Source organism: Citrobacter sp. B72, from assembly GCF_016894305.1.
In the GTDB taxonomy this organism is placed as follows: Bacteria; Pseudomonadota; Gammaproteobacteria; order Enterobacterales; family Enterobacteriaceae; genus Citrobacter; species Citrobacter portucalensis.
On record NZ_CP069801.1, the window covers coordinates 865,071 to 922,741 of the forward strand.

The following is a 57,671-nucleotide window of genomic DNA, read 5'->3' on the forward strand; positions in this document are numbered from 1 at the left end:
TCCAGCCGCCTTCAACCTGGTGCGCCGCAACCGCGCCACCCCATAAAAAATCTTTTGGTAAGGTAAGTTTTTTCATCTGCGCTCAGTCTCAAATTAATACCATCTGATTTTGAGTCTAACAAAGGAAAGATAAATGTCACGATATAACAAAATAGCGCTAATGTGATTTGTTACATCCAAAAAACAGATTGTTTTTTTACGCTATTCTTTTCGCCAACTTGCGGCCGAGTGATTCCAGAATATAAATAACAGGGATCTGCGTAGTTATATCGTATACACCGGCAATGCGCGTCTGTGGAACGTGCCAGGAGAGATTAAAGTCAGCCAATTTGGCCAGCCGCGAATGTTCATGACTGGTGACAGACAGGACCTTACAGTTATGCAGGCTGAACTGGCTGGCAAAACGCAGGATCTCTTCTGTTTCACCGGAAACGGAAAGCACGATCGCCAGCGCGTTTCTGGCCATGTCATTCGTTACCGGGAAATAAGGGTCATCAATGTGATTACTGAATTTTCCAACGTTTGAGAAAAAACGTGCGCCATATTTGGCTAAGGCTCCGGATGTTCCCGCCCCAACGAATATAATACGCTCGGAAGATAATATAATATCAACAGCCTGATCGAGCAGATTATCGAACTCATCGTTATTAACGCCTTTAAAGAAGCTGATAATTTCGCTAGCACCGAAATTAGCCTGTTGCGGTTCATTCTGCTCTAAATATAATTTGAAGCGCACGCGAAATTCTGAGTAACCTTCACACTTAAGCTTGCGGCAAAAGCGCAGTACGGTGGTAGTGGAAACACCCACGGCATCGGCCAGTTCGCGAATGGTCATGTACATGACTTTGTCACGGTTTTTGATGACATAGTTGTAGACCAGCATCTCAAGATTGTTGAGACTGGCGATGGCAGCGTGGGAGAACATACTCACAATGGCAAAACTCACTCATCAGACTTCATCTACAGGGAATAATAACATGCAGCCAAATGACATCACTTTTTTTCAGCGTTTCCAGGATGACATTCTGGCCGGACGCAAGACCATCACTATTCGTGACGAGTCTGAATCACACTTCAAAGCCGGGGACATTTTACGGGTTGGGCGCTTCGAAGATGACGGTTACTTCTGCACGATTGAGGTTGTTGGCACCTCAACCGTCACGCTGGATACGCTGACGGATAAACATGCCCAGCAGGAAAACATGACGCTTGAAGAACTTAAACGTGTCATTGCCGAGATTTACCCGGATCAGACGCAATTTTATGTGATTGATTTTAAATGCCTTTGATTTTAATAGTACGCATGTTAGCTGAAATTTAAAAACTAAAACCATGATTTTTAATGGTAAATATTTATCTGGTAATTATTTTAGCTAACAGGTGTTCACTGGAACCATTCTCAGTTACGCTAGAGGAGCAATCACGATAGGGTTCGTTTCTCGGGAGTAAGTTATGGTTCAGAAGCCATTAATCGTGCAGGGATATTCGCTGGCAGAGGAAATAGCCAACAGCATCAGTCACGGTATCGGGCTGGTGTTTGGGATTGTCGGACTGGTGTTGTTGCTGGTTCAGGCAGTGGATACCAATGCCAGCGCTATGGCGATTACCAGCTATAGCCTGTACGGCGGCAGCATGATCCTGCTGTTCCTCGCCTCAACCTTGTATCACGCGATCCCCCATCAGAGAGCGAAAGTCTGGCTGAAAAAATTCGACCACTGTGCGATTTATCTGCTGATTGCCGGGACCTATACGCCATTTCTGCTGGTGGGGCTTGATTCGCCGCTGGCTCGTGGGTTGATGATTGTTATCTGGAGCCTGGCGCTGCTCGGTATTTTATTCAAACTGACCATCGCACACCGGTTTAAAATTCTGTCGCTGGTGACTTACCTGACAATGGGCTGGCTTTCGCTGATTGTGGTGTATCAACTGGCGGTGAAGTTGGCGGCGGGAGGCGTGACGTTGCTGGCTGTTGGCGGTGTGGTGTATTCGCTGGGCGTAATTTTCTACGTCTGTAAGCGTATTCCTTATAACCATGCGATCTGGCACGGTTTTGTGCTGGGCGGCAGCGTTTGCCACTTCCTGGCGATCTATCTGTACGTGGGGCAACACGCATAGATTCAGTGCAACCCCGGGGGCGGCGTAAACGCCTCGCCCGGGCTGTATTTTGTTGGCCGGACGAGGCAATGCCGCAATCCGGCGGCCTGTGCCGAATTGCCTAATGGCGCTGCGCTTATCAGGCCGACCAATTACTCTTCGTCTAACGAATATGGCAGCGGTACGATACGCAGCGTTTTTGCGTCGTCACGGACGCGGAACACGCTGTCGGCCTCCATGTCGTTATTCATCACAACCTGCACCAGTACCTGACCATCGGCCAGTTGTACTGCGGCAAGTACGGTACCAGTACGACGCCAGTTCTCGCCCATTTTTAATTCAAGGTCTTCGCCAGCTTCCGGTACTCGACCGGCGGCACCCGCCAAAGTCCACATGGCGCGTTTGTTGGCTCCGCGGAATTTTGCTCGAGCCACCATTTCCTGACCGGTGTAGCAGCCTTTTTTAAAGCTGATCCCGCCCAGAGCCTGCAGATTGGTAGCCTGTGGAATAAACTGTGCACTGTTGGCTGTATCAATAACGGGGATACCCGCTTCGATATCCAGCGCCAGCCACTGCTGGCTGTTATTTAACTCAGCTTCGCCACGCAGCTTTTCAACCAAGGTTTCTGCTGTGGTGGCATCAACGATCAGCAGAAAACGTTCGGCAGGGTGTTCGAACCACAATACCGTGGAGGCACCTTCGGTAATGACCTGCTTATCACTGTTCGGTAATTCGCTAAAGAGATTGGCCAGCGCTGCACGTGCCTGGAATCCCGCTACGCCCAGCAAGACGCGCTCGTCGTCTGGGGCGATCGCCACCTTCGAGAAGACCGCGTATTTTTTCAGCTCAGTGAGCTGCGCATCACGCAGGCTACGGCGCTCAAGCCATGCAAAACCGTCACCCTGGCGGAACAGACGCAGGTTGCTCCACATTTTACCTTTGGCGTCACAATGTGCAGCCAACAGGTGCTGATGCTCGGTCATCTGGCTGACATCCGCCGTGACCTGACCCTGAATATACTTCTCACTGTCGACACCGGTGATGGTGGCGAGCGCCCAGTCATCGAGCGTCATTAGCGTCAGAGGTAAACGCGTTGACGCAAAAGGCTGGCGAGGAGGAAAAGATGTAAAAGCCATAATAATGTCCTGATTTGCTTAACGCAGTGATGATGACTAATGGTAAAAGAGCTATGGCCCATTGCAAGCGGTTTAAACAGGCTATTTGTGCCATATATTGTGCTTTGCGAGGAGACATCCAAAATTGGTGAATCCTTTGGCTTAATAAGGTTTTATTTAGCGAGCGAGCTTCAGTTTACTGATATTCCCGTAAAAAGAGCGGGAAAAACACGTTACAATAGCGGGATACTTCGTTTTCGCGAGACAGGGAGAAGAACATGGATATTAACAACAAAGCACGTATTCATTGGGCATGCCGCCGCGGTATGCGCGAGCTGGACATCTCGATCATGCCGTTTTTTGAACATGAATATGACAGCTTAAGTGACGAAGAAAAACGTATCTTCATCCGTCTGCTAGAATGTGATGATCCAGATTTATTTAACTGGTTGATGAATCATGGGAAACCAGCTGATGAGCAGCTGGAACAGATGGTGCGACTTATCCAGACACGGAATCGGGAACGTGGTCCAGTGGCAATCTGATTTACGCGTATCATGGCGCGCGCAGTGGCTTTCACTGCTAATTCATGGGCTGGTCGCGGTGTTTATTTTATTGATGCCCTGGCCATTGAGCTACACCCCATTATGGCTGGTTTTGCTCTCTCTGGTGGTGTTCGATAGCGTTCGCAGTCAGCGTCGAATCAACGCCTGTCAGGGTGAGATTCGGCTATTGATGGATGGCCGTCTGCGCTGGCAAGGGCAAGAGTGGTCTATCGTTAGCGCCCCCTGGATGGTTAAAACAGGTATGATGCTACGCTTGCGATCTGATGCCGGAAAACGTCAACATTTGTGGCTGGCAGCAGACAGTATGGATGATGCAGAGTGGCGGGATTTACGGCGGTTGATGCTGCAAAAGGCGAAGCAAGGGTAACGCATGACACATGCCTGATGGCGCGCAGCTTGAAGGCCAACAGTTAGGTGCGTCATGCAGGCCGGATAAGGCATTTACGCCGTCATCCGGCAAATCGGTTATTAGGACCAGTGCTCGGCCATTTCCCCAAGAATTTGCTCGCACCAGGCCTGAATGCGTTCATCGCTGAGATCGTACTGGTTCGTCTCATCCAGCGCCAGGCCAACAAACAGCTGTCCATCAGCAATGACGGGTTTATCGCTGGTGAATTCGTAGCCTTCTGTGGGCCAGTAGCCGACAAACTTTACACCTTTGGTGATCAGTTTATCGTGCAGCATACCCAACGCATCCAGGAACCATTCGCCGTATCCCAACTGATCGCCCATACCGTAAAGCGCGACAATCTTGCCCTCCAGGTTGAGGTCGTCCAGTTGCTCCCAGACCGCTTCCCAGTCCTCCTGAATTTCACCGAAATCCCAGGTTGGGATGCCCAAAATGAGCACGTCATATTGCTCCATTAGGGTCGGAGAATCGTCTTTGAGGTTGTGCAGTGTCACCAGTTCGGGACCCAGGATATCGCGGATTTTTTCTGCTGCCATTTCGGTGTAGCAGGTGCTGGAACCGTAAAAAAGACCCATGTTCATGACGTAAACATCTCAATTCTGCTGTAGCGTTGCGGGTAGTGTAACAGAATCGCCGCATTCTCGGCACAATGAGGCATAATGCATCAAAAATGAGAGTGGAATAAGGGGCGCGAGTGGAACAGGATCTGGCGCGCATCGAGCAGTTTCTTGATGCCCTGTGGCTGGAACGAAATCTGGCGGAAAACACATTAAGTGCGTATCGTCGCGATCTGACCATGCTTGTGGAATGGTTACATCACCGCGGCGCTTCGCTTGCGACCGCGCAAAGTGATGATCTGCAAGCCTTGCTGGCTGAGCGGATGGATGGAGGGTATAAAGCCACCAGTTCCGCACGTTTGCTCAGTGCGACGCGACGTTTTTTTCAGCATCTGTACCGCGAAAAATATCGCGAAGATGACCCCAGCGCCTCGCTTGCATCACCTAAACTTCCGCAGCGCCTGCCTAAAGATCTCAGCGAAGCGCAGGTTGAGCGGCTGCTACAAGCGCCGCTTATTGAGCAACCGCTGGAGCTACGCGACAAAGCCATGCTGGAAGTGCTGTATGCAACAGGCCTGCGCGTGTCTGAACTGGTAGGACTGACGATGAGTGACGTCAGCCTGCGTCAGGGTGTGGTACGGGTGATCGGTAAAGGTAACAAAGAGCGCCTTGTCCCGTTGGGTGAGGAGGCTGTGTACTGGCTGGAAACTTACCTGGAGCATGGGCGACCATGGTTGCTCAACGGCGTATCGATTGATGTGCTGTTTCCTAGTCAGCGGGCGCAACAGATGACCCGTCAGACCTTCTGGCATCGTATCAAACACTATGCTGTGTTGGCGGGAATCGACAGCGAAAAGCTGTCACCGCACGTCCTGCGGCACGCGTTTGCCACGCATCTGCTCAACCATGGCGCAGACCTGCGCGTGGTGCAGATGCTACTGGGGCATAGCGATCTCTCGACAACGCAGATTTATACTCATGTCGCAACGGAGCGCTTGCGGCAACTACATCAACAGCATCACCCGCGAGCGTGAGTGCTGACAGGATAGGATAGGCTATGAAAAAACGTTTTATGATGTTCACCCTTCTGGCGACGGCGTTTTCCGGCATGGTACATGCAGACGACGCGGCAATTCGTCAGTCATTAGCAAAGCTGGGTGTGCAGAGCACCGAGATTCAACCTGCTCCGGTTGCGGGCATGAAAACCGTACTGACCAATAGCGGCGTGCTGTACGTAACTGAAGACGGTAAACATATTATTCAGGGACCGATGTACGACGTGAGCGGCGCAAGTCCGGTGAATGTCACCAACCAACTGCTGATGAAGCATCTGAACGCGCTGGAAAAAGAGATGATCATCTACAAAGCGCCGCAGGAAAAACACGTCATTACCGTTTTCACCGACATCACTTGTGGTTACTGCCACAAGCTGCATGAAGAGATGAAAGATTACAATGCGTTGGGGATCACCGTTCGTTATCTGGCCTTCCCACGTCAGGGGCTGGACAGCCAGGCTGAGCAGGACATGAAGTCTATCTGGTGTGCTAAGGACAAAAACAAAGCCTTTGATGATGCGATGGCAGGCAAGGGCGTGAAAGCGGCGACCTGTGATGTGGATATCGCTAACCACTATGCGCTGGGCGTACAGTTTGGCGTCAGCGGTACACCGGCGATTGTGCTGAGCAATGGCTATGTCGTACCTGGTTATCAGGGCCCGAAAGAGATGAAAGAATTCCTCGACGCACATGCAAAACAGACCAGCGGTAAATAATTCGCGTGAAACAACAGATACAACTTCGTCGGCGTGAAGCCGACGAGACAGCCGAGCTGCCTGATGACTTGCCGCCATTGTTGCGTCGTTTATACGCCAGTCGTGGTGTACGTAGCGCGCAGGAGCTTGAGCGTAGCGTCAAAGGAATGCTGCCGTGGCAGCATTTAAACGGTGTGGAAAAGGCGGTTGAGATCCTCTACAACGCCTTTCGTGCGGGAACTCGTATCATCGTTGTCGGCGATTTCGATGCCGATGGCGCGACCAGCACGGCGCTAAGCATCCTGGCGATGCGCGCGTTGGGCTGCAGTAACGTTGACTACCTGGTGCCAAATCGTTTTGAGGACGGTTATGGTTTAAGCCCGGAAGTCGTTGATCAGGCCCATGCCCGTGGTGCTCAGCTGATTGTCACCGTAGACAACGGCATCTCGTCTCACGCGGGTGTCGAACATGCCAGAACGTTGGGGATCCCGGTCGTTGTGACCGATCACCACCTGCCAGGGGATACGCTGCCGGGCGCAGAGGCGATCATCAATCCTAACCTGCACGACTGTGAGTTCCCGTCGAAATCGCTGGCAGGCGTTGGTGTAGCCTTCTATCTGATGCTGGCGCTGCGCACTTTCCTGCGTGACAAAGGCTGGTTTGATGAGCGAGGCATTGCACCGCCGAACCTGGCGGATTTGCTCGATCTGGTTGCGCTTGGCACGGTGGCGGACGTGGTACCGCTGGATGCCAATAACCGCATTCTGACGTGGCAAGGCTTAAGCCGTATCCGTGCTGGAAAATGCCGCCCTGGTATCAAAGCGCTGCTGGAGATTTCCAATCGCGACCCCCTAAAGCTGGCAGCCAGTGATTTAGGTTTTGCCCTCGGGCCACGGCTGAATGCGGCGGGGCGTCTGGACGATATGTCCGTTGGCGTAGCGCTGTTGCTGTGCGACAACATTGGTGAAGCGCGCGTGCTGGCCAATGAGCTGGACGCACTCAACCAGACGCGCAAAGAAATTGAGCAGGGTATGCAGGCCGAAGCGCTTACCCTGTGTGAAAAGCTGGAACGCAGTAGCGATACGCTTCCGGGCGGCCTGGCAATGTATCATCCCGAGTGGCATCAGGGGGTAGTCGGCATTCTGGCATCGCGCATTAAAGAGCGCTTCCATCGCCCGGTGATAGCGTTTGCCCCGGCAGGTGACGGTACGCTAAAAGGCTCCGGACGTTCGATTCAGGGGCTGCACATGCGCGATGCGTTGGAGCGCCTGGACACCCTTCATCCGGGCATGATCATCAAGTTTGGCGGTCACGCCATGGCGGCGGGGTTATCGCTTGAAGAGGCGCAGTTTGAGCGTTTCCAGCAGCGTTTTGGCGAACTGGTTACCGAGTGGCTGGATCCCGCCTTACTGCAAGGTGAAGTGGTGTCGGATGGCACACTGAGCGCAGCGGAGATGACCATGGAGGTCGCACAAATGCTGCGCGATGCCGGACCGTGGGGACAAATGTTCCCGGAACCGCTGTTTGACGGGCATTTCCGTTTGCTCCAGCAGCGTCTGGTCGGTGAGCGTCATCTGAAGGTAATGGTCGAGCCCGTAGGCGGTGGTCCGCTGCTGGACGGCATTGCGTTTAACATCGATACCACCTGCTGGCCGGACAACGGCGTGCGCGAAGTTCAGCTTGCCTACAAACTGGATATTAATGAGTTTCGCGGCAACCGTAGTTTGCAGATTATAATCGACAATATCTGGCCACTTTAGCGTCACTAATCGCTATAAAAAAGGGCGTGGATTAGTTACAATCCCGCTCTTATCACCGCATTTTGACTAGTCCAATAAAAGAAATCAGACAATGTTTGAAATTAATCCGGTAAATAACCGCATTCAGGACCTCACGGAGCGCTCTGACGTTCTTAGGGGGTATCTTTGACTATGATGCCAAGAAAGAGCGTCTGGAAGAAGTAAACGCCGAGCTGGAACAGCCGGACGTATGGAACGAACCCGAACGCGCGCAGGCGCTGGGTAAAGAGCGTTCTTCTCTTGAAGCCATCGTTGATACGCTCGATCAGATGAGCCAGGGCCTGGAAGATGTCTCCGGCCTGCTGGAACTGGCTGTAGAAGCCGACGACGAAGAAACCTTTAACGAAGCCGTAGCAGAACTCGACACGCTGGAAGATAAACTGGCCCAGCTGGAATTCCGTCGTATGTTCTCCGGTGAATATGACAGCGCAGATTGCTATCTCGATATTCAGGCAGGTTCTGGCGGTACGGAAGCGCAGGACTGGGCAAGCATGCTGATGCGCATGTATCTGCGTTGGGCTGAAGCGCGCGGCTTTAAGACTGAAATTATTGAAGAGTCTGAAGGTGAAGTGGCGGGTATTAAATCCGTAACCATCAGAATTGCTGGCGAATATGCTTACGGTTGGCTGCGTACTGAAACCGGCGTACACCGTCTGGTTCGTAAGAGTCCGTTCGACTCCGGCGGACGTCGCCATACGTCGTTCAGTTCTGCGTTTGTTTATCCGGAAGTTGATGATGATATTGATATCGATATCAACCCGGCGGATCTGCGTATTGACGTTTACCGTGCCTCCGGTGCGGGTGGTCAGCACGTTAACCGTACTGAATCTGCGGTGCGTATTACCCACATCCCGACTGGGATTGTGACGCAGTGTCAGAACGACCGTTCCCAGCACAAGAACAAAGACCAGGCCATGAAGCAGATGAAAGCAAAGCTTTATGAACTGGAAATGCAGAAGAAGAATGCCGAGAAACAGGCGATGGAAGACAACAAGTCAGATATCGGCTGGGGTAGCCAGATTCGTTCTTATGTCCTTGATGACTCCCGCATCAAAGATCTGCGTACCGGGGTTGAAACCCGTAACACGCAGGCGGTGCTGGATGGCAGCCTGGATCAATTTATCGAAGCAAGTTTGAAAGCAGGGTTATGAGGAACCAACATGTCTGAACAACACGTACAGGGCGCTGACGCGGTAGCCGACCTTAACAATGAACTGAAAACGCGCCGTGAGAAGCTGGCGAGCCTGCGTGAGCAGGGGATCCCGTTCCCGAACGATTTCCGTCGCGATCATACCTCAGACCAACTGCATGCTGACTTCGACGCGAAAGAAAACGAAGAGCTGGAAGCGCTGAACATTGAGGTATCTGTTGCTGGCCGTATGATGACCCGTCGTATTATGGGTAAAGCATCATTCGTTACGCTGCAGGACGTTGGCGGCCGTATTCAGCTGTACGTTGCTCGCGATGACCTGCCTGAAGGCGTCTACAACGAGCAGTTCAAAAAATGGGATCTGGGCGATATCCTTGGCGCGAAAGGTAAGTTGTTCAAGACCAAGACCGGTGAGTTGTCTATCCACTGCACCGAACTGCGTCTGCTGACCAAAGCGCTGCGCCCGCTGCCGGACAAATTCCACGGTCTGCAGGATCAGGAAGCGCGCTATCGTCAACGTTACCTGGATCTCATCTCTAACGATGAATCCCGCAATACCTTTAAAGTGCGTTCACAAATTATGGCTGGCATCCGTCAGTTCATGGTGGGTCGCGGCTTTATGGAAGTGGAAACCCCGATGATGCAGGTGATCCCTGGCGGTGCCGCTGCGCGTCCGTTCATCACCCATCATAACGCGCTGGATCTGGATATGTACCTGCGTATCGCGCCGGAACTGTACCTCAAGCGTCTGGTGGTTGGCGGCTTCGAACGCGTGTTCGAAATTAACCGTAACTTCCGTAACGAAGGCATCTCAGTTCGTCATAACCCAGAGTTCACCATGATGGAACTCTACATGGCTTATGCGGACTACAAAGATCTGATCGAACTGACCGAATCGCTGTTCCGTACGCTGGCGCAGAACGTTCTGGGAACGACTGAAGTGCCTTACGGTGAAGAAGTCTTCGACTTCGGTAAACCGTTCGAAAAACTGACCATGCGCGAAGCGATTCAGAAATACCGTCCGGAAACCAACATGGCCGATCTGGATAACTTCGACTCTGCAAAAGCGATTGCTGAATCTATCGGCATCAAAGTTGAGAAGAGCTGGGGTCTGGGCCGTATCGTGACCGAGATCTTTGAAGAAGTTGCGGAAGCGCACCTGATTCAACCGACCTTCATTACCGAGTACCCGGCAGAAGTTTCTCCGCTGGCGCGTCGTAATGACGAAAATCCGGAAATCACTGACCGTTTCGAATTCTTCATCGGCGGACGTGAAATCGGTAACGGTTTCAGCGAGCTGAACGATGCAGAAGATCAGGCGCAGCGTTTCCAGGATCAGGTTAACGCTAAAGATGCGGGTGATGACGAGGCAATGTTCTATGACGAAGACTACGTTACCGCTCTGGAACACGGTCTGCCGCCGACTGCGGGTCTGGGCATTGGTATCGACCGTATGGTTATGCTGTTCACCAACAGCCACACTATCCGCGACGTGATCCTGTTCCCGGCGATGCGCCCGGTTAAGTAAGATGTGAAATGCCGGATGGCGGCTGACGCCTTATCCGGCCTACGATTCGTTATGTAGGCCAGATAAGCGTAGCGCCATCAGGCAATAATTTGTTGGCAGTAATTCCGCAACAGCGCACGCGCTTCTTTGTCTGCAACCTGCATTACCATCCACGGGCTAAAAGCCCACGGCGTCGCGTCAATCCCACTTAAGACATCCTCAAGACTGCTCCACTGGCAATCCATCACTTCATCTGGGTTTAGCTGTAGCGGACTCACGATATGTGCGGCATAAACCGGGCACACTTCGTTTTCCACAATTCCACTCGGGTCTGTAGCGCGATAACGAAAGTCAGCATACACGGGGCTGAGCGAGTCGATGTCTGCACCCAGTTCGAAGCGAGCCCGGCGGACAATAGCGGCTTCGTGGGTTTCACCCAACTGCGGGTGACCACAGACAGAGTTGGTCCAGACGCCAGGCCAGGCTTTTTTGTGCAGCGAGCGGCGGGTGACCAGCAGTTGGCCCAGCTCGTTAAATATCCAGCACGAGAAAGCGGAATGCAGGGGGGTTGTGGCGGTATGCGCCGCATATTTTTCCAGCGTTCCGCAGGGTTGGTCCTGCTCATTCAATAAAATGACATGTTCCTGTCGCATAGCGTCCACCATCAATCTTAAGCATCCATATTATATGCTTAATTAAGTCAGATTGATTAACAGAGGGTGTGAAATGCCAGGGCCGACGGTTCGTTGCGCGATATGATTTGGCATCCGGTTTCTGGCTGCTATGATAAAGCGTCTGAAAATGTTGCGAGGTATTGTTTTGAGTGCAGGACGCCTGAAGAAAAATGGCCTGGGTATCGTGATGTTGCTGTGCGTCGGTCTGCTGTTAGCAGGGTGTTCCGGGAGCAAGTCGTCTGATACAGGAAGTTATTCCGGCTCCGTGTATACCGTGAAGCGGGGGGATACGCTATACCGTATTTCGCGCGCTACCGGGACCAGCGTGAAAGAGATCGCCCGCCTGAATAATATTTCACCGCCCTATACCATTGAAGTAGGGCAAAAACTGAAGGTCAGCGGTGGCGCGAAAACCAGTTCTAACTCTGGCAAAACAACCAAGAAATCCTCAACCAAAACGGCAGCTGTCAGACCGTCTTCGTCCGTACCGCAGTCTTCCTGGCCTCCGGTAGGGCAACGTTGCTGGCTGTGGCCTGCCAGCGGTAAGGTGATCCTGCCTTATTCAACCGCGGACGGCGGCAACAAGGGCATTGATATCTCGGCTGCGCGCGGTACACCGATTTATGCCGCCGGCGCCGGGAAGGTGGTTTACGTCGGTAATCAGCTACGGGGCTATGGTAATCTCATCATGATTAAGCACAGTGAGGACTACATCACTGCGTATGCGCATAATGACACCATGCTGGTGAACAACGGTCAAAACGTGAAGGCCGGGCAGAAAATCGCAACGATGGGCAGCTCGGATGCGACTACGGTGCGGCTGCATTTCCAAATCCGCTACCGGGCGACAGCTATCGATCCGCTGCGTTATTTGCCGCCGCAGGGCAGTAAGCCAAAATGCTGACGGTGAATTAATCGCCAGTCAGTCGGTTAGTCCCTTGCCAAGAAGAGCGTAAGGTTTATAATCCCTTACGCACTTCGATGCGGGCGTAGTTCAATGGTAGAACGAGAGCTTCCCAAGCTCTATACGAGGGTTCGATTCCCTTCGCCCGCTCCAAAAATTCTCTCCCTGTAGTTAATCCTTAAAAACGTTAGATAGCGACACCGGAATCCGGTGGCAGCGTGCTGTTACCTTCACCCAGATTACGTTGTAGCAATACCGTGTCGAGCCATAGCCCATGTTTGAAGCCAATGTTTTTCAGTGTGCCGATTTGCGTAAATCCGGCCTGCTGATGGACTTTTAACGATCCCTGATTATTGCTGTCGCCGACGATGGCAATCAGTTGCCGATAACCCTGTGCTTCAGCCCAGCCAATCACATGACGCAGTAAGGCTTTTCCTACACCCTGACGCTGAGCCGTTGGAGCAATATAAATCGAATCCTCAAGGGTATAGCGGTAGGCATAGCGCTCGCGGTAGCGGGTGAGGTAGCAATACCCGATGACCTTATCTTCCTGCAGAGCGACGACCCACGGCAGCCCGAGGCTGCGGATTTTTTCCAGACGAGCAAGCATCTCGTGTGCATCCGGCGGGTCGGTTTCAAAGCTGCCGGTACCGTGAAGAACATGATGTGCATAGATATCGCGTATGGCGAGGATGTGCTTTTCTTCTGCGTTAACGATTTTCATTGACCGGCTCCCATTGGCGTCTTTGCCCAGATTACCTGAAAGTCTGAGGGGAAGGTAAGTGCAAAAAATTATGCTTCTATCAGTTGCTTGTAATGCAAATAGGCTTGCATATTGTAAGGGGAAATAATTGATTGTGGTTGATATTGTCAATAGTACGCAAGGTTGGTAAATATATTAACAGGTAGAGTAATACACAATTATTCACGCACGTATTTGATTGAGTTTCCAAATACCAATTATGGTAGGTTTCGAAAAATGATAAATAAAGTTGTTTGATTTCAACGCATTGTTACTGTATCTAATTCTTCTTGCGCCTGTACCCTTATTTTCATTTCATTGGCCCTGTTTGAGCCCTAAAAATTAAGTTATATTTTGTTGTTAGCGGAGAGCCTATTATCAGATTTTTCTCTATTCACCTCTCAAAATAGTTACCATGCAAACAGTTGCGCGGTGTAGCTATGCTAACCAGCAATAGTAAGCATCGTCACATGATGTCACCGGGCAAACTTTGTTTAAATCCAGAATTCAATCCCAAGAGTATTAGGATTATTTAGTCTAAAATACTTTTTTGCCTAAGACTTTTCTTATTGCGTAGCCACGAACTACATGGAGTGATAAAATTCCCGAGTTTATGCCTCCTGTCCAACGATTAGAGGACGCGGTGCGGGTAGTCAATAAGACGAAAGAATTAATTGCTTCATAACCCTATTACGAAATAAGCGGCAGTGCATCTTACATGGTCGGCAACTGTCAGGGATTGGCCGTAACTTATTGAAAACGCTTATTTTTACTCTGATGTAAGATATAAGGGCAGATATGTTCAGTATGCGTCGACATGCCAACTTCATTAAACGTTTTAAGTCTGTAAGCTGTTTATTTACGGCAAGCATTCTTTTCCCTATGCAAATCTCTGCTGCGGTATCAGATTATGATGCTTTGGTTATTGAAGCGCGGGGGGGGAATAGTGCGCCACTATTGCGCTACCTTGAGGATCAGGGAAAGAAAAGTGCGCTAACGCCAAATCAGGTTGCCGACTGGCTGCAAGTTTCTGGTTGGGTTGAGAACAACGATAAAACAACCATTCAAATCTGGCAGCGGTATCGTGGGCAGATGGATGTGCCTGCGCGCGGCAAAGTCGCCGCTGCACGTGCGTACCGTAACCAGAAAAACTGGAATGATTCATTGGCGGTGTGGGAAAGCGTTTTACAGGAAGAGCCTGATAACGTGGATGTACGCACCGGCTGGATAATGACGTTGGCGGATGCGCGCTACAACCAACAAGCCCTTACTGAAGCGAATAAATGGGCGCAGGCGCATCCGGGCGCAGACTCCGACGCACTGCTTGCCTACGTATATCATTCTCAGGGGAAAAACTGGGATGCACTGTTGGTTGCCAGCCAGGCGGATGATGTTGATCCAGGCAACAAAAATGCAAAATCCACGCTGCTATCTGCGCTGTCGGCGAACCGCGTTTCCGGACCCGCTTTAAATATGGCGGAGGTCGTTCCCACGGCTGATCCAGTGAAGCGCCGTCTTGAGCTTGATGCGGCGGCTGAAATGGTACGCTCCTCCTATACGTCCGCACGTAATGAAGAAGAACGGTTTATCGTGGCCGATAAAGCGCTGGCCCGTTATGACCAGTTGCTGGCGGCCTGGAAAGATGAGCCGTCTGCGCAGAATGATGTCCGTCGGGCGAGAATTGACCGTATGGGTGCCCTGTTGGTGCGTAAGCGTACTGCCGAAGTGATTGATGAGTATGAATCCCTTTCTGCAAGCGGCGAAGTACCAAACTATGCAAAACGCTGGGTGGCATCAGCATGGTTAAGCGAACGCCAGCCGGAAAAAACCGAAGCGATGCTGGCGAGCATCTACTACCCGAATGGACCTATCCCGGTGACGCCGCTCAGTCCTGAGGATCAACAAGATCTGTTCTACGCGCACATTGATAATGAAAACTTCGATGCTGCCAAAAAACAAGTCGATGATTTGATCAAAGAGAGTCCGTATCTGCGGCGTATCTATGGCTCGCCAACGCCGCAGCCTAACGATAACTGGCTGCTCGGACAGTCGCTACTGACGCAATATCATATCGCTGCCAATGAACTGCCAGAGGCAGAAAAGCTCGCAGAGCATCTGGCACGAACAGGCTCTGGTAACCAGGGATTGCGCATATCTTATGCCTCTGTGCTTGAAGCGCGTGGATTGCCGCATGCGGCGGAGAAAGAGCTTAAGCTGGCGGAAGTCATTGAGCCAAGCAACCTGGAGCTGGAACGTCAGCAGGCTTACGTTGCACTGGATCTTCAGGAGTGGAAACAGGCAGATGAACTGACGGATGACGTTATTGCCCGTAGCCCGGATGATGAAGCGACGCTGCGCCTCGCGCGTATTCGTGATGTCCACAAAATGTCGGAAGTGCGTATTAGCGGAACGCAGGGGATCTCGTCCGATAGCCCGGTCAGCGGTAAGAATGACTTCAACATCAACACGGCTATTTACAGTCCGCCGATTAATGACAACTGGCGACTGTTTACCGGATTCAACTTTGCTACTGGTGAATTTGAGGAAGGGAAGGGCATCAGCCGCGATCTGGCGGCGGGTGCAGAATGGACTTCCCGCGATTACTGGGCGGAAATGGAAGTGTCTGGCCGAAATTATGGCGATGGTCAGAAGATTGGCGGGCGTCTATCCGGCTGGCATGACTTCAATGACAACTGGCGCGTTGGTGGGTCGGCCGAGCGTCTTTCGCGCAACACGCCACTGCGCGCGCTGCGTAGCGGCGTGTATGCCAACGGCGGCGATATGTTTGTTCGCTGGTATCAAAACGAACGACGTGAATATCAACTGTCGTTTGCCGCATCACATTTCTCGGACGGTAACGATCGCATCGAATATGGACTCAGCGGAAAAGAGCGCATGTGGACCACGCCGCGCTTCACGCTGGACTTTACACCGGGTATCGGCGGGAGCACCAACACCAAAGAAAATGTTCCGTATTACAACCCGAAGAGTGATTTTTCGGTTGTCCCTGGCCTGAGCGCAGAGCAGGTTCTTTACCGCCACTATGATACCGTCTGGACGCAGCAAGGTCTGGCTGGCGTAGGTGGCTACTGGCAGCAAGGTGAAGATGCAGGCGCTATCGTCCAGGTGGGATACGGCCAACGGCTTAAATGGAACAACGTCGTAGACGGCGGGGTGATGCTGATTTGGGATAAACGCCCCTATGACGGTAAACGTGAGCGGAATATCTCCCTCGCTTTCGATTTAAATGTCAGGTTTTAAGGATTGTTCATGCTGAAAAGATGCCTGTGGCTTAGCGCATTAATCGCTGGCTGGTTGATGATTACCGCGTGCAGCAGCGCGCACAATACAACGCCTCGCTATGTTCCTCCCGCAGAGAGAACGCCGCTGACGGCGGATCATCCGTGGCCGAAAAATAGCTTTCTGGTGCTCGGCTACCATGATGTGGAGGATGGTGCAGCCGACCAGCGCTACCTCTCTGTGCGTACCAGCGCGTTGAGCGACCAAATGGCCTGGCTGCGTGATAATGGCTATCAACCGATCAGCGTGCAGCAAATTCTGGACGCCCATGACGGTAAAATTGTACTGCCGGAAAAAGCGGTACTGCTCACCTTTGACGATGGATATAGCAGTTTTTATACCCGCGTCTGGCCGCTACTGAAAGCCTACAACTGGCCTGCGCTCTGGGCGCCAGTAGGCAGTTGGGTTGATGCGCCAGCCAACAAAAAAGTCGATTTTGGCGGCTTAATGACCGCGCGAGATAAATTCGCCACCTGGAAAATGGTCGAAGAAATGGGCAAGTCGCCGTTGGTGGAAGTCGGTGCGCACACCTGGAACTCGCACTTTGGCGCTGAGGCCAACCCGCAGGGGAGTAAAGAGCCCGCTGTGGCGAACCGCCTGTATGATAAGAAAACCGGCACTTACGAAACGGACGAACAGTACACGCGACGTATAAACACGGATATCTCTCTGATCACTAACAAGATCAAAGCGGTGACCGGCAAATCGCCGCGCGCGTGGGTATGGCCTTACGGCGCAGCCAACGGTACAACGTTAAACCTGGCCAAAGAGCATGGCTATAAGATGGCCTTTACGCTTAATGAAGGGTTGGCGAATGCCGCGTTTCTCGATGATATTCCGCGCGTGCTGATTTCTGATAACCCATCCCTTAAGCGCTTTGCCAGTCAGGTCGCTCAGGTCCGTGAACCGCAGACGATGCGCGTGATGCATGTCGATCTGGATTACGTGTATGACAAAGACCCTGCTCAGCAGAAGCGAAATATCGATAAGCTGATCCAGCGCGTTTATGACATGCGTATTTCTCATGTCTTCCTGCAAGCGTACGCCGATCCGCAGGGCGACGGGAATATTCGCGAACTCTATTTCCCTAACCGTTGGTTGCCGATGCGTGCCGATCTCTTTAACTATATCTCCTGGCAGTTACAAACGCGGGCCGGGGTGACGGTGTATGCCTGGATGCCGGTTCTGGCTTTCGATCTCGACGCGTCCATTCCACGCGTAACCGCATGGGATCCGAAAACGGGACGCACTGCTATCAATCATGAGAACTATGTTCGTCTCTCGCCCTGGGACAGCGAAGCGCGCAAACGCATCACTGAAATCTATGAAGACCTGGCGAAGCACGCCAGCTTCAAAGGTATTTTGTTTCATGACGATGCTTTCCTGACGGATTTTGAAGATGCGTCACCGGAGGCGTTAGCCGCCTACCGTGCCGCAGGGCTTCCGGGCAGTATCGAGCAAATACGTAATAATCCTCAGGCGTTCGAGCGCTGGACTCGCCTGAAAAGTAAGATGCTTATTGACTTCACCAAACAACTGACCCGGACGGTGCGTAATATTCGCGGTCCACAGGTGCAAACTGCGCGCAATATTTACGCCATGCCGGTACTGGAGCCTGAAAGTGAAGCCTGGTTTGCACAAAACCTGAATGATTTCCTCAATACCTATGACTGGACGGCGCCGATGGCGATGCCATTCATGGAACAGATCCCGGCCAATGATGCCAACGCATGGCTTGACCGACTGGTGAATGCCGTTGCACAAACCCCTGGGGCGCTGGATAAAACCGTGTTTGAACTGCAGGCACGAGACTGGCGTAAATCCGGGGATCAGGCTGAAATCAGCGGAAAACAAATAGCCGAATGGATGCGCCAGCTGAAATTAAGCGGTGCAGGTAACTACGGCTATTACCCGGATGATTTCATCAGCGACAAACCTGAGATGTCAGAGATTCGCTCGACGTTCTCCTCATACTGGTATCCGCAAAAATGACCGATCGCATTATTGCTTTCCTGATACTTTGCCTGATGTTCAGCCTGCCGTTTGGCGTGGCTGTCATCTTTACAGGTGAAGTGATGTTGAACTTCGTCTTCTTCTGGCCTTTGTTCATGTCTGCTTTGTGGATAAGCGGCGGGGTCTATTTCTGGTTTTACCGTGAACGTCACTGGAAATGGGGAGATGACACGCCACCACCGACTCTGCCGGGGAATCCACTGGTTTCCATTCTGATCCCCTGTTTTAACGAAGGGATCAACGCGCGTGAAACCATTGAGGCAGCACTGGCACAGCGATATAAGAATATCGAAGTGATCGCCATCAACGATGGCTCGACGGATGACACTCACGACGTGCTGGAACAACTGGCAGTGGAATACCCCAGCCTGCGGGTGATTCATCTGGCTGAAAACCAGGGTAAAGCGCTGGCGCTCAAGACCGGTGCAGCCGCTGCGCGCAGTGATTACCTGGTGTGCATTGATGGCGATGCGTTACTGGATCGTGATGCCGTTGCCTATATTGTGGCTCCGCTGATCCAGTTCCCGCGCGTTGGTGCAGTGACGGGGAACCCGCGTATTCGAACCCGCTCTACGTTAATCGGTCGTGTGCAGGTCGGTGAGTTCTCTTCCATTATCGGCTTAATTAAGCGTACTCAGCGAGTCTATGGGCAGATCTTTACCGTTTCCGGCGTAGTTGCGGCGTTTCGTCGTCGCGCGTTGGCCGAGGTCGGTTACTGGAGCCCGGACATGATCACCGAAGATATCGATATCAGCTGGAAGCTGCAATTGCGCCACTGGTCGGTATTCTTTGAGCCGCGCGCACTGTGCTGGATCCTTATGCCTGAAACATTAAAAGGGCTATGGAAGCAGCGTTTGCGCTGGGCGCAGGGGGGTGCAGAGGTGTTTATCGTTAACATGCGTCGTCTGTGGTCGTGGGAGTTCCGTCGCATGTGGCCGCTGTTTCTTGAGTTCTGTTTTTCTACCGCCTGGTCTTTTGCCTATGCGATCAGTATCGTGCTGTTCCTGTTAGGACTGATGATCCCGATGCCGGACTCGCTGTATGTACAGCATCTTTTCCCGCCAGCCTTTACCGGGCTTATCCTCGGCGTGGTGTGCTTGCTGCAGTTTGCGGTGAGCCTGATGATTGAACGACGCTATGAAAAAGGCATTGGCGCCTCGTTGTTCTGGATTATCTGGTTCCCGGTGGTGTACTGGATGCTAAGCCTGTTCACCACGCTGGTCGCGTTCCCGAAAGTGATGCTCAAACGCAAACGTGGCAGAGCGCGTTGGGTGAGTCCAGACCGCGGTATTGGGAGGATTGAATCATGAACCAGCCACTGATCTTCACGGAGCGGCGTTTGCTGCCGCGCATCATCGATGTGTTGTTGACGGTCATCGCATGGGTTGGATTTATCTATTTGATCTATAAAGGGCTGATCACAGCCCTGGCGCATTCACCGTATATGGGTGTGCGACCCTTTTTCACCACGCTGGATACGGTCACGTTTTATATCCTTGTCGCCCTGGTCAACGGCCTGGTGCTGATTGGCTGGGCGAAGTACAACCAGTTTCGTTTTCGGGTCGAACGCCGCAGTCGCAGACCCGGGCTTGAAGACCATGAGCTGGCAGAAAGTTTGCGTATTACCCGGGAGCTGGTTACGGAACTGAACAAGGCGAGGGTGCTGACGGTCCACCATCATGAGAATGGCGAAATCAGTCATATCGATGTGGACAGGGATATTGCCGATAACCGCCTCCCGCCGCCGACGCCTGCGATGCTGGAGTATTTGCCGCCAGAGCCGCAGCCGTCGATACAGAAAAAGCCTGAATGATATTTCTGCTTTCAGCCGCTTCCTTCAGCCTCGCATAGGTCTATGATTAGACCCAGACAATAAAAAAATGCGAGGCAATGTCGTGGATAAGGAACTATTGGATGCAGGTTACCGGGCCTATACCGGCGAGAAGATTGACGTCTACTTCAACACGGCGATGTGTCAGCATTCGGGCAATTGCGTGCGGGGAAGCGCGAAGCTGTTTAACCTGAAACGTAAACCGTGGATTATTCCGGATGAAGTGGACGTTGCTACGGTCATCAAGGTCATCGATACCTGTCCGAGCGGTGCGCTGAAATATCGCCAAAAATGAGTGAGGGAAGCATGGAAATTCTTGCCGGCCATAACAAGTTTTATGTCAATGATGCTGAGGGCAACCAGGTTGCCGAGATTGTTTTCGTGCCGACGGGCGAGCATCTGAGCATCATTGAACATACCGATGTCGATCCCAGTCTGAAAGGTCAGGGCGTCGGCAAACAGCTGGTGGCGAAAGTGGTAGAGAAGATGCGCGCTGAAAACCGCAAAGTTATTCCGCTGTGCCCGTTTGCCAAACATGAATTTGATAAAACCCGCGAGTACGACGATATCCGCGCCTGATTATCTAATATGCACCGGAAGGTATAACAGCCATCCGGTGCATCACGCCCGATGCAGTAAATCCTGATAAATCCCCGTCAGTATCCCTTGCGGGCCAAACTCTTTTTTAATCCACTGAGTGACACGACCGGTTGCCGAATGCTGGGTTGCCAACAGCATTCGTGAATCCTGACGCGGGTTGTGGATCTGCCGTGTCACCAGCAACGACTTTTCCATCGCCTCGCGCACCATATAGTCTGGCAGAAAACCGATGCCCTCCCCCAGGATCTGGCACTGGCACTTGGTATTAAAATCGGGAACCAGAATCGACTCCTGTCCGTGTAACAGCCAGCCGACCTTCTTATTGATGGTATGTGCGGTGTCTTCCACCATGATGTTCGGGTACAGGCGCAGTTGGCTCTCAGAAATGGGTTCAGGCATAAACGCCAGCGGATGATCCGGGGCAATCGCGAACGACCAACGGATCGCGCCGATCTCGGTGTAATCAATTCCGCCGCCGTCCAGTAATGTATCGGGCGCGCCAATGGCGATATTGGCCTGGTTGTTGATGATCGAATCCCAGACGCCGTTATACACCTCTGTAGTGACGGTTATCTGGCAGGTTGGAAACTGTTTCTTGAGTACCTGCAGCAGCCTCGCCGTATGTTGAGGGGTATACAACAGCTGGTTAATGCAGATGCGCACCCGAGCCTCAATTCCCTGAGCGATGGTATCAATGCTGCGCTTGATGGCGTGGAAATCGTTGAGCAGGTCGGTCGCCTTGCGAAACAGGTAACGCCCGGACTCGGTCAGCTCAATGCTGCGAGTACTGCGGGTAAACAGCACCACGTCGAGACCCATTTCCATGCGCTTAATGGTGTAACTAATTGCCGATGTGGTTAAGCCAAGCTCCTCCGCCGCCTTGCTGAAACTGCTATAGCGGGCAGCCATCGTAAATGCCAGTAGGTTTTCCTCGGTAAATATTGAATTCATCTTTCTCCCCTCCGGCGACAATGCGCATCCGCAACACGATGATTGTTGAATGTATTTGTAATCCTTATACAGAGCAATCAGTTTTGAACAGAATTTAACACCAGTTTTACATTTGATTTGAAGGCAATCACACTTCTGTATTTTAATTGCAGGCCGCTATCCGTGCAGCATACCGCCTGATTTCCCGGACTACTGATTAGTGGCTAAAAGGGGCCCAGCCATAAGGGAAAGATTGCACTACAGCACGTTTTGTCCTCATTGTTAAAATTGATTCAATAATCGATGCGCTAACGATGAATGAAATTTAAGCGGATGTTATTCTCTGCACTCTATTGCTATTCTCAGGTTATCGGATATTTAAAAAGTCTAAAAAACTGCAGGAGAGCGATTATGTCAGAGAAAGAACTCATTACTGAATTTCTGCTGGCGGCAGAACAGGGCAATGCCGATGGATTAAAATCCTGTCTGGCAAAAAATGTGGATATTAACGCCACTAACCGCCAGGGGCGTACTGCCATTATTATTGCCAGCCTGAATAAACATTATGACTGTGTTTCTTTATTGATTGCTGCGGGTGCCGATATTAATAAACAAGATCAAACTTGTTTTAACCCCTTCCTGATTAGCTGCCTGACGAATGATTTAACGCTGTTGCGTACGGTATTACCGGCGAACCCCGATCTCAATTGCCTGAGCCGTTTTGGCGGCGTTGGTATTACACCAGCCAGCGAAAAAGGTCATGTCGAGATCGTGCGCGAGCTGCTGCTGCGTACCGATATCAATGTCAACCATACTAATTTTGTTGGCTGGACGCCGCTCCTGGAAGCCATCGTGCTAAATGACGGCGGTGCGAAGCAGCAGGAGATCGTTAAGCTGCTGCTCGACCATGGCGCAAACCCGCACATGACGGATAAATACGGTAAAACCCCGCTGGAACTGGCGCGAGAGAAAGGGTACCACGAAATTGCCGAGCTGCTGATTGCGGCCGGAGCCTGACACAGGAGCGCCATTATCGCTACGCCATCACGGCGATGCGTACGGGCGCTAACCGCAGACAGCGCGTTTCTCACTTTCCGGGGAACGGGACGGGTTGAACAGGTTTTTTCTCACGCGGTAAACCTGTTGATACCCGAACAGCAGCGGCTGTTGACGTTACTGAGTGAGGATTGTGATAACGCACCTAACAGCTGTCGGTTGGCGCTGACGCATTGTGAAGACCTGTTTCACCCCGGTGAGCGGGTCAATTTTAGCGGGTCGGGAATAGTTGTTGGCAATGATAAATGGATAGAAACCGCCGGTTGCCTGCTGTGGCGAATACCACGGTGGACATCTGATGCAGCAAGCCTTGCCGCAGTCGGCTGGCAGCATTGGGAAGATGTTATCCGCCAACAGCTAAAAAGCGACGACACATTATTTCTGTACCGGGGTGACAATCCGTTTTATCAGGAAATCACCCGTCAATTACTCAACCGCCGACAAACATTACTGATAGCGTTGCGTACAGGAGAAAATATTACTACGGCGGTCAGCCATTTAATTGGTTTGGGGATAGGGCTGACGCCCTCATCGGATGATTATTTAGTAGGCTTAAGCACCATTTTATTTATTTCCGGGCATCCGCTGAGGAAATATCGAGATGATTTTTTAGCGGCATTGCAACGCGCAGGAAATAATACAACGCTACTTAGCAAAATAACGCTAGAGGAAGCATTTAATCAGCGTTATCGGGAAAGCATCGGCCGGCTGCTGAACCAATTTATTACTGAGCAACAACTCGTTTCTACGCAATATATTACTGACATTAAAAATATCGGTTCAAGTTCTGGCTGCGACATGCTGTATGGCATGGCGGATGCCTGCGCCCTGAGCCACAGGTCCGGAGGGAATTATGTCGATCAGGATAGTTGTTAAAAAGAACACGTATTTTGATTCTGTCTCACTGATGTCTATCTCCACGCGCGCAAATAAGCTCGATGGCGTTGAGCAGGCGTTTGTGGCTATGGCGACAGAGATGAATAAGGGTGTGCTGAAGAATCTCGGCTTGCTGACGCCTGAGCTGGAAGAGGCGAAAAGTGGCGATCTGATGATTGTCATTAAAGGCGCCAGCGAGGCGGCGAACGACCAAACGCTGGTGGCGATTGACGATCTGTTTACGCATAAAGAGCAGGGTGGCCAGCATGAAGCGCGCTATGCCACGCTTGCCAGCGCGAAGAAGCATGTTCCTGAGAGCAATCTGGCGGTGATCTCAGTCAATGGCCTGTTTGCCGCGCGTGAAGCGCGCCAGGCTCTGCAAAATAACCTCAATGTGATGCTGTTCTCTGACAACGTCTCTCTTGAGGACGAGCTGGCGCTTAAGCAGCTGGCGCATGAAAAAGGACTGTTGATGATGGGGCCAGATTGCGGAACCGCCATCATTAACGGCGCGGCGCTGTGTTTTGGCAACGCGGTGCGTCGCGGCAACATCGGAATTATTGGTGCCTCCGGTACCGGTAGCCAGGAGCTGAGCGTACGCATTCACGAGTTTGGCGGCGGAATTTCCCAGTTGATTGGCACAGGTGGACGCGATCTGAGTGAAAAGATTGGCGGCCTGATGATGCTTGACGCGATTGGCATGCTGGAGGCCGATCCGCAAACTGAGATCATCGCACTTATCTCCAAACCGCCTGCGCCAGCGGTGGCGCGCAAGGTGCTGGAACGTGCGCGCGCCTGTCATAAGCCCGTGGTGGTGTGTTTCCTCGGACGTGAAGCCGCGCCTGCGGATGAAAAAGGCCTGCAGTTTGCCCGCAGTACTAAAGAGGCGGCGTTGAAAGCGGTACTGCTGACCGGCGTGAAAAAAGAGAGTCTGGATCTGCATCCGCTCAACTGGCCGCTGATTGAAGAGGTTCGCGCCCGTCTGACTCCACAGCAAAAGTACATCCGTGGCTTGTTCTGTGGCGGCACGTTGTGCGATGAGGCGATGTTTGCTGCCATGGAAAAACATGCCGAAGTTTACAGCAACATTCATCCGGATCCGGCATTCCGCCTGAAAGATCTCAACCGCAGCGTGGCGCATACCTTCCTCGATTTCGGTGATGACGATTTTACCAACGGCAAACCGCACCCGATGATCGATCCCACCAACCGCATTAGTCGTCTGTTACAGGAAGCGCGCGATCCTGAAGTTGGCGTGATCGTGATGGACTTCGTCCTTGGATTTGGATCGCATGAAGATCCGGTTGGCGTGATGCTCGATGCGATCGTTGAAGCCAAAGCGATCGCCGTCGCAGACGGTCGTCCGCTTGAGATCCTCGGCTATGTGCTGGGAACCGATCTTGATACGCCGTCGCTGGAAAAACAGTGTCAGATGCTGACCGACGCCGGGGTTATCTGGGCGAGCAGTAGCACCAACACAGGATTGCTGGCGCGTGAATTTATCTGTAAAGGGGAGGAAGCCTGATGAGCCAGACACTGTTTAACCAGCCGCTGAACGTGATTAACGTTGGCATAGCAATGTTCAGCGATGACCTGAAAAAGCAGAACGTACCGGTGACCCAGCTCGACTGGACGCCGCCGGGCCAGGGCAACATGCAGGTCGTGGCCGCGCTGGACGACATTGCCGATTCGCCGCTGGCAGACAAAATCGCGGCCGCTAACCAGCAGGCGCTGGAACGCATTATCCAGTCGCATCCGGTGCTGATTGGCTATGACCAGGCGATCAACGTCGTGCCGGGCATGACCCGTAACACCATCCTGCACGCCGGGCCGCCAATCCGCTGGGAAAAAATGTGCGGCGCAATGAAGGGGGCGGTAACCGGGGCGCTGGTCTTTGAAGGGCTGGCGAAAGATCTGGATGAAGCCGCGGAACTGGCCGCCTCGGGTGAAATCATCTTCTCTCCGTGCCACGAGCATGACTGTGTCGGCTCGATGGCGGGCGTGACATCGGCATCGATGTTTATGCACATCGTCGAGAACAAAACCTATGGCAACCGCGCATATACCAATATGAGCGAGCAGATGGCGAAGATCCTGCGCATGGGCGCGAACGATCAGAGCGTTATCGATCGTTTGCACTGGATGCGCGATGTGCTGGGACCGATGCTGCGCGACGCTATGAAGCTGGCGGGCGAAATCGATCTGCGTCTGATGCTGGCGCAGGCGCTGCACATGGGCGATGAGTGCCATAACCGCAACAATGCCGGGACGGCGCTGCTGATTCAGGCGCTGACGCCGTGGATTATTCAGACCGGTTATCCGGTTGAGCAGCAACGTGAGGTGTTCGAGTTCGTCCTTAGTAGTGATTACTTCTCCGGACCGACCTGGATGGCGATGTGTAAAGCCGCAATGGACGCTGCACACGGTATTGAATACAGCACCGTGGTGACGACGATGGCGCGCAACGGCGTTGAGTTCGGTCTGCGCATTAGCGGTTTACCGGGCCAGTGGTTTACCGGTCCGGCACAGCAGGTGATTGGGCCGATGTTTGCGGGCTACAAGCCGGAAGATTCCGGACGTGATATCGGCGATAGCGCGATAACAGAAACCTACGGCATTGGCGGTTTCGCGATGGCGACGGCACCGGCCATCGTAGCGCTGGTGGGCGGTACGGTCGAAGAGGCCGTTGATTTCTCTCGCCAGATGCGAGAAATCACTCTCGGCGAAAACCCCAACGTCACCATTCCGCTGCTTGGTTTTATGGGCGTACCGACCGCTATCGACATTACGCGCGTGGGCAGCACCGGCATTTTGCCAGTGATCAACACCGCCATTGCGCACAAAGATGCGGGGATCGGCATGATCGGCGCCGGAATAGTTCACCCGCCGTTCGCCTGTTTTGAAAAGGCGATCCTCAACTGGCGCGACCGCTACTGCCAATAACAATAACCGGGGCTAACGCGATTAGCCCCACAGTAGCGAAGCGAAAAACGTTGCTTACCTGCAGGGCTGGGCGATCTCCGCGATCGCAAACGATGCTTAACCTGTTAAGGATATTCCATGAACAGCATAAAACTAGAATGGAAACGTGGTGACTGGGCGGCTTACTTTGGGCTGATGACCAACAACCTGACTAACCTGCTGACAATGATGGGACTGCTCATTTTTGTCGTCGGGATCCCTACCGAAATTGTCTATGGTCGCATTGCGCCTGCCTTTGGTCTGGCGGTGCTGGTGGCCAGCGTCTGCTACGCCTGGTTTGGTCTGCAGATGGCTAAGCACACCGGGCGTAACGACGTAACGGCGCTGCCGTCCGGACCGAGTGCACCGTCAATCTTCACCGTGACCTTCCTGGTGCTGATGCCGGTTTATCAGCAAACCAAAGATGCCAACTTCGCTATCCAGATAGCCCTGGTGTGGTGCTTTGTCGAAGCGTTGATCCTGGTCGGTGGCTCCTTCCTGGGCGAGACCATCCGCAAGATGATCCCGCGTACGGTACTGCTTTCTTGTCTGTCCGGCCTGGGGCTGTTGCTGCTGGCGATGAACCCGATGCTGCAGGCATTCGAAGCGCCGACCGTCTCTTTCATCGTCCTGTTGCTGATCTTCATTAACTGGTTCGGTAAGAAGCCGATTTTTGCCCGTATTCCTACCGGTTTACTGCTGCTGATTGCCGGTACGGCCCTGGCGTGGATCTCCGGTTTACAAAGCCCGGAAGCCATTAAAGCGTCGATGTCTTCCTTTGGCTTCAACCCGCCGGAAATTCATGTCGACAGCTTCCTGCAAGGTTTGCCGCACGCACTGCCGTATCTGGCTTCTGCTGTTCCTCTGGGCCTGGCGAACTACATTTTTGACCTTGAGAACATTGAAAGTGCGCACGCGGCGGGGGATGAGTACAACACCCGTAAGGTCATGATGGCGAACGGCTTTGCCTCCATGCTCGGCTGCATGCTGGGTAACCCGTTCCCGGTGACCGTATATGTTGGGCATGCGGGCTGGAAAGCGATGGGGGCCAGCATCGGTTATACCCTCGCTTCAGGCATCACCATGTTCCTGGTGCCACTGTTTGGGCTGGGCGCGTTTATGCTCGCCATTATTCCGATGACCGCGATAGTGCCGATTCTGGTGTTTATCGGCGTGGTGACCGCCAACCAGGTGGTGCGAGAAACGCCCAAAGTCGAGGTTCCCGTTATCTTCATCTGTCTGTTCCCGTGGATCGCCAACTGGGCATTGACCATCGTCAACAGCGTGATGGGTGCCGCCGGAACTTCCGCGGGGAAACTGGGTAGTGACTTGCTGCACAGCAAAGGTGTCTATTACGACGGACTGGTGCATCTGGGAAGCGGCGCACCGCTGGCCAGCATGCTTTGGGGCTGCGTCGCTATCTTCGCCATTATGAACAAGCCGCTGCGCGGCGCGATTGCCGCAGCCTTTGGCGCGCTGTTATCGCTGTTTGGCGTGATCCACTCCCCGGCGGTTGGCTTTGCGGAAGGCAGCTCAATGATGTTTGTTGTGGCCTACCTGATGATGAGCGGCATGTTTGTCCTCAAGCATGTTCTTGATAGCCGTGAAGCGGTGACTGCGCCTGAGCAGGAACCGACGAAAACGACCTGAATTGCCTGCAAGCGGAAGATAACACTATGAAAGAACTTGTGGTCGTTGCCATTGGCGGCAACAGCATTATCAAAGATAACGCCAGCCAGTCGATTGAACACCAGGCTGAAGCGGTGAAAGCGGTAGCGGATACGGTGCTGGAGATGCTGGCATCGGACTACAACATTGTGCTGACGCACGGTAACGGGCCACAGGTAGGGCTGGATCTGCGGCGTGCGGAAATCGCGCACGAGCGTGAAGGGCTGCCGCTTACCCCGCTGGCAAACTGCGTTGCCGATACGCAGGGCGGTATCGGTTATCTGATCCAACAGGCGCTGAATAACCGTCTGGCGCGGCGCGGTGAGCAGAGGGCAGTTACGGTGGTCACGCAGGTGGAGGTCGACAAAAACGATCCGGGCTTCGCTAATCCGACCAAGCCCATTGGAGCGTTCTTTAGCGAAGTGCAGCGTGATGAACTGCAGCGGGTCAATCCGGGCTGGCGCTTTGTTGAGGATTCGGGGCGCGGCTACCGTCGGGTAGTCGCCTCTCCACAACCGAAGCGCATTGTCGAGGCGGAGGCGATCAAAACGCTGACCCAGCAAGGCTTTGTGGTTATTGGCGCGGGCGGCGGCGGGATCCCGGTGGTGCGTAGCGATCAAGGGGATTACCAGAGCGTGGACGCGGTGATTGATAAAGATCTCTCCACGGCGCTACTGGCGCAGGAGATCCGCGCCGACATTTTGGTGATCACCACCGGCGTCGAGCAGGTCTGTATTCATTTTGGCAAACCCAACCAGCAGGCGCTGGATACGGTGGATGTCGCAACGATGACCCGTTACATGCAGGAGGGACATTTCCCGCCTGGCAGCATGTTACCCAAGATCGTTGCCAGCCTGGCGTTTCTGGAGCGTGGCGGTAAACGAGTGATCATCACCACGCCGGAATGCCTGCCTGCCGCACTGCGCGGCGAAACGGGCACCCATATTGTCCATTCCTGAGAGGAGACGTGAATGAAGGAAAGTAACAGCCGCCGTGAATTTTTAAGCCAGAGCGGAAAAATGGTGACCGCTGCCGCGCTGTTTGGCGCGGTCGCTCCGGTCGCGTATGCTGCTAATCCTGTCGGGAACACCTGCGGGTCGAAGAGCACAATGACGATTAACGATAAACACTATTACCTGGATAACGTCCTGCTGGAAGCGGGCTTTGATTACGAAAACTCGGTGGTGGTGCACACCCGTACCGCGCTGCAAACCGTTGAAATCCAGGACGGAAAAATCGTTGCGCTGCGCGAGAATAAGCAGCATCCGGATGCGACGCTGCCCCACTATGATGCGGGTGGAAAGCTGATGCTGCCCGCCATGCGCGACATGCACATCCATCTGGATAAAACCTTTTACGGCGGTCCCTGGCGTTCGCTGAACCGTCCGGCTGGCACCACTATTCAGGATATGATCCGCCTGGAACAAAAGCTGCTGCCTGAACTCCAGCCTTATACGCAGGAGCGCGCAGAAAAGCTGATCGATCTGCTGCAATCAAAAGGCACCTCGATCGCCCGCAGCCACTGCAACATAGAACCGGTTTCCGGGCTGAAAAATCTCGAAAACCTGCAGGCGGTACTGGCGCGTCGTCAGCCGGGTTTTGCCTGTGAAATCGTGGCATTTCCGCAGCATGGCCTGCTGTTATCAAAATCTGAACCGCTGATGCGTGAAGCGATGCAGGCGGGAGCGCATTACGTCGGCGGTCTGGACCCAACCAGCGTCGATGGGGCGATGGAAAAATCCCTCGACACCATGTTCCAGATTGCGCTGGATTACGATAAAGGCGTAGATATCCATCTGCATGAAACCAGCCCGGCGGGCGTGGCGGCGGTGAATTACATGGTGGAAACGGTGGAGAAAACGCCGCAATTAAAGGGCAAATTGACCATCAGCCACGCGTTTGCGCTGGCAACGCTGAACGAACAGCAGGTGGATGCGCTGGCGAGCCGCATGGCGGCACAGCAGATTACCATTGCCTCGACGGTGCCGATCGGCACCTTGCACATGCCGCTCAAGCAGTTGCGCGATAAAGGCGTGGAAGTGATTACCGGAACCGACAGCGTAATTGATCACTGGTCGCCGTACGGGCTGGGCGACATGCTGGAAAAGGCAAATCTGTACGCGCAGCTCTATATTCGCCCCAACGAACTCAACCTGTCGCGGGCGTTGTTCCTCGCCACCGGCGATGTGTTGCCGCTTAACGATAAAGGTGAGCGCGTGTGGCCGAAAGCGCAGGATGAAGCCAGTTTTGTGCTGGTGGATGCCTCTTGTTCGGCAGAAGCGGTCGCGCGAATTTCTCCACGCACCGCGACCTTCCATAAAGGGCAACTGGTGTGGGGGAATGTCGCAAGCTAGCCAGGTTTTACGCGCAGCGGCAAGCGCTGCTGCGCTCTCTTGGTGTTAACCGACGATCCCCATATAGCCGTGAATCCCCATATATAAGCCGACCATCGCAATGAGCACACTGGAAAAATAGGGTGCTTTGCGGGCCATCGTGTTAAATCCGCTCCAGCGTTTGGCCGCCTGCTGCACGCTGATTGCTGCACCCACGCCCACCGTTACCAGCGTCAGCGCCAGTCCGAGGCTGAAGCACAGCACCATAGTCGCGCCCAGCGTGAAGGCTTTGAGCTGGATGCAAATCAGCAGCACCGTAATGGCGGCAGGGCAGGGGATTAACCCGCCGGTCAAACCAAATAGTAATATTTGGCCGTTGGTGACCTCTTTGCCCGCAAAGCGGCGCTGAATATCGGTGGCATGCGCCCGTTCGTGGGCATCCTGATACTCTTTCGATCCTTCGGTGAGTCCTGCCAGTGCGGCATGGTCGTGATTATGCTCGTGTTCGTGATGATGATGATGATCGTCATCGTGGTCATGATGATGGCGGTGATGGTCATCATGATCATGGTGGTGGTGATGCTCGTGATTGTGGTCGTGATGCGTCTGGGCCAGCCAGTTCTGCTCTCCCTGCCAGGTTCGCCAGAACATCCAGAATGCGGTCCCGAGAATAATAATCGCCGAGACAAACTGCAGCCAGGGCTCAACGGCCTGGGCAGTAAACGCTTTGCTGATATACATCCCGCCGAGCGCAATCAGCCATACCACGGCGGTATGCGACAGCGTTGCTGCCAGCCCCAGCATCACCGCCTGTTTGATGGTCCCCTTAATGGCAATAATAAAGGCCGCCATCATCGTCTTGGAATGCCCCGGCTCCAGGCCGTGTAACACCCCCAATAGAATCGCGCTGGGAATGAAAAACCAGGCGTTACCTTGCTGAAGAAGCGTAGAAAACTCACCCATGAGAATGATTCTTAGTTGTTTAATTTCGCCTGATTCTACTCCCCCCCAGTATCAAATACTACCCCCCAGTAGAATGTCGATGGTATTGTCCCTACAGCCAGACGTTAAAAAGGTAAAGTTATGTCACATACGATCCGCGACAAACAAAAGCTGAAAGCCCGAACCAGCAAGATTCAGGGGCAGGTAGCGGCGTTGAAAACCATGCTGGATGAACCGCATGAATGCGCGGCAGTATTGCAGCAAATAGCGGCGATCCGCGGGGCAGTAAACGGATTAATGCGTGAAGTGATTAAAGGTCATCTGACCGAGCACATTGTGCATCAGGGCGATGAAATTAAGCGCGAAGAGGATTTGGATGTGGTCCTGAAAGTGCTGGATTCGTACATCAAATAAGTCAGTTTAACGGCTCATCCACGTTCAATACCGTCCAGTTAAGCATGTAGGGTGAACATGTGATTCTTTCTCAGGGTTCCGTTCACCTCAGCAGTGTTATTTTTCTGAAGCATTGATACCCGTGAACGTGTAAAGGGCGTTCTTCGCCACGCCCTTTACAATCCCGGCTCCCGGCGGGAAAATTGCCGCTCCGCGGTCCCCTCCGCTTATTCCTCCAGGCTACCGGGTCGGGCGCGAGGAAGCATCCCTGCAAAGCGCGCCCTGAGCCAGCATCCATGCTGGCTCTCCCGGGCTTACGGAAACACGTCGGCAATTTTCAGCCGGACCAGCCCACACCTCACCATCTGCGTTTTTGGTCTGAACAGCAAAACAGATTTAACTGGAAATCAGAGCGTTGAAGCGATGACTCGGGTCCGGCTGAAAATCGATGAGGAGTTGACGTCTGACCGGGGCTGTCCGCAGGGATGCGGACAGAGGGGACGGGCTGCATGGACGCAGGCTCGGCCCCGACCCGACAGGCAGACGGCATAAGACGAATGAATCGCGTAGCGACGATTTTCCCGCCGGGAGCCTGGGTTGCAAGGGAGGCGGCGGTGAGCCTCCCTTGCACGTTCACAGGAATCGGTGCTTCAGAGAAACGATGAACATGAGGTGAACGGAACCCTTCTCTGAGATAGCATGTTCATTACTTCCGCCAACACAGGTTGAAACTTTCTGAAATTGAGTCGTTAACTGAACGACATCGCACCCACTTTCAGGAGAATGAGCCGCTAAACAACACGTTCTAGCCAAAAAACATCACAGATACGCACAGCAGACCGACAATCAGGGTGATCAGATTACCCACTGAACGGTATGGCTTCAGCGCCGGGATCAGATAGGTAGACAATGTCGGCATGATAAACAGAATCATAGCAATCAGCGGGCCGCTTATCGCGTAAATCATTGAAATGGCATTAGGATTAATGCAGCAGATGATAAACGTGATAGCCGAGACCAGCATGATGGACAGAGCGCGGTTAAAGGCCCGGCTTTTCTTCACACCCACCTGATGCAACGACGTTTTTACTACCTCCGTTGCCCCTTCAATCACGCCAAAGTAGGTGCCGAGGAACGATTTTGACATCGCGACAACGGCAACGATGATCCCGGAAATCGACAGCCATGCCGGTGCGTTTGGCATCATCGACAGCGCGGAAAGAATCGTCACGCCTTCATTTTTCGCGTCTTCGATATAGTTTGTCGGAATCGAAAGCAAGCAGCTGAAGACGAAAAACAGTACGCTCAGGCAGATGATAACGTAGGCTACCTTCATGATTTTTTTGCATTTACCCATGGCCTGCTCGCCGTATTTCTCTCGTCTGTCGATGGCGAACGTAGAGATAATTGGCGTATGGCTAAAAGCGAAAACCATCACGGGAATAGATATCCAAACCTGATGAAGCGTGTGCTGATCGAAAGACATCTGGCCGGTGAGTAGCGTTGGCTGCCAGCTTCCGGTCAGGTAGAGCGAAAGGAACAAAAAGTACGCGATGAGGGGGAACACCAAAAAGCCCATGACCCGAATAGTGGCTTGCCGGCCCATCAGAAAAATCAGGTTCAGCACCAGCACCACGCCAAGGCTGACCAACATGCGGATCCGCAGATCGATAGTGATATGTTTTGCCAGCTGTTCAGTGAGTGAATTGGTTATCGCTACGGCGTAGATCAGCACCACCACAAAGAAGGCAATAAAATAGAGGGTGGTGATCAGGCTGCCAATCTTCTTACCGTAGTAGTGGGTAACCGCGCCAGTGATCCCTTCACCAGCCGACGTTTTTGAGGACAGGATAAACTGGCATAGCGCCTTGTGCGGCCAGTAGGTTAAAGGCCAGGCGACGAGTGCGGTGATAAACAATACCACCGCGCCTGCAGAACCCAGCTGTATGGGTAGGAATAGGGTTCCTGCGCCGACGGCAGTCCCATATAGTGCGAAGCTCCAGAGAGTCTCTTCTTTTGACCAAAATTTCGACATTATTTGAACGTATCAACTATAAAATAAACAAAAAGAAGCGCAATTTACCACAAATGGCAGGGGCTGGGGGAGGTGTGAACAAGAGGGCGAGTGAATGGGACAATAGCCGGAACCGAGAAGATTCCGACTATTATTTTAATTATCAGGCAGTAACGCGCTGCTGGCGGCGCTTCATAACGCGCTCGCGTAACGTGTCATAAGCCCAGTTATAGAACATGGTGTACGGCAGGAAGAACAGGAAGAAACCTATTTCCAGCGTGAATGCCTGAACCAGGCTGACGTTCAGCACATACGCCACGATGCTCACCCCGATCACAATAAAACCGCTCTCGAAGCCTAACGCGTGAAATGCTCGCACTTTCGCCGTACGTTTTACCAGGTGCGACGGCCACAAACGGTCAAACAGGGCGTTATAAATGATATTCCAGATCATCGCAGTGGTGGCGAGAAGAATGGTCAGTCCGCCCATTTCCAGTACCGAGCGCTGCATCAACCATGCGGTGGTTGGTGCGAGGATCGCGGTGGCAATGCCTTCAAAGCAGACGGCATGAAAAATACGCTCAACTAACGAGCGGCGTTGGACAGTATCGTGTTGCATAACCTAAAACCTTCTTTGATGCCCGGATAACGGAATGGTGGCAATTTTATCGTTTTATGTGATATCTAAAAGATAGTATCCATCGATAAAGTAGATAGTTCATGCGTTATTCTCCTGAAGCATTAACGGCATTTGTGGAGACCGTTTCCTGCGGTTCATTTTCTGCGGCGGGCCGGCGGTTGCGTAAAAGCCAGTCCACTATCAGTACGGCCATTGCGCATCTGGAAGCCGATCTTGGTTTTGCGCTGTTTGACCGTTCATCCCGCCAGCCAACGCTGACCGAGGAAGGTAAGCGGGTGTTGGGCTATGTGCAGGCTATTCTGACGGCCAGCGAACGTCTCGATGAGGCGGCGATCTCGCTGTCGGGTGAAACTGAGGCGCGTCTAACCTTTGTGCTGTCTGACACGCTGCATCCGGATGTGCTGGAAGAGTTGATGGTGCAGTTTGATCGCAAGTTTCCCCATACCGAGTTTGAATGCCTGATTGGTGAAGATGAAGACGTGATCGATCTGCTGCAAAAAGGACGTGCTCAGGTGGGGTTGATCGAGGCGCGGGAGGATTACCCGACCGACATGGGCGTTACGCGTCTGCCGATGCAAACCTGGATGGGATTATACGTTGCAGCGTCGCATCCGCTCGCGGCTCAAGAAAAACTGCAGTGGGAGCAGCTACACACCTGGCGCGAGCTGCGCTTGAATACCTATCTGGAAAGCGGCACCAACGTGGCGCGCGGTCCCGTCTGGTCTGCTCCTAACTACCTGTTATTGCTAAGTATGGCTGTTCAGGGATTCGGCTGGTGCGCGCTCCCTTGTGCGCTGGTGGAGGAGTTTGCGGCAGAAAAACCACTGGTGCAATTAAAGATGCCTGGCTGGCCAAAGGCTATCTCTATCGATCTGTTGTGGAATAAGAAATCACCGCCTGGTGTGGCAGGAAGTTGGCTGCGTGACCATTTACAGCAGAGTGGCGTTCAGATGACCAATAAGTGATACGAATTTCCTTTGTGATAAAAATCACCGTTTTTAAACAACCTTGATAACTATTTTTAACAATCATCTACTATTGCGGTGTTATTTTGCGCTGAGGTAGTGATGAAAGAGGTTGTGATCGTCGGGGCATTAAGGACACCGATTGGCTGCTTCCAGGGGACGCTGGCGCGCCACTCTGCCGTTGAGTTAGGCAGCATGGTGGTCAAGGCGTTACTGGAACGCACGGGCGTGGACGTTCACGCTGTGGATGAAGTGATCCTCGGACAGGTGCTTACCGCAGGTGCCGGGCAGAACCCTGCGCGTCAGTCTGCCATCAATGGTGGGCTACCCAATACCGTTTCCGCCATCACCATTAACGATGTCTGTGGCTCGGGTCTGAAAGCGCTGCATCTGGCGACCCAGGCTATCCAGTGTGGCGAAGCCGACATTGTGATTGCGGGCGGGCAAGAGAATATGAGCCGTGCACCGCATGTCCTTACCGATAGCCGCACTGGCGCACAGCTGGGGAACAGCCAACTGGTCGACAGCCTGGTACATGACGGTCTGTGGGATGCCTTCAACGATTATCACATGGGCGTTACCGCGGAAAACCTGGCGCGAGAATACGGAATCAGCCGCGAATTGCAGGATGCCTACGCGCTGCACTCGCAGCACAAAGCGCGGATGGCAATTGATGCCGGACGCTTTAAAGATGAAATCGTGCCGGTGGTAACACAGCGTAATGGGCAATCGTTCGTGGTGGACACCGACGAACAACCGCGTACCGATGCCAGCGCCGAGGGGCTGGCGCGTCTGGATCCTACCTTTGACACACTCGGTTCGGTAACGGCGGGTAACGCGTCATCCATCAACGACGGTGCTGCTGCGGTGATGATGATGAGCGAGGCCAAGGCGCAGGAACTTAACTTACCTGTGTTGGCCCGTATTCGCGCCTTTGCCAGCGTCGGGGTCGATCCCGCGCTCATGGGGATTGCGCCAGTGTATGCAACGCGCCGCTGCCTTGAGCGCGTGGGCTGGCAACTGGCTGATGTTGATCTTATCGAAGCTAATGAAGCCTTCGCCGCGCAGGCATTATCCGTTGGGAAAATGCTGGAGTGGGATGAACGGCGGGTGAATGTGAACGGCGGGGCCATTGCGCTCGGCCATCCGATTGGCGCTTCTGGCTGTCGTATTCTGGTTTCGCTGGTACATGAAATGGTGAAACGTCGGGCGCACAAGGGCCTGGCAACACTGTGTATTGGTGGTGGTCAGGGGGTGGCGCTCGCTATCGAACGAGACTAATCCCCGTCATACTTCAAGCTGCATGTGCGTTGGCTTTACTCGTTCACCCCAGTCACGTACTTATGTACGCTCCGGGGAATTCGCTGCGTCGCCGCCTTCCTGCAACTCGAATTATTTAGGGTATATATTTTTCTTCTCGAACAGTTTTCTGCCGTGTTATCTCTTCCTCTATAAAAAAGCCCTCCAACAGGAGGGCAAGGCCAGTTACAGAAACATACACTCTAAACCCTGCCAACATATCAAAACGTTGTTTCATTTCATGTGATTGATAGCGCACTTTGTTAGAAAAGGTGTGTGAATGACGTATGAGCCTGGCTGTATTTTCAATATCTTATCCCTGCCACTAATGATCTACTCTTTTGTATTTTTATCTATCTAATTGTTTTAAATGATTTTATTGAAATCATTTTTGCGATTTATATGCGCTAGCGTGATCGCACTTACACTTTTGATAATAAGATGCGGAAAAAGTGAAACATCGTTTTAGTTATAATTGAAAACACATTCAGGGAGGGATATCATGAGCGCATAAGATAAAACGGAACAGCGTTTTGCTATTCGTTTAAGCATTCACGGTCAATTTATCACTGGAGGTAAATGTGGACGTAAGACAAAGCATCCATAGTGCGCATGCGAAAACCCTGGACACTCAGGGGCTGCGTAATGAGTTTTTGGTCGAAGAAGTGTTTGTCGCAGATGAATACACCATGGTCTACAGCCACATCGACCGCATCATTGTTGGCGGCATTATGCCAGTGGCCAAAACCGTCTCTGTGGGTGGCGAAGTCGGCAAACAGCTGGGCGTAACCTATTTCCTCGAACGTCGTGAGCTGGGTGTGATCAACATCGGTGGCCCGGGCACGATTACCGTTGACGGCCAGTGCTATGAAATTGGCCATCGCGACGCGCTGTACGTCGGAAAAGGGGCAAAAGAAGTGGTATTCGCCAGTATTGATACGGCGAAACCGGCGAAGTTTTACTACAACTGCGCGCCGGCACACACGACTTACCCAACTAAGAAAGTCACGCCTGCAGACGTTGCGCCAGTGACGCTGGGTGATGACCTCACCAGTAACCGTCGTACCATCAACAAATACTTTGTGCCGGATGTTCTGGAAACCTGCCAGTTGAGCATGGGTCTGACTGAGCTGGCTCCGGGTAACCTGTGGAACACCATGCCGTGTCATACCCATGAACGTCGTATGGAAGTCTATTTCTATTTCAATATGGAAGAAGACACCTGCGTCTTCCACATGATGGGTCAGCCTCAGGAAACGCGTCATATTGTGATGCACAACGAGCAGGCGGTGATTTCTCCAAGCTGGTCTATTCACTCCGGTGTCGGCACAAAAGCTTATACGTTCATTTGGGGCATGGTCGGCGAAAACCAGGTCTTTGATGATATGGACCATGTTGCAGTAAAAGATCTGCGCTAGTTGCGGGCGACAGCCGTGCCTGCTGCGGCGGGCATTATAAAAAATTAAGGATTTACAATGATTTTGAATGCATTCTCTCTTGAAGGTAAAGTCGCCGTTGTGACCGGTTGTGACACAGGTTTGGGTCAGGGTATGGCGCTGGGCCTGGCTGAAGCGGGCTGCGATATCGTCGGTATCAATATTGTTGAACCGACAGAAACCATCGAACGCGTGACCGCACTGGGCCGCCGTTTTTTAAGCCTGACCGCCGATCTGCGTCAAATCGATGGTATTCCGGCACTGCTGGAGCGCGCAGTGGCAGAATTCGGCCATATCGATATTCTGGTCAACAACGCGGGTCTTATCCGTCGTGACGATGCGATCAACTTCAGCGAAAAAGACTGGGATGACGTGATGAACCTGAACATTAAGAGCGTGTTCTTTATGTCTCAGGCTGCGGCGAAGCACTTTATCGCTCAGGGTAACGGCGGCAAAATTATCAATATCGCCTCTATGCTTTCCTTCCAGGGCGGGATCCGCGTGCCGTCTTACACCGCATCTAAAAGCGGCGTAATGGGTGTTACCCGTCTGATGGCGAACGAGTGGGCAAAACATAACATCAACGTCAACGCGATTGCACCGGGTTACATGGCGACGAATAACACTCAACAGCTGCGTGCTGATGAGCAACGTAGCGCAGAGATCCTCGATCGTATCCCGGCGGGTCGTTGGGGTCTGCCGAGCGACCTGATGGGGCCTGTCGTGTTCCTGGCGTCCAGCGCATCTGACTATATCAACGGCTATACCGTTGCAGTAGATGGCGGCTGGCTGGCACGTTAATTCGCTTTCCAGAACCGTTAAACCCTGCCCTCTGGCAGGGTTTTTTTATATTCGGATCATTAAAATCCATATTGTGGTTATAAATTATTCCATATTAAATTTCATACGTATAAATTTATTGTTTTAATATTCTTTAATATCAATGAATTAAATTTAATTGAGTGATTGTCGGTAAATTTTAAAATTGGAATATCCATCACATAACCATGTGGTGTAGCTATTTAATCCATGTTTTTGCCGTTTCCCGCCTGACGCTTCCTGCAAGGGATCCCTTACTTTCAATGGCATGGTTACTCTGTATCTGGCAGGAAAAAATGGTCTCAATAAATAATGATGCTGCTTTAGCGCCGCGCCCAGTGCGCGATACGCGACGTATGAATATGTTTGTTTCTATCTCTGCGGCTGTCGCAGGGTTGTTATTCGGCCTGGATATTGGCGTGATTGCTGGCGCGTTGCCTTTTATCACCGATCACTTTGTGTTGACCAGCCGCCTGCAGGAGTGGGTGGTAAGCAGCATGATGCTGGGTGCGGCAATTGGTGCGCTGTTTAACGGTTGGTTGTCATTCCGCCTGGGGCGCAAATACAGCCTGATGGCGGGCGCGATCCTTTTCGTCGCCGGATCTCTGGGCTCGGCGTTTGCCTCCAGCGTAGAAATGCTCATTTTTGCCCGCGTGGTGCTGGGCGTTGCGGTGGGGATCGCGTCTTACACCGCACCGCTCTATCTCTCCGAAATGGCTAGCGAAAACGTGCGTGGCAAGATGATCAGTATGTATCAGCTGATGGTGACGCTGGGCATCGTTCTGGCCTTTTTGTCCGATACCGCGTTCAGCTACAGCGGTAACTGGCGCGCTATGCTTGGCGTGCTGGCGCTTCCGGCTGTATTGCTGATTATTCTGGTTGTTTTCTTGCCCAACAGCCCGCGCTGGCTGGCGGAGAAAGGTCGCCACATCGAAGCTGAAGAAGTACTGCGTATGTTGCGCGATACGTCAGAAAAAGCCCGCGATGAGCTGAACGAAATCCGTGAAAGCCTGAAGCTAAAGCAGGGGGGTTGGGCGCTGTTTAAAATTAACCGTAACGTGCGTCGCGCGGTTTTCCTCGGAATGTTACTGCAGGCGATGCAGCAGTTCACCGGGATGAACATCATCATGTATTACGCGCCGCGCATTTTTAAAATGGCGGGTTTTACCACCACAGAGCAGCAGATGATTGCCACGCTGGTAGTTGGTTTAACGTTTATGTTCGCCACTTTTATTGCCGTCTTCACGGTCGACAAAGCAGGACGTAAACCGGCGCTGAAAATTGGTTTCAGCGTAATGGCCATCGGGACGCTGGTGCTCGGATATTGCCTGATGCAGTTTGATAACGGCACGGCTTCCAGTGGATTATCCTGGCTGTCAGTTGGCATGACGATGATGTGTATTGCAGGCTATGCAATGAGCGCCGCGCCGGTGGTGTGGATTCTGTGTTCGGAAATTCAGCCACTGAAATGCCGTGATTTTGGTATTACCTGCTCCACCACCACCAACTGGGTGTCGAACATGATCATTGGCGCAACGTTCCTGACGCTGCTCGACAGCATTGGCGCCGCCGGTACGTTCTGGCTTTATACCGCGCTGAACGTTGTGTTTATCGGTATTACGTTCTGGCTGATTCCAGAAACCAAAAACGTCACGCTGGAGCATATCGAACGTAAGCTGATGGCAGGCGAAAAGTTAAGAGATATTGGGGTGTAAGTCAGACAAGCATGCCGGATAGCGATTCAGCCTTATCCGGCCTGCGAGTGGAGTCTCTTACAGGCCGGGAAAGCGTCAACGCGACCCGGCTTTTTTATTTAGCACCTTACCCGTGCAGAAAATCTTCGCGAATTGGGGTAAAGGTATCCAACAGCGTTCCCGGTTTTAAGCAGACGCAGCCATGCATAATGTTGGGCTGTTTATACAGGGTATCGCCCGCCCTAACGATATGTTTCTCTTCGCCGATGGTAAATTCAAACTCACCGGACAACACGTAAGTCAGCTGTTCGTGCGGATGATTGTGCATCGGGCCGATTGCGCCTTGCTCGAAGTTCACCTCAACCGCCATCATGTTACCGTCATGAGCAAGAATACGCCGGGTAACGCCATTGCCCAGATCGTCAAGCGTGGTCTCTTTATGAAAAATAAACATCCGGCCTTCCTGTAATAATTAAAACAATGTTTCATTAAACCTATATCAGAAAATTAAAAAAAGAAATGCACGCCAACAGATGTGGAAAGTTGATCACATCTTTGGTTCACTGGAGAGACAACAACGAGTCAGGGGAAATGATGAAAACGATCGGTCTGTTAGGCGGTATGAGCTGGGAATCTACCATTCCTTATTATCGACTCATTAATGAAGGCATAAAACAGCGTCTGGGAGGTCTGCATTCTGCGCAGATTCTGTTGCACAGCGTGGATTTTCACGAGATTGAATTCTGCCAGTCAAGCGGTGACTGGCAGCGAGCCGGTGAGATCCTCGCGCAGGCCGCCACAGGGCTACAGCAAGCCGGGGCGCAAGGAATTGTGCTGTGTACCAACACCATGCACAAAGTTGCTGAGGCGATTGAAAGCGCCTGTGATGTGCCGTTTCTGCATATTGCCGACGCGACGGGGCGGGCGATACAAAAGCAGCAAATGAGCAACGTGGCGCTACTGGGTACGCGTTACACCATGGAGCAGGATTTTTACCGCGGGCGTTTACAGACTGAATTCGGCATTAGCACGCTGATCCCTGAAGCTGAGGATCGTCAGAAAATAAACCAGATTATTTTCGATGAGCTGTGTCTCGGTGAATTCAGCGAGGCTTCCCGCGATTATTACCTGGGCGTCATCGACCAACTGGCGAAACAGGGGGCGCAAGGGGTTATCTTTGGCTGTACCGAGATTGGTCTGCTGGTTCCCACCGAGCTAAGCCCACTACCGGTTTTCGACACCGCGGCAATCCATGCGCAAGATGCGGTGGCGTTTATGCTTTCGGCTGCGGATGCAAAATAGCCTCCAGTGGGTCAATAAGCCTCGGTAGATGGGCCTGCAGATGCGCCGTAAAAGCATCAACCAGCGCCGAGGCGGGGCGATGAAGCGGGTGAATCAGGCTGACTGTAAAGGGGACCGAAATACTGAAGCGGCGGATAACGACTCCGCTGCTGGCGTAATCCAGCGCGGTCAGTGGGTTCACCACCGAGATCCCCACACCTGCCCGTACCATTGCACAAATTGAAGCGGCGCTATGGGTTTCAATCACCATGCGGCGCTTCACCTGGTGCTCATTAAACAGTGTATCCAGTAGCTGACGGTAGCTGTCGGTGCGCGACAGGCTGATGTAGTTTTCTCCCTGAAAATCCTGCGGCGTTAACACCGCTTTCTTAGTCAGCGGATGGCCCTGCGGCAGCACGCACACTTCATCCAGCGCCAGCAATTCGGTGCGTTTCGTTCCGGCAGGCGTATGCAGCGTTTCCGTTAACCCCAGATCGTGGCGCTGCGCCGACAGCCACTCTTCCAGCAGCGGTGACTCCTGCGGCACTATCTGAATATTGACCTGTGGATAGCGAGCGAGGAATGGCTGCAGCAGCGGCGGTAAAAAAGACTGTGAGAATACCGGCAGGCAAACAATCGACAATTCGCCTTGGCGAAACTCGCGCAGGCTTTCGGCGGCGCTCACAATTCTGTCCAGGCCATACCACGAACGTTGCACCTCTTCAAACAGACGTAACCCTTGCACGGTTGGATGCAGTCGGCCACGCGTACGTTCAAACAGCGTTAATCCCAGCACTTTCTCGAATCGGGCCAGTTCCCGGCTGACGGTGGGCTGCGAGGTATGTAGCATGCGCGCAGCTTCTGTCAGATTACCTGCCGTCATGATGGCGTGAAAAATTTCGATGTGTCGCAGGTTAACGGCGGGCATGGGCAATCCTCGAATGAATCAATCCATATCATTTTTGCATAGACTCACGATAAAACGATATTTTTTATTCTTTTCGGGCTGTGGCGTAATCATAAAAAAGCCAATATCGGAGCACACTATGCCACGCCCACTCAATAGTACTGACACTGACCTGAACGCCGACAACCTGCTGCGCCTGCCTGCCGAATTCGGCTGCCCGGTGTGGGTCTATGATGCTCAGATTATCCGCGGGCAGATTGCCAAATTGAGTCAGTTTGACGTGGTGCGTTTCGCCCAAAAGGCATGTTCGAATATTCATATTTTGCGCCTGATGCGCGAGCAGGGCGTGAAGGTTGATTCCGTCTCGCTTGGCGAAATTGAACGTGCGCTGGCGGCAGGCTTCGTACCGGGGAAAGATGAAATCGTCTTTACCGCCGATATGATTGATGAAGCGACGCTCGCGCGGGTGCATGAATTGCGCATTCCGGTAAATGCCGGGTCGGTGGATATGCTGGAACAACTGGGCCAGGTCTCGCCGGGCCATCGCGTGTGGCTACGCGTAAACCCTGGCTTTGGGCATGGGCACAGTCAGAAAACCAATACCGGCGGCGAAAACAGCAAGCACGGGATCTGGTATAGCGATCTTCCCGCGGCGCTGGAGGTGATTCAGCGCTATAAGCTGAAGCTGGTGGGGATTCATATGCATATCGGCTCCGGCGTGGACTATGCGCATCTGGAGCAGGTGTGCGGTGCGATGGTGCGCCAGGTGGTTGAATTTGGTCAGGATCTGGAGGCGATCTCCGCAGGTGGTGGTTTATCAATCCCGTATCGCGAAGGCGAAGAGGCGATCGATACCGATCACTACTTTGGATTGTGGAACGCTGCGCGTGAACAGATTGCTAAACACCTGGGTCACCCGATCGCGCTTGAGATAGAGCCTGGTCGTTTTCTGGTCGCGGAAGCTGGCGTGTTAGTGGCGCAGGTACGTAGCGTAAAAGAAATGGGTAGCCGTCACTTTGTGCTGATCGATGCGGGCTTCAACGATCTAATGCGCCCGGCCATGTACGGTAGCTATCACCATATCTCAGCGCTGTCAGGAGATGGTCGCTCTCTGGAACACACCCCACAACGGGAAACCGTGGTAGCCGGGCCGCTGTGCGAATCTGGTGACGTGTTTACCCAGCAGGAAGGCGGAAATGTGGAAACCCGTCTGTTGCCTGCGGTGGTGCCGGGCGATTATCTGGTGCTGCATGATACCGGGGCGTACGGCGCGTCAATGTCGTCAAACTACAATAGCCGTCCGCTGCTGCCGGAAGTTTTGTTCGATAACGGCGTGGCGCGACTGATTCGCCGTCGCCAGACCATTGATGAGCTGTTAGCGTTGGAATTAATCTGATTACAGCGTTGTGAAATGCCGGATGGCGCTACGCTTATCCGGCCTACAAGATTAACTGCGCCGCCATCCGGCATTTGATTACTTAAAGTATGGCCCGAGCGTTACTGAGTCACGTAGTACCAGTTTGCCGGTGAACGGTGGGATTGGCTCGACGCTCTCGCCGTTGGCCAGCCGGATAGCCTGGTCGATTGCCGTGGTTATCATGGTATCAATCGGTAGATAAACGGTAGACAGCCCCGGCTCCAGCCATTTGGCGCTCGGCGCATCATCAAAACCAAATAGTGAGACGTCCGTTGGGATCCTTAGCCCGGCCTGATGTAACGCTTTTGATGCGCCTAATGCCATGTCATCGTTACAGGCGAACAGGGCGCTAAATTTCACCCCTTCCTCCAGCAGTTCACGGCAGGCCTCATAGCCTCGCGTCATCGTGGAGTCGCCGTATTTGACCTTATCGGGATCCCAGGGAATACCGTTTTTTTCCAGCGCTTTACGATACCCCATCAGGCGTGATTTACCGGTAGGCGTATGGCCAGGCACAGTGATACAAGCAATATCGCTATGGCCCTGCGAGATCAGATAATTGACCGCCTGATAGGCCGCGTCTTCCTGTTCAAAGAAAATTGCGCGATCGCGGGCCTGGCTGACATCACGGTTGATGACCAGCAAGGGCATAGTAATGCTGTTCATCAACGACATAATCGCCTTTTCACTCATATAGCGGGTATAGAGAATAATGGCGTCGCACTGCCTGTCCGCCAGCATTTGCACGGCTTCCTGCTCACGCTCTGGTGTGTCGTGGCCGTCGGTGACGATCAACTGCTTGCCGTGAGATTCCGTCTGGCGTGAAGCCTGTTGCAGCAGGCGGCCAAAGTAGAATCCATCAAATGTGGAAACTACCAGACCAATGCTGTTGCTGGTGCGGTTTGCCAAAGAGCGCGCTAAAAAATTAGGCCGATAATCAAGTGCCTGCATGGCCTTAAACACTTTCTGGCGCGTGCTCTCTTTTACCTGACCCGTGCCATTCAGTACGCGCGAAACGGTCGCTTTTGAGACGCCTGCGTGTCGTGAAACGTCCAACATCGTAGTCATAACGCTATCCTGGTTATTCGTTTGACGATGAATTCCCCGGCTCTGTCAGCGTCGAAACGGAATGGCGACGCACCAGAGTTGGGTTAAAAACGTGGGTAATTTCAGGCACGGGACGCTTCTCCGCCAGCGCGAGCGCCAGTTCGGCAGCCTGGGTTGCCATCGTCACGATCGGGTAGCGCACCGTGGTCAGACGCGGGCGCACGTAGCGGGAAACCAGCACATCATCAAAACCAATCAGCGAGATTTCTCCCGGCACATCAATGCCGTTATCATTCAATACGCCCATGGCACCAGCCGCCATTGAGTCGTTGTAGCAGGCTACCGCAGTGAAGTTTTTGCCACGGCCAAGTAACTCGGTCATAGCCTGTTCACCGCCGCTTTCATCCGGTTCACCAAACGTTACCAGTCGATCGCTGACAGGAATATTGCTCTCTGCCAGCGCGTCGTAATAGCCTTGCAGACGATCTTCCGCATCTGAAATCGTGTGATTGGAGCACAGATAACCAATGCGCGTATGGCCCTGCTGAATGAGGTGTCGGGTCGCGAGCCAGGCGCCGAAACGGTCATCAAGGGCAACGCAGCGTTGTTCGAATCCCGGCAGAATTCGGTTAATCAATACCATGCCGGGGATTTGCTTCATGAGTGATGCCAGCTCAGCATCCGGGATAATTTTCGCGTGGACAACAAGGGCTGCGCAGCGGTGGCGAATGAGCTGTTCAATCGCCTGTCGTTCCTTCTGTTCGTTATGGTAGCCGTTACCAATCAGTAAAAAATTACCGGTGTTATACGCCACCTGCTCGACAGCTTTAACCATTGCCCCAAAAAATGGATCGGACACATCTCCAACCACCAGACCGATGGTTTCAGTGGATTGTTGTGCCAGCGCACGCGCATTGGCGTTGGGGTGGTAGCTGAGTGATTCCATTGCACTCGTTACGGCCAGGCGCGATGCTTCGCTGGCTTTAGGAGAATCATTAATCACTCGAGAAACGGTGGCGACTGATACACCAGCTAGTCGGGCTACATCCTTTATGGTCGCCATGATAGTACCTGTTGTGGGTAAACGCTTACATTCCGTCAGTGTTACGGAAAATGGCTGGCTGTTCAAGCAGATTGCCCGTCAGAACGTCGCAAATGTGAGCGCAAACGAGCGAAGTAAGACAGAAAATAGAAAATGCTAATTTTTGCTTACACTTTGCGATGTGCTGTTGCGATTGTTCGCTGGTGAGAGAACTGAGCAGATTGCTAGAGTTGAGATCCCAGAGGTATTGATAGGTGAAATCAACTTTCGGGTTGATCACTAGAATTACACCAGCCTGCGCAGATGCGCAGGTTTTTTTTTACCTTCAGCCTATCTGTAACAGTAACCGATAATTTACACAACTCGTTGCATTTGGGTTCATTCCTTTGCGTTTTCGCACTGGCGTATCTGGCTGCTGACGACCACAATCAAGATCCCAGAGGTATTGATTGGTGAGATTATTCGGTACGCACTTCGTACCTGTCTCTTGCACCAACCTGCGCGGATGCGCAGGTTTTTTTTCGGATTGTATTTACCAGTTACCTGTCGCGCCAATTCCCCAACTCGTATACTCTCCCACCATTGATGTTTATATAATTAATGGCACAGGGAGTTGAGATGCTATTTGGCTTTTTTCGTAATCTGTTTCGCGTGCTTTTCCGCGTTCGCGTCACGGGCGATGTCAGCGCGCTACAGGGAGAACGCGTTCTAATCACTCCCAACCATGTCTCATTTATAGACGGCATCCTGTTGGCGCTCTTTTTACCGATTCGTCCCGTCTTCGCTGTTTACACCTCGATCAGCCAGCAATGGTATATGCGCTGGCTAACCCCGCTGATTGATTTTGTACCGTTAGATCCAACCAAACCGATGTCGATTAAACATCTGGTTCGTCTGGTCGAACAGGGCCGTCCGGTGGTTATTTTCCCGGAAGGACGTATTTCGACCTCCGGCTCGTTAATGAAAATTTATGACGGCGCGGGGTTTGTTGCCGCTAAGTCGGGGGCGACGGTGGTTCCTGTGCGCATTGAAGGCGCGGAGCTTTCCCGCTTTAGCCGCCTGAAAGGTTTGGTTAAACAGCGATTCTTCCCGCGCATCCGCTTACACATCCTACCGCCCACACAACTGCCGATGCCGGAAGCTCCGCGTGCTCGCGATCGCCGCAAAATTGCCGGAGAGATGCTGCATCAAATTATGATGGAAGCACGCATGGCGGTTCGTCCGCGTGAAACGCTATACGAGTCTCTGCTGGCGGCGAAATACCGTTTTGGCGCAGGCAAAAACTGCATTGAAGATGTTAACTTTACCCCGGACAGCTACCGCAAGCTGCTGACAAAGACGCTCTTTGTGGCCCGTATTCTGGAAAAATACAGCGTCGAAGGTGAAAAAATCGGCCTGATGCTGCCAAACGCGGGGATCAGCGCAGCGGTCATTTTTGGCGCCATTGCGCGCCGACGCATTCCGGCCATGATGAACTACACCGCAGGCGTGAAAGGATTAACCAGTGCCATTACTGCGTCTGAAATTAAAACGATCTTCACATCCCGACAGTTTCTCGATAAAGGCAAACTCTGGCATTTACCGGAACAGCTCACCCAGGTGCGTTGGGTTTATCTGGAAGACTTAAAAGCTGATGTGACCTTTAGCGATAAGCTGTGGATTTTCTCACATCTGCTGGCACCGCATCTGGCGCAGGTGAAGCAGCAGCCGGAAGACGCTGCGGTAATCCTCTTTACTTCTGGTTCAGAAGGCCATCCGAAAGGTGTGGTTCACAGTCATAAAAGCATTCTGGCGAACGTTGAGCAGATCAAAACGATTGCCGATTTCACCGCCGATGACCGTTTTATGTCGGCGCTGCCGCTGTTCCACTCCTTTGGCCTGACGGTGGGATTATTCACGCCGCTACTGACTGGCGCAGAAGTGTTTCTTTATCCCAGCCCGCTGCATTACCGCATTGTGCCAGAGCTGGTATACGACCGGAACTGCACCGTGTTGTTTGGTACTTCGACGTTCCTCGGCAATTACGCGCGTTTTGCGCATCCGTACGATTTCCACCGCCTGCGCTATGTGGTGGCGGGAGCGGAAAAACTTCAGGACAGCACAAAGCAGCTGTGGCAGGAGAAATTTGGCCTGCGCGTTCTTGAAGGCTATGGCGTGACGGAATGTGCGCCGGTTGTGTCGATTAACGTACCAATGGCGGCAAAATCGGGAACGGTAGGGCGCATCTTGCCTGGTATGGATGCTCGACTGTTGGCTGTTCCGGGAATTGAGGACGGTGGGCGTTTACAGCTGAAAGGTCCTAATATTATGAGCGGCTATTTGCGCGTCGAAAAACCTGGCGTGCTGGAAGTGCCGACAGCAGAAAATGCGCAAGGTGAGATTGAGCGCGGCTGGTATGACACCGGAGACATCGTGCGCTTTGATGAAAACGGCTTTGTACAGATTCAGGGGCGCGCTAAGCGATTCGCTAAAATTGCCGGAGAGATGGTTTCGCTGGAAATGGTTGAGCAACTGGCGTTGGCGGTATCCGCAGACAAAATGCACGCCACGGCGATCAAGAGTGATGCCAGCAAAGGTGAGGCGCTGGTGCTGTTCACTACCGACAGCGAGCTGACACGTGAAAAACTACAGCAGTATGCGCGGGCGCACGGTGTACCTGAACTTGCCGTACCGCGTGATATTCGCCATCTGAAGCAACTCCCCTTACTCGGCAGCGGTAAGCCGGATTTTGTTACGCTGAAAAGCTGGGTCGATGAGCCGGAAAAACAACATGAGTGAGTCAGTGCACACTAACACTTCAATCTGGTCCAAAGGGATGATGTCCGTTATCGCCGCGCAATTTCTGTCGGCGTTTGGCGATAACGCGTTGCTGTTTGCTACGCTGGCGTTGCTGAAGGAGCAATTTTATCCGGACTGGAGTCAGCCAATCCTGCAAATGGTGTTTGTGGGCGCTTACATTCTGTTTGCTCCCTTTGTGGGACAGGTGGCGGATAGCTTTGCCAAAGGCAGAGTGATGATGTTCGCGAACGCTCTGAAACTGCTGGGTGCGGCGAGTATTTGCTTCGGCATTAATCCGTTTCTTGGGTATACGCTGGTGGGAATCGGCGCGGCGGCATATTCACCGGCCAAGTACGGCATTCTCGGTGAACTGACTACCGGTGACAAACTGGTGAAGGCTAACGGCCTGATGGAAGCCTCCACCATTGCCGCGATTTTGCTCGGTTCTGTCGCCGGCGGCGTTCTGGCCGACTGGCACGTGATGGCCGCGCTTTCTGCCTGTGCCCTGGCCTATGCTGGCGCCGTGGTGGCTAACCTGTATATCCCGAAACTGGCCGCGGCTCGTCCTGGCCAGTCCTGGCATCTGGGGAAAATGACGCGCAGTTTCTTCTGTGCCGCCTCCTCGCTGTGGCGCAACGGTGAAACACGCTTCTCGCTGGTGGGAACCAGCCTTTTTTGGGGCGCGGGCGTTACGCTGCGTTTTCTGCTGGTGCTGTGGGTCCCGGTGGCGCTCGGCATCACCGATAACGCCACCCCGACCTACCTCAATGCCATGGTAGCAATCGGGATTGTGGTCGGTGCGGGTGCGGCCGCGAAGCTGGTAACGCTGGAAACCGTGTCGCGCTGTATGCCTGCGGGGATCCTGATTGGCATCGTGGTGCTGATTTTCTCTCTTCAACATTCGCTGCTTCCGGCCTACGCATTGCTGATGCTTATCGGCGTGTCGGGTGGCTTCTTTGTGGTGCCGTTGAATGCGTTGCTGCAGGAACGGGGTAAGAAAAGCGTCGGCGCGGGTAATGCGATAGCGGTGCAAAACCTGGGTGAAAACAGCGCGATGCTGTTGATGCTCGGGATTTACTCACTGGCGGTGCTGGTGGGGATCCCGGCAGTTGCGATTGGTATTGGATTTGGTGCGCTGTTTGCGCTGGCGATTGCGGCGCTGTGGATTTGGCAGCGCCGCCAATAGTCTGTTGTATGCTGTTGCCGGATGGCGGCGTTGCCTTATCCGGCCTACAGGATGCTCACTTTGTAGGCCTGATAAGCGTAGCGCCATCAGGCGCTAATCGTCACGGTGCGAGATGAGTATGCTATGAATGTGCCGGATGGCTGCGTTGCCTTATCCGGCCTACAGGATGCTCACTTTGTAGGCCTGATAAGCGTAGCGCCATCAGGCGCTAATCGTCACGGTGCGAGATGAGTATGCTATGAATGTGCCGGATGGCTGCGTTGCCTTATCCGGCCTACAGGATGCTCACTTTGTAGGCCTGATAAGCGTAGCGCCATCAGGCGCTAATCGTCACGGTGCGAGATGAGTATGCTATGAATGTGTCGGATGGCGGCGTTACCGTATACGGCCTACAGGGCGTTCACTTTGTAGGCCTGATAAGCGTAGCGCCATCAGGCGCTAACTGTTACGGTGCAGGATAGGTATACACCTGATGCACCGCTTCAATCTCTGCCAGTACTTCTTCGCTCAACTCCAGATGCAGGCTTTCAACGTTGGTTTTTAGCTGCTCCATCGTCGTGGCGCCCAGCAAAGTGCTGGCGACAAACGGCTGACGACGCACGAATGCCAGCGCCATTTGCGCAGGATCCAGATTATGGCGTTTCGCGATATCCACATAGGCCGCAACGGCTTTCTGCGTCTGCTCGCCGCTGTAGCGCGTGAAACGGCTAAACAACGTATTGCGTGCACCGGCAGGTTTCGCGCCGTTCAGGTATTTCCCGGTTAACGTACCGAAGCCCAGGCAAGAGTAAGCCAGCAGCTCAACGCCTTCATACTGGCTCACTTCAGCCAGTCCAACCTCAAAGCTGCGGTTCAGCAGGCTGTAGGGGTTCTGGATGGTGGCGATGCGTGGCAGATCGTGTTTGTCCGCCAGGTGCAGATAGCGCATCACGCCAAACGCGGTTTCATTAGAAACGCCGATGTAGCGAATTTTCCCGGCGCGCTGAAACTCGGCCAGAGCGTCCAGCGTATCGAGAAGGGAAACGACCGGCGCGGAGTCTGTCCAGCTGTAGCCTAACTTACCAAAACAGTTGGTCGGGCGCTGCGGCCAGTGAACCTGATACAGATCCAGATAATCGGTTTGCAGTCTTTTCAGGCTGTCGTGCAGCGCTTCACGGATATTTTTACGGTCCAGCGCCTGATTCGGTCGAATGCCGCTGTCGTTGTTACGTGATGGTCCGCTGACCTTAGACGCAACGATCAGCTTTTCGCGGCTGCCGTGTTTGGCGAGCCAGTTACCTACGTAGGTTTCGGTGAGACCCTGGGTTTCAGGACGCGGCGGTACCGGATACATCTCGGCAACGTCGATCAAATTAATGCCCTGTGCTACTGCATAATCGAGCTGTGCATGTGCGTCGGCTTCGCTGTTTTGTTCACCAAACGTCATTGTGCCCAGCCCCAGTGTACTGACTTCCAACGAGCTGTGGGGTATACGGTGATATTGCATAGCCGTTTCCTTTTTATAATCACGACATAAGGATTATAAAAATGGCTGAGGGAAGAGAAAAAGGGAAGTAAAATTGTTAAGGCCAGCGCGCTGCTGACCTCAACCATCAGCGTTCAATGATTTGAGACACATCATCGCGGTTAATCTGCATCGCATTGCCCTGCTGGTCGTGATAGCTCACCAGACCGGTATCATCGTCAATTTCTGGTTTTCCATCGGTCAGGATCATTCGACCATCTTTTGTCGCCATTACATAATCGCTGCTGCATCCGGAAACGGCAAAAGCCAGTCCTACGGCGGAAATCAAAACTGCCCATTTTTTCATCTGCTTATCCTCACATGGCCTGCGTCTGACAATAGTTTAGTAATAACGCGAAGTTGTGCAGGGTGAAAGCAGTAAAATCTTAAACTGTGAGAAGGGGTAGGTGTGGCTGGCATTCGCTCCCCTTGCGGGGAGCGATGGATTTCATCAGAGCGGATTTTTTTTATTACGCCACAGGTTCAGGGTCTCTACCGCGATAGAGAAGAACATGGCGAAATAGATATATCCTTTCGGAACGTGGACGTCGAAACTTTCCAGAATCAGCGTAAAACCGACCAGAATCAGAAACGAGAGCGCCAGCATTTTCACCGAAGGGTGGCGATCGACAAACTCGCCAATTGGGCGCGCGGCAAACATCATCACGCCTACGGCAATCACCACCGCCGCCATCATAATAAACAGATGATCGGACAAGCCAACCGCAGTAATCACGGAATCCAGACTGAAGATAATGTCTAACAACATGATCTGCACAATCGCGCCCAGGAAAGAAGATACGCGGGTTTTTAACCCCTCTTCCTCACCTTCAATGGATTCGTGGATCTCCTTGCTGGCTTTCCAGATCAGGAACAATCCCCCCAGCAGAAGGATCAGGTCACGTGCTGATATCGCCTCGCCAAACAGCTCGAATAACGGGTTTGTCAGCCGCGTTACCCAGGCGATAGAAGCCAGCAGTGCCAGACGCATGATCATCGCCGCCGCCAGCCCAATACGTCGAGCATGATTGCGTTGCGCTGTCGGGAGTTTGGCTACAACCAGAGAAAGGAAAATAATATTGTCGATCCCAAGAACGATCTCCAGCAGCGTCAGCGTACCGAGCGCAAGCCAGGCGTTAGGATCGGTTATCCATGCAAATAACATCGAACAAAGTCCTGCCAAAAAAAAGAAGCGGTAATTATAGGCCCGTAACGCGGCGGGTGAAAGGCCGGACGGTGCCTATTGCGCCTGGAACAAGAAATGTCGCTCAAGCAATGCGCGGGTGAAGTTCTTTTTCAGGTAAAAGCCGCGTGGCAGGGTCAGGATGGGTTCGCCGTTGGCGCCAATGGCCTCGGTAAGCGCGCGGGCGTTGGCGGCTTTAGGACGCAGTTGCAGTACTTCCCCATGGCGAGCGGTGATGCGTTCGACATGACCTAACACAATCATGTCCATTAACTCTTCCCAGTCCAGACGCAATTGCCGGTCTTCTTCTTCATTCGGGCTCCACAGCAGGGGAGAGCCGACGCGGCGCTCAGCCAGAGGGATGCTGCGTTCGCCTTCTACCGGGATCCACAGAACACGTTTGAGTTTGTGTCGTACATGGCTGGTTTCCCAGGTGACGCCGGTATTGCCGGTTAACGGCGCCACACACACAAAGGTGGTTTCCAGCGGTCTGCCAAGACTGTCCACAGGGATCGTTTTCAGCTCCACGCCCAGCGCCGCAAAATCCTGCTCTGGTTTACTGCCCGCGCTGGCACCGAGCCAGATTTCCAGCAGGACGCCAATCCAGCCTTTATCGCGCTTAAGATCCTTCGGCGTAACGATTCCCGCTATTGCCGCTAATTCTCCTAACGCGTAGCCCGAAAGCTGCCGTGCCTGGCTCAGCAACTGGGCTTCAGATTCAGGGGGAGAAAGCAACGGACGGAGTTCTGGCATCGGGTTAACCCTTAGGTGAAAAAATGAGCAATGATTTTATACCGTGTGGACAGAGTTTATCTTTTTCCACATGCTTTATTCAATTCTATGATTTATATTGGTTTTTAGATTCACGTTCGCAGAGTTGCGCAACAGCGAAGCGGGTTTTCCAATTCTGGTCACTGACAATGAACAGGATCTTACACCATGTTATCCACAGAAAGATGGGATAACTGTGAAAAACCCCCACTACTGTTTCAATTTACAGCCTTGACGTGCGACGAAAATCGAATTTTCACACAAATTGTGCCTAACTTATTGGCATAATCTGTGGATAAAACCAACGCTGGTCGATCTTTCATCAGCGTGAAGATCGTATGCGTGATGCACATCACATTTCTGTGTGTTTATCTGCGTGAATCGGTTTTAACTTTATGAATGTATAAGAGTATTTTTGATATGTGACGAATGTCTTATTCGGACTGTTCTGGGTTTTCCCATAGTAATTCCGTACTTCTTCACAACTATATCCACAGAAAAGGTGAATAAAATCGCCTTGCTTGCCCTTCTTCTGTTTATAACTCGGCCTTTAACTGTGAGTTATTCAATTGTTATTAGAATATCGCACCCTTAACAGAGTGGTTTACCGCCCCTCAGGAGTGTGAAACAATCGTTTGTATATAAGGTTTATGTTGAGGTAGTCCGGTGATTGATGACGATGGCTACCGCCCGAATGTAGGGATAGTAATTTGTAACCGCCGGGGGCAGGTCATGTGGGCCCGGCGATTTGGTCAGCACTCCTGGCAATTCCCACAAGGTGGGATCAATGCAGGAGAGACAGCAGAGCAGGCGATGTACCGGGAACTCTTTGAAGAAGTGGGTCTCAGTCGTAAAGATGTACGGATCCTTGCTTCTACTCGTAACTGGTTGCGTTACAAGTTACCGAAACGTTTGGTGCGTTGGGACACAAAGCCGGTTTGTATCGGCCAGAAACAAAAATGGTTTCTTCTGCAATTGGTCAGCAGTGATGCTGAAATCAATATGCAAACCAGCAGTACACCTGAGTTCGACGGCTGGCGCTGGGTGAGTTACTGGTATCCGGTTCGACAGGTGGTGTCATTTAAACGCGATGTCTATCGCAGGGTGATGAAAGAATTCGCAAGTGTTGTCATGGCGCTTCAGGAGAGCACTCCTAAACCGCAAAGCGCACCTGCGTACAGACGTAAAAGAGGTTAAGCTACGCAAATTATGCTCACCCGCCTGCGCGAAATAGTCGAAAAGGTGGCCAGTGCTCCGCGTCTGAACGAAGCGCTGAATATACTGGTTACCGACATCTGTCTTGCGATGGATACAGAGGTCTGTTCGGTCTATCTGGCCGATCACGATCGACGTTGTTATTACCTCATGGCGACCCGGGGACTAAAAAAACCACGTGGTCGCACTGTCGCACTCGCGTTTGATGAAGGTATCGTTGGCCTGGTTGGCAGGCTGGCGGAACCTATCAACCTCGCCGATGCGCAAAAACATCCCAGCTTTAAATACATTCCTTCGGTAAAAGAAGAGCGTTTTCGTGCATTCTTAGGCGTACCGATCATTCAGCGTCGCCAGCTTTTAGGTGTGCTGGTGGTGCAGCAGCGTGAACTGCGTCAGTACGATGAAAGTGAAGAGTCTTTCCTCGTCACGCTCGCCACGCAAATGGCGGCCATACTTTCGCAGTCGCAGCTAAACGCGCTGTTCGGCCAGTACCGTCAAACGCGCATCCGTGCGCTGCCAGCCGCTCCCGGTGTGGCAATAGCCGAAGGTTGGCAGGATGCGACGCTGCCGTTGATGGAACAGGTCTACCAGGCTTCAACGCTGGCTCCTGTGCTTGAACGCGAGCGACTGACCGGTGCGCTGGAAGAGGCGGCGAACGAATTCCGCCGCTACAGCAAGCGTTTTACCGCTGGGGCGCAGAAAGAAACGGCGGCGATCTTTGATCTTTACTCGCACTTGCTTTCCGATACCCGTCTGCGCCGCGAGCTGTTTGCGGAAGTGGATAACGGTTCGGTGGCCGAGTGGGCGGTTAAAACGATCATCGAAAAGTTTGCCGAACAGTTCGCTGCGCTGAGCGATAACTACCTCAAAGAGCGGGCCGGAGATTTACGCGCGCTGGGCCAGCGTCTGCTGTTCCACCTTGATGACTCTATCCAGGGGCCAAATGCCTGGCCGGAACGCTTTGTGCTGGTGGCGGACGAACTTTCGGCGACCACGCTGGCGGAGCTTCCTCAGGACCGGTTAGTTGGCGTGGTTGTCCGGGACGGCGCAGCCAACTCTCATGCGGCAATTATGGTGCGTGCGCTGGGTATCCCTACCGTCATGGGGGCCGATATCCAGCCGTCGGTGCTGCATCGCCGTACGCTGGTGGTGGACGGTTATCGCGGTGAACTGCTGGTCGATCCGGAACCGGTATTGATCCAGGAATACCAGCGTCTTATCAGTGAAGAAATTGAGCTGAGCCGCCTGGCGGAAGACGACGTCAACCAGCCAGCACAGCTGAAAAGCGGCGAGCGCGTGAAGGTGATGCTCAATGCGGGCCTCAGCCCGGAACATGAAGAAAAGCTGGGTAGCCGAATCGACGGCATTGGCCTGTATCGCACCGAAATTCCGTTCATGCTGCAAAGCGGTTTTCCTTCGGAAGAAGAACAGGTTGCGCAGTATCAGGGGATGCTGCAAATGTTTAACGACAAGCCGGTGACCCTGCGTACGCTGGATGTCGGCGCCGATAAACAGCTGCCCTATATGCCGATCAGTGAAGAGAACCCCTGCCTTGGCTGGCGAGGGATCCGCATAACGCTCGATCAGCCGGAGATCTTTTTGATCCAGGTTCGCGCTATGCTGCGTGCGAATGCGGCAACCGGAAACCTGAGCATTTTGCTGCCGATGGTAACCAGCATCGATGAAGTGGACGAAGCGCGACGTTTGATTGAACGCGCCGGACGCGAAGTGGAGGAGATGATCGGTTACGAGATCCCGAAACCGCGCATTGGCATCATGCTGGAAGTTCCGTCGATGGTGTTCATGCTGCCGCATCTGACAAACCGGATAGACTTTATCTCGGTTGGAACCAACGACCTTACCCAGTACATACTGGCCGTCGATCGTAACAACACACGGGTAGCCAGCATTTATGACAGCCTGCATCCGGGGATGTTGCGTGCGCTGGCGATGATTGCGCAGGAAGCCGAAAGAAGCGGTATCGATTTGCGCCTGTGTGGTGAAATGGCGGGCGACCCGATGTGCGTGGCTATTCTGATCGGTCTCGGTTTCCGTCATTTGTCGATGAACGGTCGTTCTGTCGCTCGCGTAAAATATCTGCTGCGCCATATCGATTTTGATGAGGCGCAAACGCTGGCGCAGCGCAGCCTGGAGGCACAGATGGCAACAGAAGTACGCCATCAGGTAGCGGCCTTCATGGAGCGTCGTGGCATGGGGGGCTTGATTCGCGGGGGATTGTAGGTCTGACAAGCGTAGCGCTATCAGGTATTACGGGGGATAGAGATTACCTATACAGATCTTTT

53 protein-coding genes and 1 tRNA gene (1 of these 54 only partly in view) are annotated in these 57,671 nt (G+C 52.9%); 36 read left to right on the forward strand and 18 right to left on the reverse strand.

All coding sequences use genetic code 11. The features are described from left to right. Both bglA and JQN59_RS04185 read right to left on the reverse strand, forming a co-directional pair. On the reverse strand, positions 1 to 76 hold the beginning of the coding sequence (gene bglA, locus JQN59_RS04180; RefSeq protein ID WP_057067555.1) for a 6-phospho-beta-glucosidase BglA. It extends 1,358 nt beyond the left edge of the window; 76 of the gene's 1,434 nt are visible here — the first part of the coding sequence; it begins with the start codon at positions 74 to 76; its stop codon lies off the left edge, out of view. Between the two features lie 120 nt (positions 77 to 196). After that, a complete protein-coding gene (locus JQN59_RS04185; protein ID WP_008785744.1) occupies positions 197 to 925 on the reverse strand; it encodes a MurR/RpiR family transcriptional regulator in 729 nt (242 codons plus the stop codon). Between the two features lie 52 nt (positions 926 to 977). Between JQN59_RS04185 and yqfB the strand changes: the two genes are divergently transcribed. Further along, on the forward strand, positions 978 to 1,289 hold the full coding sequence (yqfB, locus tag JQN59_RS04190; RefSeq protein ID WP_008785743.1) for a N(4)-acetylcytidine aminohydrolase: 312 nt from the start codon (positions 978 to 980) through the stop codon (positions 1,287 to 1,289). A gap of 163 nt (positions 1,290 to 1,452) precedes the next feature. Next, entirely contained in the window at positions 1,453 to 2,115 is a 663-nt protein-coding gene (gene trhA / locus JQN59_RS04195) for a PAQR family membrane homeostasis protein TrhA (protein ID WP_149608193.1), read from the forward strand. A 131-nt stretch (positions 2,116 to 2,246) separates the two neighbouring features. On the opposite strand, the gene ygfZ is transcribed toward trhA, so the two are convergent. Then, entirely contained in the window at positions 2,247 to 3,230 is a 984-nt protein-coding gene (ygfZ, locus tag JQN59_RS04200; protein ID WP_008785741.1) for a tRNA-modifying protein YgfZ, read from the reverse strand. 257 nt (positions 3,231 to 3,487) lie between these two features. On the opposite strand from ygfZ, the gene sdhE reads away from it, so the two are divergent. Together sdhE and JQN59_RS04210 are read left to right on the forward strand one after the other, a co-directional pair. Continuing rightward, a complete protein-coding gene (sdhE, locus tag JQN59_RS04205) occupies positions 3,488 to 3,754 on the forward strand; it encodes an FAD assembly factor SdhE (protein WP_003825514.1) in 267 nt (88 codons plus the stop codon). Continuing rightward, positions 3,735 to 4,142: a protein YgfX gene (locus tag JQN59_RS04210; protein WP_003825515.1), complete on the forward strand. Its 408-nt coding sequence runs from the start codon at positions 3,735 to 3,737 to the stop codon at positions 4,140 to 4,142. The genes sdhE and JQN59_RS04210 overlap by 20 nt, the downstream gene beginning before the upstream one ends. A gap of 101 nt (positions 4,143 to 4,243) precedes the next feature. On the opposite strand, the gene fldB is transcribed toward JQN59_RS04210, so the two are convergent. After that, complete coding sequence (gene fldB, locus JQN59_RS04215) at positions 4,244 to 4,765, reverse strand: flavodoxin FldB (protein WP_003026933.1); 522 nt, start codon at positions 4,763 to 4,765, stop codon at positions 4,244 to 4,246. Positions 4,766 to 4,878: 113 nt separating this feature from the next. Between fldB and xerD the strand changes: the two genes are divergently transcribed. From xerD to lysS, 5 genes are all read left to right on the forward strand, one after another. Next, on the forward strand, positions 4,879 to 5,775 hold the full coding sequence (gene xerD / locus JQN59_RS04220) for a site-specific tyrosine recombinase XerD (RefSeq protein WP_003825519.1): 897 nt from the start codon (positions 4,879 to 4,881) through the stop codon (positions 5,773 to 5,775). A gap of 23 nt (positions 5,776 to 5,798) precedes the next feature. Next, positions 5,799 to 6,512 carry a bifunctional protein-disulfide isomerase/oxidoreductase DsbC gene (dsbC, locus tag JQN59_RS04225; protein ID WP_048225463.1) on the forward strand — a complete coding sequence of 238 codons (714 nt, stop codon included), beginning with the start codon at positions 5,799 to 5,801 and terminating at the stop codon, positions 6,510 to 6,512. A 5-nt stretch (positions 6,513 to 6,517) separates the two neighbouring features. Beyond that, a complete protein-coding gene (recJ, locus tag JQN59_RS04230; RefSeq protein ID WP_149608194.1) occupies positions 6,518 to 8,251 on the forward strand; it encodes a single-stranded-DNA-specific exonuclease RecJ in 1,734 nt (577 codons plus the stop codon). Between the two features lie 91 nt (positions 8,252 to 8,342). Continuing rightward, positions 8,343 to 9,441, forward strand: a protein-coding gene (gene prfB / locus JQN59_RS04235) for a peptide chain release factor 2 (RefSeq protein WP_100194817.1) whose coding sequence is annotated in 2 segments (ribosomal slippage) — positions 8,343 to 8,417 and positions 8,419 to 9,441 — 1,098 coding nt in all. Because the reading frame shifts where the segments join, the coding sequence is not laid out codon by codon here. A gap of 9 nt (positions 9,442 to 9,450) precedes the next feature. Then, positions 9,451 to 10,968: a lysine--tRNA ligase gene (lysS, locus tag JQN59_RS04240; RefSeq protein WP_005123357.1), complete on the forward strand. Its 1,518-nt coding sequence runs from the start codon at positions 9,451 to 9,453 to the stop codon at positions 10,966 to 10,968. A gap of 77 nt (positions 10,969 to 11,045) precedes the next feature. On the opposite strand, the gene idi is transcribed toward lysS, so the two are convergent. Continuing rightward, positions 11,046 to 11,600, reverse strand: a complete 555-nt coding sequence (gene idi, locus JQN59_RS04245; RefSeq protein WP_048215592.1) for an isopentenyl-diphosphate Delta-isomerase — start codon at positions 11,598 to 11,600, stop codon at positions 11,046 to 11,048. A gap of 166 nt (positions 11,601 to 11,766) precedes the next feature. Here idi and actS point away from each other — a divergent pair, with 166 nt between their 5' ends. Both actS and JQN59_RS04255 read left to right on the forward strand, forming a co-directional pair. Next, entirely contained in the window at positions 11,767 to 12,525 is a 759-nt protein-coding gene (actS, locus tag JQN59_RS04250) for an amidase activator ActS (RefSeq protein ID WP_020996306.1), read from the forward strand. Between the two features lie 79 nt (positions 12,526 to 12,604). Continuing rightward, positions 12,605 to 12,678 (forward strand) — tRNA-Gly (locus JQN59_RS04255). 34 nt (positions 12,679 to 12,712) lie between these two features. Here JQN59_RS04255 and JQN59_RS04260 read toward each other — a convergent pair. Further along, entirely contained in the window at positions 12,713 to 13,249 is a 537-nt protein-coding gene (locus tag JQN59_RS04260; protein WP_100271941.1) for a GNAT family N-acetyltransferase, read from the reverse strand. An 816-nt stretch (positions 13,250 to 14,065) separates the two neighbouring features. Here JQN59_RS04260 and pgaA point away from each other — a divergent pair. From pgaA to JQN59_RS04290, 6 genes are all read left to right on the forward strand, one after another. Then, positions 14,066 to 16,528 carry a poly-beta-1,6 N-acetyl-D-glucosamine export porin PgaA gene (gene pgaA / locus JQN59_RS04265; protein WP_057067439.1) on the forward strand — a complete coding sequence of 821 codons (2,463 nt, stop codon included), beginning with the start codon at positions 14,066 to 14,068 and terminating at the stop codon, positions 16,526 to 16,528. A gap of 9 nt (positions 16,529 to 16,537) precedes the next feature. Further along, the gene (gene pgaB / locus JQN59_RS04270) at positions 16,538 to 18,559 is read left to right on the forward strand and encodes a poly-beta-1,6-N-acetyl-D-glucosamine N-deacetylase PgaB (RefSeq protein WP_048215612.1); all 2,022 of its coding nucleotides are present in this window, start codon (positions 16,538 to 16,540) and stop codon (positions 18,557 to 18,559) included. Beyond that, complete coding sequence (pgaC, locus tag JQN59_RS04275) at positions 18,556 to 19,890, forward strand: poly-beta-1,6-N-acetyl-D-glucosamine synthase (RefSeq protein ID WP_003033859.1); 1,335 nt, start codon at positions 18,556 to 18,558, stop codon at positions 19,888 to 19,890. The genes pgaB and pgaC overlap by 4 nt, the downstream gene beginning before the upstream one ends. Continuing rightward, entirely contained in the window at positions 19,887 to 20,393 is a 507-nt protein-coding gene (pgaD, locus tag JQN59_RS04280) for a poly-beta-1,6-N-acetyl-D-glucosamine biosynthesis protein PgaD (RefSeq protein WP_149608195.1), read from the forward strand. The genes pgaC and pgaD overlap by 4 nt, the downstream gene beginning before the upstream one ends. Before the next feature lie 82 nt (positions 20,394 to 20,475). After that, positions 20,476 to 20,706 (forward strand): 4Fe-4S mono-cluster protein YjdI, encoded by a 231-nt coding sequence (gene yjdI / locus JQN59_RS04285; RefSeq protein WP_003825544.1) that lies wholly within the window; start codon positions 20,476 to 20,478, stop codon positions 20,704 to 20,706. Between the two features lie 11 nt (positions 20,707 to 20,717). After that, positions 20,718 to 20,990: a GNAT family N-acetyltransferase gene (locus JQN59_RS04290; protein WP_003033869.1), complete on the forward strand. Its 273-nt coding sequence runs from the start codon at positions 20,718 to 20,720 to the stop codon at positions 20,988 to 20,990. 42 nt (positions 20,991 to 21,032) lie between these two features. Here the strand turns inward: JQN59_RS04290 and JQN59_RS04295 are convergent, their stop codons facing one another. Continuing rightward, on the reverse strand, positions 21,033 to 21,962 hold the full coding sequence (locus JQN59_RS04295; protein ID WP_149608196.1) for a LysR substrate-binding domain-containing protein: 930 nt from the start codon (positions 21,960 to 21,962) through the stop codon (positions 21,033 to 21,035). Between the two features lie 390 nt (positions 21,963 to 22,352). On the opposite strand from JQN59_RS04295, the gene JQN59_RS04300 reads away from it, so the two are divergent. The 7 genes from JQN59_RS04300 to JQN59_RS04330 all read left to right on the forward strand — a co-directional run bounded on the left by JQN59_RS04300 (position 22,353) and on the right by JQN59_RS04330 (position 30,856). Then, positions 22,353 to 22,958: an ankyrin repeat domain-containing protein gene (locus tag JQN59_RS04300; protein WP_038633392.1), complete on the forward strand. Its 606-nt coding sequence runs from the start codon at positions 22,353 to 22,355 to the stop codon at positions 22,956 to 22,958. A gap of 126 nt (positions 22,959 to 23,084) precedes the next feature. Next, a complete protein-coding gene (locus JQN59_RS04305) occupies positions 23,085 to 23,873 on the forward strand; it encodes a DUF2877 domain-containing protein (protein WP_149608197.1) in 789 nt (262 codons plus the stop codon). Continuing rightward, positions 23,851 to 25,398 carry an acyl-CoA synthetase FdrA gene (gene fdrA / locus JQN59_RS04310; RefSeq protein WP_149608198.1) on the forward strand — a complete coding sequence of 516 codons (1,548 nt, stop codon included), beginning with the start codon at positions 23,851 to 23,853 and terminating at the stop codon, positions 25,396 to 25,398. Before JQN59_RS04305 ends, fdrA begins: the two co-directional genes overlap by 23 nt. Beyond that, positions 25,398 to 26,816 carry a DUF1116 domain-containing protein gene (locus tag JQN59_RS04315; RefSeq protein WP_149608199.1) on the forward strand — a complete coding sequence of 473 codons (1,419 nt, stop codon included), beginning with the start codon at positions 25,398 to 25,400 and terminating at the stop codon, positions 26,814 to 26,816. Before fdrA ends, JQN59_RS04315 begins: the two co-directional genes overlap by 1 nt. Positions 26,817 to 26,933: 117 nt before the next feature. Next, on the forward strand, positions 26,934 to 28,484 hold the full coding sequence (locus JQN59_RS04320) for a hypothetical protein (RefSeq protein ID WP_003825560.1): 1,551 nt from the start codon (positions 26,934 to 26,936) through the stop codon (positions 28,482 to 28,484). A 26-nt stretch (positions 28,485 to 28,510) separates the two neighbouring features. Next, positions 28,511 to 29,461: a carbamate kinase family protein gene (locus JQN59_RS04325; protein WP_008785727.1), complete on the forward strand. Its 951-nt coding sequence runs from the start codon at positions 28,511 to 28,513 to the stop codon at positions 29,459 to 29,461. Positions 29,462 to 29,473: 12 nt separating this feature from the next. Further along, the gene (locus JQN59_RS04330) at positions 29,474 to 30,856 is read left to right on the forward strand and encodes an amidohydrolase family protein (protein WP_149608200.1); all 1,383 of its coding nucleotides are present in this window, start codon (positions 29,474 to 29,476) and stop codon (positions 30,854 to 30,856) included. Positions 30,857 to 30,901: 45 nt separating this feature from the next. On the opposite strand, the gene JQN59_RS04335 is transcribed toward JQN59_RS04330, so the two are convergent. After that, the gene (locus tag JQN59_RS04335) at positions 30,902 to 31,798 is read right to left on the reverse strand and encodes a nickel/cobalt efflux protein RcnA (RefSeq protein WP_149608201.1); all 897 of its coding nucleotides are present in this window, start codon (positions 31,796 to 31,798) and stop codon (positions 30,902 to 30,904) included. Between the two features lie 120 nt (positions 31,799 to 31,918). Between JQN59_RS04335 and rcnR the strand changes: the two genes are divergently transcribed. Beyond that, on the forward strand, positions 31,919 to 32,191 hold the full coding sequence (gene rcnR, locus JQN59_RS04340; RefSeq protein WP_003825567.1) for a Ni(II)/Co(II)-binding transcriptional repressor RcnR: 273 nt from the start codon (positions 31,919 to 31,921) through the stop codon (positions 32,189 to 32,191). A gap of 784 nt (positions 32,192 to 32,975) precedes the next feature. On the opposite strand, the gene JQN59_RS04345 is transcribed toward rcnR, so the two are convergent. Beyond that, positions 32,976 to 34,205 carry an amino acid permease gene (locus tag JQN59_RS04345; RefSeq protein WP_008785724.1) on the reverse strand — a complete coding sequence of 410 codons (1,230 nt, stop codon included), beginning with the start codon at positions 34,203 to 34,205 and terminating at the stop codon, positions 32,976 to 32,978. 142 nt (positions 34,206 to 34,347) lie between these two features. Continuing rightward, entirely contained in the window at positions 34,348 to 34,803 is a 456-nt protein-coding gene (locus JQN59_RS04350; RefSeq protein ID WP_008785723.1) for a multidrug/biocide efflux PACE transporter, read from the reverse strand. Between the two features lie 101 nt (positions 34,804 to 34,904). Between JQN59_RS04350 and JQN59_RS04355 the strand changes: the two genes are divergently transcribed. From JQN59_RS04355 to araE, 5 genes are all read left to right on the forward strand, one after another. Beyond that, a complete protein-coding gene (locus tag JQN59_RS04355) occupies positions 34,905 to 35,789 on the forward strand; it encodes a LysR family transcriptional regulator (RefSeq protein ID WP_048225412.1) in 885 nt (294 codons plus the stop codon). A 102-nt stretch (positions 35,790 to 35,891) separates the two neighbouring features. Further along, positions 35,892 to 37,070: an acetyl-CoA C-acetyltransferase gene (locus JQN59_RS04360; protein WP_149608202.1), complete on the forward strand. Its 1,179-nt coding sequence runs from the start codon at positions 35,892 to 35,894 to the stop codon at positions 37,068 to 37,070. Positions 37,071 to 37,669: 599 nt separating this feature from the next. Beyond that, positions 37,670 to 38,506, forward strand: a complete 837-nt coding sequence (kduI, locus tag JQN59_RS04365) for a 5-dehydro-4-deoxy-D-glucuronate isomerase (RefSeq protein WP_048215619.1) — start codon at positions 37,670 to 37,672, stop codon at positions 38,504 to 38,506. Positions 38,507 to 38,563: 57 nt separating this feature from the next. Further along, positions 38,564 to 39,325: a 2-dehydro-3-deoxy-D-gluconate 5-dehydrogenase KduD gene (kduD, locus tag JQN59_RS04370; RefSeq protein WP_149608203.1), complete on the forward strand. Its 762-nt coding sequence runs from the start codon at positions 38,564 to 38,566 to the stop codon at positions 39,323 to 39,325. A gap of 314 nt (positions 39,326 to 39,639) precedes the next feature. Beyond that, on the forward strand, positions 39,640 to 41,058 hold the full coding sequence (gene araE, locus JQN59_RS04375; RefSeq protein ID WP_149608205.1) for an arabinose-proton symporter AraE: 1,419 nt from the start codon (positions 39,640 to 39,642) through the stop codon (positions 41,056 to 41,058). 106 nt (positions 41,059 to 41,164) lie between these two features. On the opposite strand, the gene JQN59_RS04380 is transcribed toward araE, so the two are convergent. Next, on the reverse strand, positions 41,165 to 41,491 hold the full coding sequence (locus tag JQN59_RS04380) for a cupin domain-containing protein (protein ID WP_048225407.1): 327 nt from the start codon (positions 41,489 to 41,491) through the stop codon (positions 41,165 to 41,167). Positions 41,492 to 41,631: 140 nt separating this feature from the next. On the opposite strand from JQN59_RS04380, the gene JQN59_RS04385 reads away from it, so the two are divergent. After that, positions 41,632 to 42,339 (forward strand): aspartate/glutamate racemase, encoded by a 708-nt coding sequence (locus JQN59_RS04385; protein ID WP_149608206.1) that lies wholly within the window; start codon positions 41,632 to 41,634, stop codon positions 42,337 to 42,339. Here the strand turns inward: JQN59_RS04385 and JQN59_RS04390 are convergent. Continuing rightward, positions 42,311 to 43,246, reverse strand: a complete 936-nt coding sequence (locus tag JQN59_RS04390) for a LysR family transcriptional regulator (RefSeq protein WP_008785717.1) — start codon at positions 43,244 to 43,246, stop codon at positions 42,311 to 42,313. The genes JQN59_RS04385 and JQN59_RS04390 overlap by 29 nt on opposite strands. Before the next feature lie 118 nt (positions 43,247 to 43,364). Between JQN59_RS04390 and lysA the strand changes: the two genes are divergently transcribed. Further along, entirely contained in the window at positions 43,365 to 44,621 is a 1,257-nt protein-coding gene (gene lysA / locus JQN59_RS04395; protein WP_071446042.1) for a diaminopimelate decarboxylase, read from the forward strand. A gap of 78 nt (positions 44,622 to 44,699) precedes the next feature. On the opposite strand, the gene JQN59_RS04400 is transcribed toward lysA, so the two are convergent. Then, complete coding sequence (locus JQN59_RS04400) at positions 44,700 to 45,710, reverse strand: LacI family DNA-binding transcriptional regulator (protein WP_149608204.1); 1,011 nt, start codon at positions 45,708 to 45,710, stop codon at positions 44,700 to 44,702. A 13-nt stretch (positions 45,711 to 45,723) separates the two neighbouring features. Continuing rightward, positions 45,724 to 46,752 carry an HTH-type transcriptional regulator GalR gene (gene galR, locus JQN59_RS04405; RefSeq protein ID WP_048215625.1) on the reverse strand — a complete coding sequence of 343 codons (1,029 nt, stop codon included), beginning with the start codon at positions 46,750 to 46,752 and terminating at the stop codon, positions 45,724 to 45,726. A 597-nt stretch (positions 46,753 to 47,349) separates the two neighbouring features. Between galR and aas the strand changes: the two genes are divergently transcribed. Together aas and lplT are read left to right on the forward strand one after the other, a co-directional pair. Beyond that, on the forward strand, positions 47,350 to 49,509 hold the full coding sequence (gene aas, locus JQN59_RS04410) for a bifunctional acyl-ACP--phospholipid O-acyltransferase/long-chain-fatty-acid--ACP ligase (RefSeq protein WP_003825593.1): 2,160 nt from the start codon (positions 47,350 to 47,352) through the stop codon (positions 49,507 to 49,509). Continuing rightward, positions 49,502 to 50,695, forward strand: a complete 1,194-nt coding sequence (gene lplT, locus JQN59_RS04415; RefSeq protein ID WP_048215626.1) for a lysophospholipid transporter LplT — start codon at positions 49,502 to 49,504, stop codon at positions 50,693 to 50,695. The genes aas and lplT overlap by 8 nt, the downstream gene beginning before the upstream one ends. A 445-nt stretch (positions 50,696 to 51,140) precedes the next feature. Here lplT and JQN59_RS04420 read toward each other — a convergent pair whose 3' ends face one another. The 4 genes from JQN59_RS04420 to mutH all read right to left on the reverse strand — a co-directional run bounded on the left by JQN59_RS04420 (position 51,141) and on the right by mutH (position 54,135). Continuing rightward, entirely contained in the window at positions 51,141 to 52,181 is a 1,041-nt protein-coding gene (locus tag JQN59_RS04420; RefSeq protein WP_003033954.1) for an NADP(H)-dependent aldo-keto reductase, read from the reverse strand. Between the two features lie 106 nt (positions 52,182 to 52,287). Further along, positions 52,288 to 52,506, reverse strand: coding sequence for a lipoprotein YgdR (ygdR, locus tag JQN59_RS04425; RefSeq protein ID WP_000758660.1), 219 nt, complete (start codon positions 52,504 to 52,506; stop codon positions 52,288 to 52,290). Between the two features lie 144 nt (positions 52,507 to 52,650). Continuing rightward, the gene (locus JQN59_RS04430) at positions 52,651 to 53,364 is read right to left on the reverse strand and encodes a TerC family protein (RefSeq protein ID WP_003033961.1); all 714 of its coding nucleotides are present in this window, start codon (positions 53,362 to 53,364) and stop codon (positions 52,651 to 52,653) included. Positions 53,365 to 53,439: 75 nt separating this feature from the next. Further along, positions 53,440 to 54,135 carry a DNA mismatch repair endonuclease MutH gene (mutH, locus tag JQN59_RS04435; protein ID WP_149607733.1) on the reverse strand — a complete coding sequence of 232 codons (696 nt, stop codon included), beginning with the start codon at positions 54,133 to 54,135 and terminating at the stop codon, positions 53,440 to 53,442. Between the two features lie 684 nt (positions 54,136 to 54,819). Here mutH and rppH point away from each other — a divergent pair. Both rppH and ptsP read left to right on the forward strand, forming a co-directional pair. Next, complete coding sequence (rppH, locus tag JQN59_RS04440; protein WP_149607734.1) at positions 54,820 to 55,350, forward strand: RNA pyrophosphohydrolase; 531 nt, start codon at positions 54,820 to 54,822, stop codon at positions 55,348 to 55,350. A 12-nt stretch (positions 55,351 to 55,362) separates the two neighbouring features. Further along, complete coding sequence (gene ptsP, locus JQN59_RS04445) at positions 55,363 to 57,609, forward strand: phosphoenolpyruvate--protein phosphotransferase (protein WP_149607735.1); 2,247 nt, start codon at positions 55,363 to 55,365, stop codon at positions 57,607 to 57,609. The last annotated feature ends 62 nt before the right edge of the window (positions 57,610 to 57,671 follow it).

Excerpts from the sequence above, each read along its gene's own strand:
- JQN59_RS04295 (WP_149608196.1), bottom strand. The coding sequence starts at position 21,962 with ATGAATTCAATATTTACCGAGGAAAACCTACTGGCATTTACGATGGCT.
- JQN59_RS04185 (WP_008785744.1), bottom strand. The coding sequence starts at position 925 with ATGTTCTCCCACGCTGCCATCGCCAGTCTCAACAATCTTGAGATGCTG.
- JQN59_RS04335 (WP_149608201.1), bottom strand. The coding sequence starts at position 31,798 with ATGGGTGAGTTTTCTACGCTTCTTCAGCAAGGTAACGCCTGGTTTTTC.
- yqfB (WP_008785743.1), top strand. The coding sequence starts at position 978 with ATGCAGCCAAATGACATCACTTTTTTTCAGCGTTTCCAGGATGACATT.
- JQN59_RS04325 (WP_008785727.1), top strand. The coding sequence starts at position 28,511 with ATGAAAGAACTTGTGGTCGTTGCCATTGGCGGCAACAGCATTATCAAA.
- kduD (WP_149608203.1), top strand. The coding sequence starts at position 38,564 with ATGATTTTGAATGCATTCTCTCTTGAAGGTAAAGTCGCCGTTGTGACC.
- trhA (WP_149608193.1), top strand. The coding sequence starts at position 1,453 with ATGGTTCAGAAGCCATTAATCGTGCAGGGATATTCGCTGGCAGAGGAA.
- pgaA (WP_057067439.1), top strand. The coding sequence starts at position 14,066 with ATGTTCAGTATGCGTCGACATGCCAACTTCATTAAACGTTTTAAGTCT.
- JQN59_RS04330 (WP_149608200.1), top strand. The coding sequence starts at position 29,474 with ATGAAGGAAAGTAACAGCCGCCGTGAATTTTTAAGCCAGAGCGGAAAA.
- galR (WP_048215625.1), bottom strand. The coding sequence starts at position 46,752 with ATGGCGACCATAAAGGATGTAGCCCGACTAGCTGGTGTATCAGTCGCC.
- mutH (WP_149607733.1), bottom strand. The coding sequence starts at position 54,135 with ATGCCAGAACTCCGTCCGTTGCTTTCTCCCCCTGAATCTGAAGCCCAG.
- lysA (WP_071446042.1), top strand. The coding sequence starts at position 43,365 with ATGCCACGCCCACTCAATAGTACTGACACTGACCTGAACGCCGACAAC.
- JQN59_RS04315 (WP_149608199.1), top strand. The coding sequence starts at position 25,398 with ATGAGCCAGACACTGTTTAACCAGCCGCTGAACGTGATTAACGTTGGC.
- pgaC (WP_003033859.1), top strand. The coding sequence starts at position 18,556 with ATGACCGATCGCATTATTGCTTTCCTGATACTTTGCCTGATGTTCAGC.
- idi (WP_048215592.1), bottom strand. The coding sequence starts at position 11,600 with ATGCGACAGGAACATGTCATTTTATTGAATGAGCAGGACCAACCCTGC.
- JQN59_RS04350 (WP_008785723.1), bottom strand. The coding sequence starts at position 34,803 with ATGCAACACGATACTGTCCAACGCCGCTCGTTAGTTGAGCGTATTTTT.
- JQN59_RS04385 (WP_149608206.1), top strand. The coding sequence starts at position 41,632 with ATGAAAACGATCGGTCTGTTAGGCGGTATGAGCTGGGAATCTACCATT.
- JQN59_RS04300 (WP_038633392.1), top strand. The coding sequence starts at position 22,353 with ATGTCAGAGAAAGAACTCATTACTGAATTTCTGCTGGCGGCAGAACAG.
- pgaB (WP_048215612.1), top strand. The coding sequence starts at position 16,538 with ATGCTGAAAAGATGCCTGTGGCTTAGCGCATTAATCGCTGGCTGGTTG.
- JQN59_RS04260 (WP_100271941.1), bottom strand. The coding sequence starts at position 13,249 with ATGAAAATCGTTAACGCAGAAGAAAAGCACATCCTCGCCATACGCGAT.
- JQN59_RS04380 (WP_048225407.1), bottom strand. The coding sequence starts at position 41,491 with ATGTTTATTTTTCATAAAGAGACCACGCTTGACGATCTGGGCAATGGC.
- araE (WP_149608205.1), top strand. The coding sequence starts at position 39,640 with ATGGTCTCAATAAATAATGATGCTGCTTTAGCGCCGCGCCCAGTGCGC.
- lplT (WP_048215626.1), top strand. The coding sequence starts at position 49,502 with ATGAGTGAGTCAGTGCACACTAACACTTCAATCTGGTCCAAAGGGATG.
- sdhE (WP_003825514.1), top strand. The coding sequence starts at position 3,488 with ATGGATATTAACAACAAAGCACGTATTCATTGGGCATGCCGCCGCGGT.
- JQN59_RS04430 (WP_003033961.1), bottom strand. The coding sequence starts at position 53,364 with ATGTTATTTGCATGGATAACCGATCCTAACGCCTGGCTTGCGCTCGGT.
- rcnR (WP_003825567.1), top strand. The coding sequence starts at position 31,919 with ATGTCACATACGATCCGCGACAAACAAAAGCTGAAAGCCCGAACCAGC.
- fldB (WP_003026933.1), bottom strand. The coding sequence starts at position 4,765 with ATGAACATGGGTCTTTTTTACGGTTCCAGCACCTGCTACACCGAAATG.
- ptsP (WP_149607735.1), top strand. The coding sequence starts at position 55,363 with ATGCTCACCCGCCTGCGCGAAATAGTCGAAAAGGTGGCCAGTGCTCCG.
- JQN59_RS04290 (WP_003033869.1), top strand. The coding sequence starts at position 20,718 with ATGGAAATTCTTGCCGGCCATAACAAGTTTTATGTCAATGATGCTGAG.
- JQN59_RS04320 (WP_003825560.1), top strand. The coding sequence starts at position 26,934 with ATGAACAGCATAAAACTAGAATGGAAACGTGGTGACTGGGCGGCTTAC.
- JQN59_RS04400 (WP_149608204.1), bottom strand. The coding sequence starts at position 45,710 with ATGACTACGATGTTGGACGTTTCACGACACGCAGGCGTCTCAAAAGCG.
- pgaD (WP_149608195.1), top strand. The coding sequence starts at position 19,887 with ATGAACCAGCCACTGATCTTCACGGAGCGGCGTTTGCTGCCGCGCATC.
- aas (WP_003825593.1), top strand. The coding sequence starts at position 47,350 with ATGCTATTTGGCTTTTTTCGTAATCTGTTTCGCGTGCTTTTCCGCGTT.
- JQN59_RS04420 (WP_003033954.1), bottom strand. The coding sequence starts at position 52,181 with ATGCAATATCACCGTATACCCCACAGCTCGTTGGAAGTCAGTACACTG.
- JQN59_RS04390 (WP_008785717.1), bottom strand. The coding sequence starts at position 43,246 with ATGCCCGCCGTTAACCTGCGACACATCGAAATTTTTCACGCCATCATG.
- ygdR (WP_000758660.1), bottom strand. The coding sequence starts at position 52,506 with ATGAAAAAATGGGCAGTTTTGATTTCCGCCGTAGGACTGGCTTTTGCC.
- JQN59_RS04345 (WP_008785724.1), bottom strand. The coding sequence starts at position 34,205 with ATGTCGAAATTTTGGTCAAAAGAAGAGACTCTCTGGAGCTTCGCACTA.
- fdrA (WP_149608198.1), top strand. The coding sequence starts at position 23,851 with ATGTCGATCAGGATAGTTGTTAAAAAGAACACGTATTTTGATTCTGTC.
- dsbC (WP_048225463.1), top strand. The coding sequence starts at position 5,799 with ATGAAAAAACGTTTTATGATGTTCACCCTTCTGGCGACGGCGTTTTCC.
- lysS (WP_005123357.1), top strand. The coding sequence starts at position 9,451 with ATGTCTGAACAACACGTACAGGGCGCTGACGCGGTAGCCGACCTTAAC.
- JQN59_RS04360 (WP_149608202.1), top strand. The coding sequence starts at position 35,892 with ATGAAAGAGGTTGTGATCGTCGGGGCATTAAGGACACCGATTGGCTGC.
- JQN59_RS04355 (WP_048225412.1), top strand. The coding sequence starts at position 34,905 with ATGCGTTATTCTCCTGAAGCATTAACGGCATTTGTGGAGACCGTTTCC.
- ygfZ (WP_008785741.1), bottom strand. The coding sequence starts at position 3,230 with ATGGCTTTTACATCTTTTCCTCCTCGCCAGCCTTTTGCGTCAACGCGT.